This window comes from Granulicella sp. S190 (genome assembly GCF_009766095.1).
GTDB lineage: Bacteria > Acidobacteriota > Terriglobia > Terriglobales > Acidobacteriaceae > Edaphobacter.
The window spans coordinates 104,155-147,560 of record NZ_LMUD01000031.1 but is presented as its reverse complement, the minus strand read 5'-3'; the positions used below and the strand labels follow the sequence as shown (position 1 = coordinate 147,560).

The window sequence follows — 43,406 nt, the reverse complement described above, 5'->3', positions numbered from 1 at the left end:
GTTGCAATGTGCTTTCTTCCGAATAGCCGGGCATCGATCGACCACGCGCCAGGCCCAATCATCGCCAACGTCCCCCCGAGGACCGCTAATAGCAACGACAAGGCATTGCCGCCGCCAGCCAAGACGATCCACACCTCGATGACTACTATCAGCGCCCCAGCCATGGGTGTCCACAAACCCACAGCAATCAATAATCCCAACACAGCTCCGGCGACTTGCGGGACGAGTAGCTCAGCCGCAGAAGGTTGATTAAGCGCCGCAATTCCATGCGATAACAGGACGACACCTGTGACCAGTCGTTGAAGGAAGATGCCGAAACCTGGCCACCCGTTCGCGAAAGTAGTGAAGAGTCGTTGCACCTTATCCCCTTAGGGAGGGTACCGCTCCTTGCAATGCTCTGGGAACGGCCGAAGGCCTGAACGAAATTCCTACTTTCGGGTGATTAGAGGTCGATAATTCCGCGCTTGAGGCCAATCGTGACAGCGTGCGCTCGATCGCTGGCATAGAGCTTGGAAAGGATGTTCGTGACACGGCTCTTGACCGTCGCTTCAGCGATTGAGAGTAGGTCGGCGATCCGCTTGTTGGAGTTCCCCGCTGCAATCAGCTTCAAAACCTCGATCTCGCGATCGCTCAACTCGTCATCCGTGGCGTGTTCAGCTAGCTCGGCGGCGACCTCAGGAGGTATCCTCTTTCGTCCTTCCATCACCAAATGAATCGTTTCGAGCAGCTCTCGATCATGCCCTTTCAAGAGGTAAGCCTTGGCCCCCGCGCGCAGAGCGCGCAGCACTTGAGCATCGCCGCTGTAGGTCGTAAGGACAATAATCCGTGCGTCAGGGAACTCACTCAGAATACGGTTCATCGCCTCAATTCCGTTGAGGCCAGGCATCTGGAGATCCATCAGGGTCACATCTGGACGATGAGCGCGAAACTTCTCGATGGCCTCTTCGCCGTTGGAGGCCTCCGCGACCAACTTCAGATCAGGCTCCGCATTCACCACGGCCGCAATGCCCTTGCGAAGAAGAGGGTGATCGTCCACCGCGAGAATTCGAATCATGCCAGGAACGTTGTTCATCGTTACCTACTCTAATGGAATAAACGAAATCGACGTCGGTTCGGACGATTCTCGTACGCCACCACCCCGGGGACAGTCAATTCCAGCTCCGTGCCCGCACCTGCCTCGCTCCAAAACTCCAGGCGTGAACCGATCCGCTGAGCGCGCTCGCGCATGCCCTGTAGTCCCCAGTGTCCAGCTTGCCCGCCTGCCTTCAGGATCGTCGAGTCGATTCCCTTGCCATCATCTCGGATACGCAGTCGAAACCGATCTTCATCGTAACGGATCTCGACCTCGATATGGCTGGCAGCGGCGTGCTGAAACGCATTCCGAATTGCCTCGCGGGAGATCTTGTAGACCTCCTCCTGAACCGTCAGGGACAGGTTCTGTTCCTTTCCTTCGACAATTACCCGGAACTCCGGGAAGTGCCCGTCGAGTTCCTGCTCTCCGGCCAGCTCATGCCCCGTGGCCTCCAGCAACTCCGGAAGGCTGCGCTGTCCCACCGGGTCCGGGCGCAGATCCTGAATCGCTACTCGCCCCTCGCTAATGCCCCCTTCCGCTGCATGGATTGCCTCATCCAGGACAGCCATCCCATCATCCGCCCTTCGCAGCAGCATATTGCGGGCCGCCTGAATCTGGAAAAGCGCCCCCTGAAAACTTTGAAGCAGGGTGTCGTGCAACTCTCGAGCGACGCGCGTTCGCTCATTCACCCGCGCCTCCAGCCCTATGGTGAATTGATGCCGCAGTTGCTGCAGGCGAAGCTGGTACAAAGCCCACAACAAAACAAGAAACGCCGCCCCGCACAAAACCCGGAACCACATCGTCTGGTAATACGCTGGAGCGATCGAAAAATCCAGAGACGCTCCGGTCTCATTCCACACTCCGTCGTTATTGCATGCGATCACGCGGAAGCGATAGTGCCCTGGACGCAGATCGGTATAGAAAGCCTGGCGCCGCGTTCCCGGTTCCTGCCAGTCTTTGTCGTGTCCCTCAAGCATGTAACGAAACAGCACCTTCTTCGGCGCAGTAAAGCTAAGCGCTGTGTAGTCGATCTGAAGATCACGTGTTAGCGCTGGCAGTCTGAGCCCGTCCTGCGCCGAGTAGCTCTTCCGATCCGCAACGATGCCGTCGATATGCACCGGCGGCGGCACAGTGTTCCCGGCCATATGTGCCGGATCGACCATCTGTAACACGCTGCCGCCGGCAAACCACAATCGGCCGTCAGGCGTCTTTGCACTCGTATTGAAGTGGCCTATCCCCGCCTGCACGCCGTCCAGCACATCGAAGACTCTCATCTTCAGCTTTCCTTCAGGCTCGTCCCACCACCGCTTCACTTCATCCTTTGAAATCTCGATCAGGCCGCATCCCGTGTAAAGCCACAGGTCATCTTGATCGTCCGAAATAAGTCCGTTGATATCGTTGCAAGGCAGGCCATTACGGACAGTAAGAATCTGTTGCCGCCCGTTCTTCCATCCCACCACTCCGAACTCGGTCCCTCCCAGTATCGATCCGTCAGGCGCCGCAAAAAGCGCCTTGACTCGTGTGTTCGGATGGTCGGCAAAGGTAAATATCTCCGTCTTGCCTGATCGAAAGCGCGCCAGGTCACCACTCATCAGGCCCAGCCAGATCCCGCTCTGCGGGTCGAGCGCAACCTTGCGTGCTATCGGCATCGGCGGTGCCGGGAACTCCTCACGAACCTTCAGATCCTGAATGCGGATCAGCGTCGCGGGCGGCCCGCGAGACTCGACCCAGACATTGTGGTCAGAGTCTTCCTTCATCCCCATGACCATCCCGAACGCTCTGCCGTCCTGTCTCTTGATCGAGGTGAACTTCCCACCCTCATAGACCCACAGCGAATTATCCGATCCCACCCACAAACGGCCGGTGTGATCTTCAAGGAGGGAAGTAATTTGATATCCCGGCAAGCCTTTTTCAGGCTCAGTCACCACGCCATCCGGGCGAAGAGCCTGCAGTCGGTTCGATCCGATCCAGACGGTACCGTCCCGCGCAGCCAGAACTGACTCGACTGCATCTTCGGTAAGCCCTTCGCGCCTGGAGACGCTGATCACGCGGAGGTCGCGGAACATATCGATGCCCTTCGCGGTAGAGACCCACAAGTTACCCTCTCGATCCTCAAAGAAGCGGCTTACGTGATCGCTGGACAGGCCGTCCGCACTTCCAAAATGATCGACGTCAGTACCGTGAATTCGATAGACGCCCTGACTCTCTGTCCCGACCCAGAGATTTCCCTGGCGATCGATCAAAAGGTCATCGACATCCAGTGTCTCGCCGTTTAGTTTTGGGATGACAAACGGCCTCAAAACGCCGGCTACCATGTGCTGCAATCCTCCTTCATGCCCGGGCACCTCTATTCCAACCCAGACAGAGCCGTCGGCTGCGGCTGCCAGGGCCTCCACGCCTTGAATCCCCTGATTGGATCTCAACGCCGCAGGTCGATACACTTTGGATGATCCCGGCCGCCATCGGAGGAGTGCCGTATCGCTTCCTTCCCAAAGATCGCCCGAAGTATCCTCCGCGAGAGTGTCCGCATCCGTCAAGGGCACTCCTTCTTCCTCTCCGAAACAACGGACGTCGGTATCGACAATGCGGCAAAGTGCGTGCTGCGGGCCTCCACCGGGTATGTGTCTCCCGACCCAGATTTGCCCCTTCTCGTCTTGTAAGACGGCGTTTATGAGCTCTTCATTCAGGTACCTGATCGAGCGCTGGTTCACCCAATGGACCAACCCAGACGCCGTTCCAATCCAGAGGCTTCCGTCCCTGGCGCCAAACACAACACGGACATCGTCGGACGGCAACGGCTCTCCAGCCAGCGAACTCCACGGAACGAACTGAACGCCATCGAATCGAAGGAGTCCTGCTGCGGTTCCTACCCAGAGATACCCATCTGTCGTCTGTGTAATAGACCAGGGCTGGCCGGAGAAATATCCGTCCTGGATTCTCCACGCACTGTGCCCATACTGCGAGATTCGGTGAGACGGATCGAGCGCAGCCATCCAACCCGCAGAAGAAAGAAGAAAAACCGCAAACAACAACAGTGGACGTAGGATCCTTGAACTCTTCTTCCGAACACCGACTGCAAGCCTTCGCAAAACCACTTTTCCTCCCCTCGCAGTAGCCCCCATTTCTCGACTTTGCAAGGGACCCCAGAAACAGTCGTCGCCGAACGGCTCGCTCGCCCCCCCGGCTTTCTGGCCAATTCTTCAATCACTCGACTACCTACGCTTTTGCTCCGTCATGATTGGCGTGTCTAAAGATAGACCAGGCTGGAATGCTGCGGCCATTGTGCTTTGGTATTGGTTTTCAGAAAGGAATGGTTCTCGTGAGAGCCTGTCGAAAAATAAAGTTCTAATCTTTGGCGTATTTTTAGCCACCAGAAAACACGCTGCTAACTCACCACGTTTACCACGCAAATCACCACAACTTCACCACCGAAACACCACGCAAAAAAACACACAAATCCGCAAAACCCCCTGCAAAAACGCAGAAAGTCCCGCCACCACCACGTCAGAAAAAAATCAGTCGCCAACGCATCGCCGAAGCGACCTATGAGTCGAGTCTCAGAGCTTGGGCAGTTGCGTCGTATCCCATCCGCCGCCAATGGCTTTGACGAGAAGGACGGTCGCATCCATGCGCCGGCGCTGGAGATCGATATCATTACGCTGATTCGAAAGAAGTACGGTCTGCGCAGTGATGACCTGGAGGTAGTTGTCAACGCCGCCTTGATACCGGTTCGTAAAGAGCTGCAGTGATTCCGAAGCAGAGGCCGTGCCCTCTTCCTGCTGCTGCGCCTCACGCTCCAGGATGCGCAACGCGGCAAGATTGTCTTCCACTTCCTGAAAAGCGGTGAGTGTTGCTTGCCGATACGCGGCCACCGTGCCGTCGTAGTTTGCCGTTGCCGATTCAGAGACAGCGCGTCGGCGCCCGCCATCGAAGATTGTCTGTGACATCTGTGGCCCAACCGCCCAGAGGCGACTCGACCAGTTGAACAGATTGGCGATCGTATTTCCTTCAAACCCAGCCGCTGCATCCAGGGTCAAAGACGGAAAATAAGCAGCGCGAGCGATGCCGATCTGTTCATTCGCTTCTGCTACGCGACGTTCCGTGGCGGCAATGTCGGGCCTGCGCTCAAGGAGACTCGTAGGCAGCCCGACCGGAATTACGGCGAGCTTGAGCGGAGTCTGCGGCGCGAAGGAAATGTTGAAGGTGGCTGGAGGTTTTCCGATTAGTGTAGCGATGGCGTGCTCATACTGTGCGCGGGCAACCGTAACGTCGGTATCTGCAACCCGCGCTCCATCCAGCTGAGTTTGTGCCTGAGCCACATCCGCTTTGGGAGCTGCACCGTTGCTGAAGCGATCTTGCGTAAGTTTCAGAGCATCTGTATACGCCTTCACCGTATCGTCCAGAAGTTGTTTCTGCGCGTCAGCGCTGCGCAACTCGAAGTAATCTATGGCAAGTTCAGCGTGCAGGCTCAGGTTAGCGGTCTGAAGGTCGGCGGCACTGGCCTGCGCCTCTTCGCGCGATGCGTTAACCGCGTGGCGAATCTTGCCCCATAGGTCTACTTCGTACGAGAGGTCGAATGGCAACGTGTAGTTCCCGGTGCCGTTGTTCGCGAACTGTTGCGGAAAGTAGGGAGCATTAGCAGAGGTTCGTTCGTTGACGACGCTTGGCGAAGTGGAGATGGTCGGAAACTCTGCGGATCGGTTGAAGCGGATCATCGAACGAGCCTGCCGGAACCGAGCCTCAGACACCTTAAGGTCCTGATTATCGACGGTCAGTTCCTCTTCCAGCGAATTGAGCTGCTGGTCGTTGAAGATCTCCCACCACTTGCCACGAAGCGTCTGATCGCCTGGCTGCGCTGGCTTCCAACCGTCAACTTCCTTGAAGGATTCAGGTGGTTGCTCCTTGAATGCTGGAGCAGTGGCAATCGTTGGCTTCACATATTTCGGACCGACCATACATCCGCTGAAAAGCAGATTGAACCAGCATACAAAAACAAAAACGACTTGGCGTTTCATTTCAAGCCTCCTGCCTGCGGTGCACTGACCTGAACCTGCGTGCCGCTGGTGAGTGAGTCCGATGGGTTCACAATGACGTGATCGGTGGACTTAAGGCCGGCGACCACTTCGACCGTCGATCCGAAGTCGCGTCCGATCTTGATGGGCACCAGCTCCGCTCGGTCATCGCGAACGATACCGACCCGTAGACCCTCTGAACGGAAGAGTAGTGTGTTGGCTGGGATCGTAAATGATTGGAAAGAATTATTTATAGAGTGGGGACGCGTGAGATGCACAAAGACATAAGCCCCGGTCTTGATGCGATCTTGCGGATTGTTCACATCCACCTCGACATTCAGCGTGCGGGAGGCAGAATCAATCGAATCGGAGTTGCGAACGATTGTTCCTTCAAAGGTCTCGCCAGGAAACTCGTCAAGAGTTAGCGTTGCCTTGGATCCTGTCTGTGCAGCCTGTGAATCTATCTCAGGCACAGCGACGTAAACACGCAGCTTATTCACCGATGCCATATGGAACAGTTCCTGCGGTACGCCGCCAGCTCCGGCATTGATCAGAGCGCCGATATCTGTATTTCGTGCAGTAATCACACCCGAAAAGGGTGCATAGACCTTTTCGAAGGATTGCAGCTGCTCCAACCGGTGGACGTTCGCAGTCATGGAATCCACAGATGCCTGCCGCGCACTGAGATCCTGAATCGCTTGATCTGTCTCCTGCTTGGAGACAGAGTTTGTTTTGAGAAGGTTTTGCCAGCGTGTCGAGGTAATCTCAGCTAGCTGTTCATTCGCCTGGGCATTCTTGAGGTCCGCACGAGCTTGTTCCAACTGCCGATCGATCTCGGGAGTATCGATCTCCGCGAGCAACTGCCCGCGGCTCACACGTGCGCCGATATCTGTATACCAGCGCTTGAGATAGCCGTTGGTTCGAGCGTAAATGGGCGTATCGTTGAGCGCCTGCGTATTGCCCGGCAGCACGATTTCCTGGGATACTGCGCCCGCAGTCGGCACAACAACATTTACTGTTGGGACTGCTGCTCGCTCTGTACTTGTGCCCAGAGTCGTCTCTGCATGGGCGCGTTCGCGAATACCCGTGTAGATGAGAATCGCGAGGATTATGACCGCAGCTGTCAGGCTGGACAACAGCCAGCGCGAGGATGATTTTGGCGACGTAGGTGAAGGTTGTTCCGAAACACCTGAGGGAACTTCAGAGGGCTTGTTGGCACTGTTGCTCATGGTATATCTCCATTTCTCGAGGCACGACTACGCACGCGAAAGTTCGTTGTCCGGATTCGTGATGGGCTGTCCATCTGCGGGTTTGTTCCCGCTGTGCAGGAGCGCAAACACAGACGGGACAAAGATCAGAGTCGCCACTGTAGCGCAGAGCAGGCCGCCAATGACCGCCCGGCCCAAAGGGGCATTTTGTTCGCCGCCATCGCCAACGCCGAGTGCCATTGGAATCATGCCGATGATCATGGCCAGAGCAGTCATGATGACGGGACGAAAGCGAGTTGCTCCCGACTCAATAGCAGCAGCAATCGGGTCTCCGTGATGGAGCAGCCTCTCTTTGGCGAAGGCCACGACAAGAATGCTGTTAGCGGTCGCGACACCCATACACATGATGGCTCCCATAAGAGCTGGAACGCTAAGCGTCGTGTGCGTAATGAAGAGAAATAGAACGATCCCAGCCAGCGCTGCCGGGAGTGCAGTGATGATGATGAAAGGATCAAGCCACGACTGGAAGTTCACCACAATAAGCATGTACACGAGGACGATGGCAAAGCCTAGTCCACCGATCAGCCCGATATAGGACGTATGCATCGTGCCGTACTGGCCGCGAAGGGTTACGAAACTCCCGCGTGGAAGAAACCTTCGATTTTCGTCGACGATGCGAGTGGCCTCTCGACCCACCGCACCGAGATCTCGTCCCTGAACGGATGCATAAATGTCGACGACGCGGCGGATGTTGTAGTGGTTGATCGAGGCAAGCTCATTGGTGCGCTGAATCGTTGCCACATCCGCGAGAATGGCTGGTTTCTTCTGGTTTGGCCCACTGATGGGTATATTGCGGAGATCATCAGCCGATTGAAGATCGTATTGAGGAGTCTGCGTGACTAGGCTGTACGAAACGCCGTTTTTGGGATTGAGATAAAACATTGGCGTGACCTGGAAGCTGCCGCTGGTAGAGATCAACATGCTATCCGCTATGTCGCGTTCGGTGAAGCCTCCCTGGGCGGCCCTGGTACGATCAACCGCGATGTGGAATTTGGGGTAGTCGCCCTGCTGCTGAATACGCAGGTCCGTGATGCCGCGAACATGACTTAGCTCGGCCATCATCTTGTCGGCGATGCGACTGTTGCTGTCGATGTCCGGGCCATCGATTTTAATATCGATCGGCGCAGGTAAACCGAAGTTCAGCGTCTGGGTCATAATGTCGGCTGGCAGAAAATAGAACGTCACGCCAGCAAATTCGCGGGGCAACTTCTCGCGCAGCGTGCGCACGTAATCGGCGGTCGGGTGGTGCTTTTCGTTCAGAGAGACCAGCACATCTGCATCAGCAGCGCCGGTCAGACCTGAGTTGTTGTAGATGTAGTTGATATTGCTGAACGGCAGGCCAATGTTGTCGAGGATATTGTTAACCTCACTCGACGGGATGGTCTGACGAATGCCATTCTCCACCTGATCCGCCAAGCGTGCCGTCTCCTCGATTCGAGTTCCAGTCTTTGCACGTACATGCAAGATGAACTGCCCACTGTCCGTAGCTGGAAAGAAGTCTTGGCCAAGAAATGGAATAAGCGCGAATGCGCAAATGCAAGTCACCAGGAAGCCTGGGATAAAGAGCTTTCTGGCAGAAACAAGCCGCGCCAGCAAAGAAGAATAGCCAACGCGCACCTTTTCGAAGAATCGTTCGAATGCTCGCTGAAATCGCGCGAGCGGATTACGCGACTCTTGAGCGCCCTGAACTTTGGCCTTCAACAGGTACATCGCCAGCGTCGGCACCAAGGTGCGAGACAGCGTGTACGACGCAATCATAGCGAAGATGACCGCCTCAGCGAGAGGTACAAAGAGGAACTTTGCAACTCCACTCAGGAAGAACATCGGCAGGAAGACGATACAAATGCACAAGGTCGAGACCATTGCGGGAACCGCAATCTGCGCAGCTCCTTCGAGGATGCCATCTTGAAGCGGACCGCCCTCTTCAAGATGACGTTCGATATTTTCGATGGTGACGGTGGCGTCATCGACGAGAATACCGACAGCGAGCGCCAGGCCGCCCAGCGTCATGATGTTGATCGTCTGATGCAGGAAGCTCAGAACCATCACTGAAGTCAGGATGGAGAGCGGAATCGAAATGGCGATGATAAGCGTGCTGCGCCAACTCCCAAGAAAGAGAAGAATCATCAGTCCTGTTAGTGTCGCTGCGATGACTGCTTCTCTCACAACGCCATTGATGGAGCTCTGAACAAAGATGGATTGGTCCGCGAGTGGTTGAATTTTGAGCGCAGGCGGAAGAGTCTGTGCAACGCGCGGCAGAAGTTTGCGGATGCCCTTGACTACATCGATCGTTGAGGCATCCCCGGCCTTCAGAACCGTTACGAGCACCCCACGACTGCCGTCCTGACGAACGATGTTAGTTTGCGGCGCAAAGCCATCGCTGACCGTCGCAACATCCCGCATATAGATGGTGGAACTACCAGTAGTCTTGATCGGAAGATCGTTCAGTTCCTGGACGGTCTTCGTATCGACATTCATATCAATGTCGTATTCAAAATTCCCCATTTTGGCCGTGCCGCCAGGCCTGATGAGGTTTTCGTTGCCGAGCGCGGTTAACACATCATTCGGCGAAAGTCCCTTGGACTGCAGCAAACCTTGATTGAGATTGACCATGACCTGCCGCGTCCTTCCGCCGAAAGGAAACGGAACAGCTGCGCCCGGCACCGTGACCAACTGGGTGCGCAGGAAGTTCAGCGCAATATCGTTGAGTTGCGATTCCGTGAGGTTCTTTCCGGAGACACCAAGTTGAAGAATGGGGACCGTGGAGGCGCTGTAGTTGAGAACGAGCGGAGGAAGAGCGCTCGGTGGCAATTGACGCAGGATGTACTGGGAGATGGCGGTCACCTGAGCATTCGCTCGATCGACGCTGGCGGTTGGCTGCAGATAGAGTTTGACGATTGCAGTTCCGTTGACCGTTGTGGACTCAATATGCTCGATGTTGTCTACCGTCGTCGTGAGCACGCGCTCGTAGACCGTGGTGATACGGCCTTCAGTCTCTTCCGGGCTCAAGCCCGTGAAGGTCCAGGCGACAGCAACCACTGGAATGTTGATGTTTGGAAAAATATCGGTAGGCGTCCTTAAGATCACTACTGGGCTCAAAATCAGAATGAGCAACGCCAGCACAATAAAGGTATAGGGACGGCTTAGAGCAACTTTGACGATCCACATTGCAATACCTCGAATCTTTCTCCAAGATGAGTACAAAGCTCCCCGCGGTTTACCTCAATCATTGCTTCGATGAGATCCGACTTTCTTCGATCGGTGCCTCGAAGTCCGAACTCGACCTAGCCCCCGTCCCACGGGGAGCGCCGACCCAGTGGATTGCGCAAGCTGCCAAGCCGAGTGATAAACCAAAGACAACAATGCCAGTCCAGCCGAACCGGGTCATCAGCCAGCCGCTGATAGCCACGCCGATGGCGCCCCCGGAGAAGGTGGCGGTCATATAGAGGCTGTTGATGCGGCCCTGTGCCTTCGGATCGACTGCGAAGGCGCGAGTCTGATTCGACACCAAACCCGCCTGCACCCCAATATCAAGCACGACGACACCAATCACGAGCAAAGTAAGCGATGACTCCGCGCCGAAGAGAAGCACATAGGAAAGCGTGACGAAGCCGATACTGGCCGCAATGACGGTCCGGGCCCCGAGCCGGTCGGAGGCGCGGCCACTGAGTGAAGCGGCAAGCGCACCGGCCGCGCCGATAAGGCCGAAGCCGCCCGCCCAGGCACTGCTAAGGTGCCGCGGCCCGTTCGCCAGAAGCGCCGCCAAATTGACCCAAAAAGCGTTGAAGCAAGCCCACAACAGCGCCTGGACGATCATCGATTCACGAATCGGACGATTGTCCCGCGCTAGCGGCCACAGCGAGGCGAGCAGGCGACCGTAGGATAGATCCGTCGTTGGCAAACCCCGCGGGAGGAAAGAAGCAGCGGCGATCCAGACCGGGATCATAAACGTCGCTGCCAGGCCGTAGACCGCGCGCCAACCGTAGGCCGCTCCAACCACGCCGCTGATCGTGCGGCCAACCAAAATACCAACCATAATGCCGCTGACGACAGTTCCGACATTACGCCCCCGCTCGCTGGGCAGCGACATTACGGCCGCGAATGGTACGAGTTGCTGCGGCACGCAACTGACGACACCGAGACCATAGGAGGCCGCAATCAGTGACCAGATACCGGGCGCGAACGCCGCCGCTAAAGCGAAACCAAAGGCGAGCGTGATCTGACCAAGTACGAGCTTGCGCCGGTCGAAACGGTCACCCAGCGGCAATAGAAGGGCAAGTCCACTAGCGAAGCCGAGCAACGCAGCGCCGGCGACGAGATCGACCGTCGCTACGTTGACTCGCAGCTCCGACGCTATCAACGGTAGAATCGGCTGGGTGCAATAGATATTGGTGATCACCGCGCCGGCAATGATCGCCATCACGATAATCTTTCCGCGGGAGGCTACCGCGCTCGTATCTGGACTAGCGGCTGTGATGCCCAGGTTGCTCACGGCACTCTCCTACTTGAGGTAGACGGTTGGTTAAAATTCGTGAGCGCTAGTGCGCGTATATCCACGACGACCTTCTCATCGCGCCAGCTCGCATCGCGTATGGACGAATTTCAATCCAGCTAGTCGACTATTTGTCGTCCTTCGCCGGTACTTCTCTTAGTTCGCCCGTTGACAAATCAAAAACAAATCCACGAATCACGACGTCTGCAGGAATCCATGGGTGTGACCTAAGCTTCAGCACCTGCTTTTGCGTTGCCAAATTTACGTCGGTATAGAAATGGAATCTATCGGGAGCTACTGACCACACGCCGCATTGTTTGTGAAGGTGGTTCTCGAACGTCTCTTCAGTAAACATCTCCATTCCGCAGCCAGTGTGCCCCACGATCATGACTTCTCGCACGCCCAGAACGTGAATTGAGAACATGAGAGACCGCACAACGTCTTCCGTTGCTGCTGTTCCGACGTTCCGAATTACATCCGCATCGGCGGGTTTGATGTCTAACCATTCGAGCAGTTGATTCACGCGGGGGTCCATACACGTAAGGATTGCGATCTTCGGAGCTGGCTTGTTTGCCAGCGTAGGATCATGATGTTTTGCATTCTTGCGATTTACCTCAATTGCGCGTTCGATCAAGCTCATTTGAATTCTCCCCAGTCGTGTTTCAAGTCCGGGATTCGGTTGCAACAACGCATAGTCTGATGTTGTTTATGCGGATTGAACCTTCTCGTTCGGACCTGCAGTCTGTTTCAAAGATCCAGAGAGGATGAAGTCTCAAGATCGCTAATCTTGTCTCGGGTGTGGCCTTGACCCAGTCTCGCGCGCCCATGGTCGCAAGGCTGATGTGCTGATTAGGCCAGAGGAAGAGAATTGCAGCTATCAGACGAAGGTATCGATTGATACCTTCGTCTGATGGAGCTCTCGCAGACGGGTAACCTTACTTTGGCTTATCGGTAGGCACCGGCTTGGTCGCGTCATGACGTGAATGCAGGCAAGCTGGCTCAATGGTCACACTGCAGTCCCGCTCGGAGGCATCGAACGTGTCAACCGTTCGGAGACTAAAATTTCTCGAAGATTGTGAAATGACGAAACGACCGATAGTGGCACGGATCGATCAACAGAAGGTCAATCCGTGCCACTCGACTCGCTGGCCGAAGGGAACGTAGCCCTTCAGTCCAACCACATGCCTCTAAATTGAGCCTGACTAGATGATCGAATTGACAGGCGTCAGCGGTCCAATTCAATCTCCGTCAATCGAGTCGAGCATCTATTCTTGGCGTTTGTCGGGTCGTCTTTCGAGGAGCCAGTGGACTTTTTTGGTGCAGCGTCAGTCGGCCGAACGGTACTCCTGTTGAACGCGGTGGAATCCCGAATTTTCTTTGGTGACAGGTCAGGGCAATTACAGGTTGGATTAAACGAGGGTATAATTATGTCGCGCAGCCCTCTCTCGTCTCAACTCCTTTGCGTAGTACATAATCACTGGTTCCCACAATTCCATCGGGTGTTCGACAGTTGCTTTGTGTTCCGGATGAGCCGGCTATAGGAGGAGAAAGCCATGAAGAGCGTCTCAGCACCCATTTCACTTGCCGGCTCCCAACTTCGCGAGACGCGCCACGTCTGCGCGTTTTTTAACAATGATGAGGAGGAATATCGCATCCTGCTACCTTTCATAAAGGACGGGATGAAGTCTGGCGACAAAGCCGTTCACGTACTAAACCCGAAGCAACGTCAGGACCATCTGCAACGCCTGGCTGCCGCAGGCATCGATCCGGCGGGCGCGCAGCAGAGCGGGCAGCTCGAGCTTCGGACCAATACAGAGGTCTACCTTCCTGATGGCCGCTTCGATCAGGATCGGATGCTTGGGGTATTTGAACAACTGGCTAGTGGAAACGCTAACGGAGGATTTCCTCTCAGCCGTATCTGTTGTCGCATGGACTGGGCAGTTAAAGATCGATCTCATGTTGATGACGTGATTGAGTTCGAGTCGCGTGTAAACGACGTGTGGCTTCGGCACGACGATGCGGTTATCTGTACCTACCATCTCGGTCAATTTAGCGGTGACGCGGTGATTGACATCATGCGAACTCATCCCATGGTTATCGTCGGTGGCATCCTTCAGCAAAATCCCTTCTTTGTGCCGCCGGATGAGTTCCTGGAAGAATTTCGTCAAAGGCGAGCTGGTAGGAGCAGTTCGCCTGCAACGGCCTAAGATATGGACGTGCACGCCAGAGACCCTGCGGATAGAATCAAGCAGCTTCAGCACTGCATTAATGATCTGATTAGCGTCCTCGCTCTTCCGGCTATGTGGAGCGGCGGTGAGCCATCCCGGATTGTTCAAACTTTGCTCGACGCCCTGCTGCGAATGCTCCAGCTGGATCTCGTCTATGTGCGGTTGAAGGAAACCGGTGGTCAGACGCCAATTGAAATCGTTCGATTCGCTCAATCGCAACAAGATATAGCCCAGCCACATGAGATCGGCGAGATACTCGAAGGCTGGTTAGGGGCCAACCCGCAGGAATGGCCCCTGCTGATGCGGAACACTTTGGGAGACAGGGACATTTCGATTGTGCCCTTAGGACTAGGGCTGCAGGGTGAAATTGGCGTAATCGTAGCAGGATCAGGACGATCGGATTTTCCGCAGCAAACCGAGAGACTTATTCTGAGCGTAGCAGCGAATCAGGCGTCCATCGGGTTGCAGGAGGCACGGCTCCGAAGCGAACAGAAGCGGGTCGCGAGTGAACTGGATCAACGCGTCGCGCAGCGAACTACAGAACTTGCCGTGGCCAACGAAGAGCTGCGAAAGGAGATTGCCAACCGCAAGCACGCCGAGGACGATCTGAGAAGTAGCGAAGAAAAGCACCGCGTGATTGTTGAAACAGCCAACGACGCAGTCGTGAGTATGGATGAAACAGGCGCTATCCTCATTGCAAATCCCGCTACGAGGCGCATCTTTGGGTATGACCCCATCGAGATTATCGGTAAACCTCTGACAATGCTCATGCCGGAAATGATGCGGAAACTTCATGAGAATGGGTTCAAACGATATTTGGCTACCGGAAAGCGGCATCTCAATTGGCAAGGCATCGAACTTACAGCTCAACGCAAGGATGGCCAGGAGTTCGCGGTGGAAGTTTCGTTTGGGGAACTAACGAGCGATGGGCATAAATTATTTACAGGCTTCATCCGCGATATTAGTGAAAGAAAGCGGGCCGAGGATCAGCTTCGCGCCAGCGAGCGTAACCTGCAGATGACCCAAGCGGAGCTCGCGCGGGTTTCCCGGCTCACAGCCATGGGCGAACTGACGGCGTCGATAGCGCATGAGGTCAATCAACCCTTGACCGCGGTAATCAATAACGGAAGTGCCTGTCTGAGATTGCTCGCCAACCGTAATTTAGAACCTGAGGTTCTGCGTCGCGCTCTCGAAGGAATTGTTGCCGATGGTACTCGCGCGAGCGCTGTTTTAGCTCGGATCCGTGCCTTTATAAAGAAAGAGCCAGCCGATAAGAACCCATTGGACATAAATGAAGTGATTCAGGAGATGCTGGTTCTGGCTGGCCATGAGCTTTATGAAAGTCAAGTCGTGGTGGATCAACAATTGACAACAGATCTCCCGTTTGTCTTGGCTGATCGCGTTCAGTTGCAGCAGGTCCTGCTCAATTTGATCATGAACGCCATCGAAGCCTTAGCCTCCGTGATAAATCGACCTCGGTTACTGTTAGTTCAATCCCGGATAAACGAGTCTCGGGACGTACTTGTTGAGGTAAGCGACTCTGGCACTGGCTTTGATCTAGAGATAGATCGCGTCTTCAACCCCTTTTTTACAACGAAAGCGAAAGGGATGGGAATGGGTTTGTCGATCAGTCGCTCACTTGTTGAAAGTCATGGCGGCCAACTCTGGGCCACGCCAAATTCTCCTCACGGCGCGGTATTTTCGTTCACGCTGCCGGCAATCGAAGGGACTGCTTCATGACGAATGCTCCAGTTGTCTTCGTTGTCGACGACGATCAGTCAGTGCGGTCTTCACTGAAGTTCCTCCTAAGCACTGTGGGTTTGCACGTTGAAAGTTTTGACTCTGCGGATGCGTTTCTACGTAAAAATCTGCCAGATTCTCCTAGCTGCCTTGTGCTGGACGTCAGGCTTCCGGGATTGAGTGGACTCGATTTTCAACGCGAGCTGGGAGCGAGAAAAATTAATATTCCCATAGTCTTTCTTACTGGCCATGGCGACATTCCGATGAGTGTCCGCGCCATGAAGGCTGGGGCCGTCGAGTTCTTGACTAAGCCATTTCGAGATCAGGATCTGCTGGATGCGGTTCGTATCGCACTGGAGCGGGATCGCACCCGGCGTGAGCATGAAAAAGAAGTGCTGATCCTCCAGCAGCGCTTCGATTCATTGACTTCGCGCGAGCGGGAGGTGATTTCCCTTGTTGTTTCGGGCATGCTCAATAAGCAGATCGCGGACCAGCTTGGAACTGCGGAGAGTACCGTGAAAGTTCAGCGTAGCCGGGCATTGGAAAAGATGCACGCGGAATCTCTTGTCGACATGGTAAGAATGATCGAAAAATTGAACGGGCCCTCGGGGAGACTCCGATAAGCGAAAGGCTTATTCTCATAGCCCTTTTGAGTCGCTGGATATCCCAACATCCAATAGATTCTTTGTCCGTCTGGGGATAACTTGTTCTCAGGACGGAGCTATAAGGTGATAAAGAACCTAATCTCGGTAGTTGACGACGATGAGTCCGTCCGTAGAACCACAACATTTTTGATCGAATCCTTCGGTTTTCGAGCGGCTGCCTTTGACTCTGCCCAAAGTTTTTTGCAGTCCGTCCAGTTGCACGATACTTCATGTCTTCTTGTTGACGTCCAGATGTCGGGCATGAATGGTCTACAACTCCAACGCGAGTTGGCTGCGGCAGGCTACGGCATTCCCATTATTTTCATCACCGCATACGACAACAGAGATACCCGTCAGCAGGCGATGCAAGCCGGTGCAGCCGCATTTTTAGGCAAGCCCTTTAACGATGACGAGCTGCTCCAAGCCGTCCGTGTAGCGTTGCGAGGAGAATTCGAGGCCATAAAGAATCTGGTATCTGTGATTGACGACGATGAGTCCGTACGCCGGACGACCACACTACTCATCGAATCCTTCGGCTTTCGAGCGGTAGCCTTCGCATCTGCCAAGAGTTTTCTGATGTCTGACCAACTGCGTGATACTTCCTGTCTCATCCTGGATGTACGAATGCCGGACATGAATGGATTAGAACTCCAGAGCGAGCTAGCTGCCGCAGGTTACGCCATTCCCATTATTTTTGTCACCGCTTATGAGGATAAAGACTCTCGTGGACGAGCGATGCGGGCCGGCGCTGTTGCATTTCTAGATAAGCCTTTTAGCGACGAACAATTACTCCAAACCGTTCGCTTAGCACTGATGGCATGACAGCAGTATGGAATCCACCTGACTACTGAGTTCTAAAGGTGAATGCATAAGTTTCACATAGACGTCAGTGCCAGCCACAGGAGCATATCGTTATGAGCACAGTACGCGTGATAGGCCGTGAATCTAGGCTCTTTCATCTATCGAACATAGAGCCGATCGTGTTCGTAGTCGACGACGATGTCTCTGTCCGCGAATCGGTCGAATCGCTAATCAGCTGCGGTGGCTGGCAGTCTGAAACATTCGCCTCCGCTCATGAGTTTCTCGCTCGCCCGAAGCCTGCTGTTCCAAGCTGCTTGGTGCTCAACAATTCTCTTCTGGACTTCAATGGTTTAGAGCTGCAAAAACGTGTTGCCGTCGAACGTCCTAATACGCCGATCATATTTATCACGGACCAGTCCGATGTATACACGTCCGTCCAGGCTATGAAGGCCGGAGCCGCCGAATTCCTTATCAAGCCATACGACGATGACATCCTTTTGGGTGCGATTCGGGAGTGTCTCAAACGGAGCCGAGCTGCTGTGAGCCGCGATGCAGAGATGCGCGCACTCCGTAAAACCTATGCGCGACTCAGCCATCGCGAGCGGCAAGTCATGGCTTTAGTGGTCTCTGGCTTATTGAACAAGCAAGTAGGTGCGGAACTCGGTATTAGCGAGATAACGGTTAAGGCGCATCGGGGTCATGTCATGCAAAAAATGAAGGCTGAATCTTTCGCAGACTTAGTCAGAATGGCCATGAAGCTTTGTTCAGAGCACGCCCTCAGCTCATCACGTTCAAATGTCGCTCCCATATGCGAAGTCGTCAACCAAGAGAACGTTGGTGAGGGTTTATGAATCCGGAGTTGACGCAGGCGTGATCTGACAACTTCCTGATTCTGTAATCAACCAGTCCGAAGGCCTTAGGCCTAAAGCCGGCCACTTTGCCGTTTGGGAGCAGCCGCCATACTTTTCGGAAGAGATGCGTACCTCTTTCAGTACGTTGCGCTGATCTCTGTATCTTCAGCCACCCATGACAACGTACCGATAAATACGAAGGTATCAAGCAATACCTTCGTCCAATTGTTGGTTCCTCACACTTCTGGTGAGATCGCTTTTATAAGACGCGCTTTACTCGAAATCGAACGAAGAGCTCAAGCACTCACACCCATCAGATTGCGGTAGCTCACTACAAACAAAGAAAGGAGATAGTCATGCAAAAAAAGGCGACCGTACTGGTTACAGGTGCCTCGCAGGGGATCGGAGCCGCCATCGTGCGACTGTTTCTGGATCGCGGCTATCAAGTTGTAGCAACTTCGCGGAGTGCTACGAAAGCCGGCTTCGAGCCGTCGCCCGACCTCGTACTTGTCGATGGAGACATCGGCAAGGAAGCAACAGCTGAGAAGGTCACGCAGACCGCGTTGGCCAAATTCGGCTCGATCGACCATGTCGTCAACAACGCCGGAGTTTTCTCAGTCAAGCCTTTCACGGAGTATACCGTCGACGAATTCCGAAGTTTCGTCTCTACCAATCTCGAAGGATTCATCTTCATAACCCAACTCGCGGTCAAACAGATGTTGGCGCAGGGTACTGGCGGTAGCATCACTACCATCACGTCGTCCTTGGTGGTGAACCCCATTGCAGGCGTTACTGCGTCGATTCCGATGATCACCAAGGGAGGACTTGAGGCCATTACCCGCAGTCTTTCCAGTGAATATGCAAAAAATGGAATTCGCTTCAATGCAGTAGCGCCGGGTGTCGTCGATACCCCGCTCCATGAAAAAACTCCGAAGGACTTCATGAAGAGTCTTTCGCCGATGGGCACGATATCGGATGCGAAGGACATTGCGGAGGCCGTTGTTTTTCTGACGGAAGCTCGCGACGTAACCGGGGAGGTGCTGCACGTGGACGGCGGTGCACACGTGGGCCGATGGTAGCCGCTAAAGGTTCACAGCCGCACAGTGCTGAGCGACGGCTGGAAGACCTCGGCATACAACTTCCCGCTGCACCGACGCCATTTGGCACTTACGTCGAGACAGTGCAGACCGGCAACCTGCTCTTTTTTAGCGGAATGCTTCCAGTTGTTGACCATAAGCCGAAGTATGTTGGCCGGGTCGGGAAGGAACTTGATCTCGACGCCGCAAGAGATGCAGCCTACACCGCGGCTTTAAGCGTCGTCGCCGCAGCGAAAAAGCATTTGGGCTCACTCGATCGAGTGACTCGCGTCGTTCGTCTTGGAGTGTTCATTGCAACCTTTGGGGATTTCTACGACCAACCCAGTGTCGCGAACGCTGTTTCAGATTTGTTTCGAGATATCTTTGGCATCGAGAAAACTTCGGTCCGGCTAGTGATCGGCGTCGCCAGCCTTCCTCTCGGAATGCCGATAGAACTCGATGTGATCTTCGAAGTCGATTCGTAGCGAGCAAAGGCAAAGGCTATACAACGCCTGACTATCACCTGCGGAGGCGACAGTGCAAAAAGAGATCATTAGTTCATCCACACCGTGGTATAAGACACGCGTCTCTTCCACCTTGGGAATTGAGTACCCGATTATTCAAGGTCCTTTAGGTGGTCTGTCGACGCAGAGATTGACAGCGATTGTGTCGAATTTTGGCGGCCTGGGCTCCTTCGGGGCGCATGGTCTGAGCCCTTCTGGAATCAAGGACGTCATCTCTGAGATTCGTGAACTTACTACCAAGCCTTTCGCAATAAATTTGTGGGTCTCGACGGAAGATGAGGGAGCACGCGCTTCGGGCAAGGAAGAGTTTGTGCGAAGCCTTAAACACCTGGCTGGACATATAGAAGCACTGGGAGGAACTCTGCCGGACCATAAGCCGTATGTTCCAGTCCGGTTTGAAGACCAGGTACGCGTTCTGCTCGATGCAAAGATCCCGATCTTCAGCTTCATCGCCGGGATACCGCCGAAAGAGATTTTGGACGAATGCCGTACCCGTGGAATCCTTACGATTGGAACCGCGACAACGGCAGCCGAAGCCATGGTTCTAGATCAGGCAGGAGTCAGTGTCATTGTCGCTTCCGGCTTTGAAGCGGGTGGCCATCGCGGCTCTTTCCTGCTGCCCGCCGAGGATTCCCTCACCGGAACATTTTCACTGACGCCTCAGGTCGTAGATGCTGTTTCTGCACCGGTGGTCGCCGCTGGAGGTATCGCCGATGCGCGTGGAATAGTCGCAGCTTTCGCCCTCGGAGCTGAAGGCGTACAAATCGGTACGGCCTTTTTAGTGAGTGAAGATTCCGGTGCGAGTGTCCATCATCGCAACGCGCTCCTCAGTCGAAAAGCGCAGAGAACTTCATTAACCAAGGGCTTTACTGGACGACTTGCTCGCGGAGTTCACAACCAGCTGATCGAGGAACTAAATCGCCCAGGCGTAGATATTCTTCCGTACCCACTGCAGCGCATGCTCGTTCGAAGCCTTGTTGTACCCGCGGAGAAAGCAGGCAGAACTGAGCTTCTCCAACTTTGGGCAGGACAGAGTGCAAGCCTTGTCCAACAGAGTGATGCGAAGACGCTCCTGCGGACATTGATATCCGAAACCACCGCTGTTGCTGATCCTGTTGTCGATTGGAATCGCGAAAGACGATGCAAAAGGTCGCGTTGAAATAGAAATACCGCAGTTGACGATTGGAGGAAACGATGTCTCTTTCAGGTGAATACGGCACGCCGGCGGTAGTCCCTTCGCCATCAGATAAAGACGTGAGTGGAGTCCTTGACCATATGACCCCTCTGAGTCACCAGCAACTGATCCTCGCTGCCCGATCGGGTTGCGGGGCCGCATTCAAGGAGCTCTGGGATCTATATTCATGGCGAGTCTACAGAACCACTTTAGGCATTACTAAGAATGAGTACGATGCCGAAGACGCGCTGCAGGATTCCTTTCTTCACGCGTTCCGGGCTCTCGAAGGCTTTGAAGGCCGCGCGAGCTTCTACACCTGGTTGACTCGCATTGCAATTAACTCGGCATTGGGCATACTGCGCAAGCGCCGCTGCCGGCCGGAAACATCAATCAACTCAGGTTCTCAGCAAGAAGAAGAGAGTGCTCCTGAAGAGCTAACAGACACGGCCCCCAATCCTGAACAAGTCTTCGAACAACAACAGAGACACGTGCAGCTTATGCAGGCGATCCATAGACTCCCTGCAAGCCTTCGGGAAGCCGTTCAATTGCACATTGCGAGAGACTGCTCGGCGAAAGAAGTTGCCTGCCAGCTCAACATCTCTGAGGCAGCTGCCAAGTCGCGGCTCTATCGGGCAAGCACAAGACTAGGTACGATGCTAGCTGCCCGCTATAGTTCCAGGGTCCAAAATAACGTTCAATAGACATGTTCTTAATCTTCTTTCGTGTTCGCAACGCCTAGAAAATTATCTTCATCCTCAGCCCCAGCAACGCGGTCGTGTACTGCTTGACGATATTCGTTGGATGCACTGAAACCTCTAGATCGGGCCCTAGCTCCATGCTCTGCGTCAGCCTTACGCGGTAAAACGTCTCAAACAGGGTTTCGTGATGTTTAGCTCCATGGCTTGGTTCCGTGATATTGATCGACGCGCCAAACATGTCCCCGCGTCGCCCAAATGGCCGTATGTTCACAATACCTGCGTCTAAGACTCTCTTGATGGAAGAACCAGTGTCAGTCGCTATTCCCAGGCGTCCAAAGGGAACCCATCCATTTTTCAATTCATAATCGGAACCGAATCCTAGCCCCGCTCCACTTCCTTGCGTAGCCGTATCGTTCCGCCACACCAGAAACCGGAACAGGTGTTCCTGCTGGGTCGGAGCACCCTCTTTCCATCCCAGCTCAATCGCATTCATATACTTTTTGTCTACTAGCGTCTTAAGGTTTCTCTGCTGCGCGCCTTCTGTATCCACGGTCACCGCGTGGAGGTAGATGTGCGGAGTGACTTGGTACTCAAGCGCCGCGCCTCCCGCGTATGTTCCGTCGGATGGAATGGTCAGGTTCCCGTCGTTTTCAGCATTGAGAAACTGGCTTCGCTCGTCATTGTTGTAGAGACTCAGGCTGATGAACTCGTTAGGGTGGATCTTGCCGATGTAAAAGGCAATTTTCTTTTGATAGAAATCCTGCCTGTAGTAGAGGATATTCAGAGTAATCGGTTCCTGCGGACCACCTCCTGGCAAACAGTTCAGCACCAACCCTGATCCAAGGGCGTCACTCAAGTTGAACTGCTGGCTTACCCCAAGATTCACTCCGGACCGTACCAACATGCTGAAGGTACCGGCGTTTCCTCCATGGTCGTACGCCTTCCACCCGCCCGATAAGTCGAATCGACCTGTCGCCCAATTGTGCCGTACGCCGTCGGGCGTTTCCGTCGCATACTGGTCCACTACGGTGTACGTTGCAGCGAAGCTCAGCCCCTCCGCTTTACGCAACTCGTTCATCGACCGATCAACAGGTCCCAGCACAGGATGAAATGGGTCTCTCTTGAAGAACGGATCAGCCGGTACCTTTGCCAGCACAGCGGCGTCCTGATCGAGAGCTTGTCCCGGGAATCCTTTAATCTTAGCCACCGCTTCACTTTCCTGCCCAGCCGTGCCTTGTATCTGGACCTGGACGCGAGACGATGCGTCCGGCGCTCCCGATCCGATCTGCGACGAGGCGCGCTCTGGTCTTGCAAGGAGACCAGAAAGTAATAAAACATAGACCAGAACGCGTGTCACTTGGCGTCGGTCTGCCTTTTCAAATTCCGGCAAGGATGCGCGTAGCACATTCCTTGCACACGACAACCGGAATTTCACTGCAGTCACAGAAAAACCCAATGTTTGCGCTGCTTCATTCGTTGAGCATTCCCTGGCATGGTGGAGTTCAACAACTGATCGTAAGCGCCATGGTAATCGCAGTATTGAGCTCCTTAGTAGCTTTTCTACTTCACGATCAGCACAAAGATGTTCGGGATATCAGACGCTTAGGTTAACTTTAAGAAGCAAGCAACTTTAAAAGTGCCTGGGCTGCGGAGGTCGAGGATGCAGGATTCTGTCCCGTAATCAGCAGTCCATCGACAACAGAGAAGGGCTGCCAATTGGGTACTTTTTCGAAGGTTGCACCCAGCCGCTTGAGTTCATCCTCGACGAGAAATGGTACGACGTTGGTGAGTTGTACCGCTTCCTCTTCTTCATTCGTAAAACCCGTCAGTCGTTTCCCCTTCACGAGTGGTGCGCCCTTGTACTTGACGTGACGCAGCACGCCGGGAGAATGGCACACCAACGCAACTGGCTTACCCAAGTTATAGAAGGCTTCGATCAGAGCGATCGAAACCGGACTCTCAGCCAAGTCCCACAGGGGCCCGTGCCCCCCTACGTAAAAAATCGTGTCGAAGTCTTCCGCTTTCATGTCAGCGAGCTTCACGGTATGAGAAAGAGCCTTCTGCGCAGTCTCGTCTTCCTTGAACCGCGCCATTGCAGGCGTTTGATTCTCCGGCACATCGCTCTTCGGATCGATCGGCGGCTGCCCGCCTTTCGGTGACGCGAGAGTTAACTGCACATCAGAGTCCATGAAGACAAAGTAGGGAGCAGCGAACTCCTCAAGCCAGAAGCCGGTTTTGCGGCCCGTACCGCCGAGCTGATCGTGCGATGTCAACACCATCAATATCTTCATGGTCCTTCTCCTCTGTTCCTTCTCGTGCGTCGTCCCGATAGGCACACAACGCGATCACACCAGAAGCATCGAAGACGAACAATCGTACGAAGGTATCGTTGGATACCTTCGTATCGGTCAAAATCGCTGGGAAATGGCCAATCGCTACGCCCGGACATCCACACGGGATGACTAAAATTCCCAACGATGTACCCGCATCATGCAATGTGCATAGTGGACACTAAAAGAACAAAGCCCACGATTAGGTGTGCCGCCTCCCCCTATCGCAGCACCAATATTTGTATGGTAGGTAGTGATTAGCGCAGCAAGAACTACTCCGATTACCCCGATGACAGCAACTGATACAGACTTATCGCTAGGCATGAGACCTCCTCGTTGACAGGTAAAGTCGAATCACCCGTCTTTACCCATAGTGAGGGCGAAGACCCATATGTTTCATTCCATTCGTAAAGCTAATCGGCAGGAACGATGCAGTGCCGTCGGTTGAATGCTTCGCGGAAGGCTGGCAACGTCGCCACGGTCTCGGCGCGTGCGTTCGTAGTCTTGCACGTTGCCTTGTCGTTCTCGGAGTATATGGGAATCAGACCCATCGCATGATCGTGAGTTCGCGTTTCCCTCCTCATCGAGTCGAACGATGGGCTGGAAGGTGCTGGGTCGAACATTAATCTAATCTTCCTCTGCTCGGCGGTTTTGTATTCGACCCTAAGACAAAATAAACCTCGAGCTACACTCAACCTCTACGGAAGGCCGACTAAGTTACTTGGGAAGCAAAATCTTGTACAACACACCGCAACCGGCAGTTCCGTTAGTCTTGCATGGATTAGTGCTAACACTGGAATGCCCCCCAAACAGGGTTGCCCCGTAGATATCTCCATTTGGCAGTTGAATGAGTCCGGTAGAAGGCAAAAGGCCATCCTTTCCCGTAAAGGAATGCAGCGTGGTGTGATGTCCATTCGCAGTGATCTGAAAGACGACACCGAATCCATCGAGTCCTTCGGTGGAGCCGTGGACTCCCCCGGCCTGGGTTGCCCCGTAGATCGTATCGCCGAGTATCAGGGGTACTCCCTGCGGCCCAGCGCCATCCGAACCAGTAAAGGAGTGAATCACGGAAAAGTTGCCGGCTGTGTCGAATTCGTACAACACACCGCAACCAAAATTGGCGAAGGCACCTGCGTCATAGAGGGCGCAACTGCTGAGATCTCCACCTGAAAGCGCAAAGCCGAAGATGTTTCCTTTGCCGTCGAGCGCGATGCCGTTAGGAGAACCACCATCCGTCCCACCAGTGAAGTTGTGAAGGACGGTGAAGGTACCATCGGGTCTCAACTGAAACAGGACTCCGTAACCAGGGTTGTCGGAGTTCCCGGTATCATCCGGGCCACCGTCCGTCGTGGTCCCGTAGAGATTCCCCTCCGCATCGACCGCCAAAGAGGTCTGCGGGTCGGAGCCGGACACGACTGGGTTTTTGAAGTGAAAGAGGACAGTGGTAACTCCAGCAGGACTGATCTCGAAGATCTCCCCGCAACCGTTACCAGGAGCGCAGCCGCCTGCCGTCGTCACGCCGTAGAGAGTTCCCTTCTTGTCTATCGTCAGACCGCCATACGGCTCCCCTTCGGTAGCGGAGAAAACGTGTAGCACGGTCCCAGTACCTGAGGGAAGAATCTTGTAAATCGCTCCGACCGTAGAGTTTGTTGCAACTTCAATCAACATCTCTCCATATAGATCTCCCGCAGTGTCGCGCACTAAGCCAGAGGATGGAAAATTTGGCTTGCCATCAAGTGATCCGAAGGTGAACTCTGGTACCAGATAGCCATGTGCCCAATCGAAGACTACGCCGCAGCCGGTCGGATGGCACAATGTTCCGCCCGCGTTGGCGACCCCGAGGACATGGCTATAACCGTCGGCGAGCAGGTTCCCAATGGGCGAAGCACCATCGGCCAGACCATTGAACTTGTATTGGACGTGTAGGTCGTCTTGTGCCCTGAGGGTCGGGGTTGCTAGAAAGAGTGGGCTCATTGCTAGCGCCATTGTGACTAGAGGGAGAAAGCTTGCTGGCGAGAAAGATCGTCCTGTGCCCTTGTTGTTCTTCATCATGTCATCCTCGATAGGATTTCGGATTCTCGTACACCGTACGGGGCAGAGACGACCCACCCGGAAACCATAGCATGAAGTTTTTCAAGGAATGCAACAAATTCCGATCAGTCGCGTTTGGTTCATCCAGCCGAATCCGCTTGCCCGTCGCTGCACCTGGTCCAGCTTACGCTCGTATACGAGAACACCACCGCCTTCTCACGAGCAGTCGCCATGATCCGATTGGCGTATCAAATCAGTCGGAGCCAGTGGCCTTGGCACCGCCCCAGCATTCTCTGGGGTTATCGCGGTTCATCTGGATGTCTCTGGAACTCCTGAAACAAGTAAATGGCGGAGAGGGAGGGATTCGAACCCCCGATAGACTTACGCCTATGTCTGATTTCGAGTCAGGTGCATTCAACCGGGCTCTGCCACCTCTCCGCGTTTTATCAATCACCTTGAGACCGTCTCTTAGCTGGCTAAAGGAGCGGCGTCAGACGTGGCGTCAATTGCAGTCTGGGGAACTGTAACCGACCAATCAACGGCGTCTGCAGGACATGCGAATGCAAGAGACAACCAGCAAAGCCATTGAGAGTGACGTGTAGCCAGGGAATTCTTCGTTAGTTCGAATCTCTTCCCTGACCAGACAAGTTTACTGGCAAAGGCGTGTCCAGTGCAATGCCGTCGATTTATCCTGAAGGCTGTCGGAGAAGAGGTCCTTCCTCGCATGGGAGAAGAGTTTTGACGGCAGAGCGAGCACCAGGCGCCAGCGTATGGACCTCCGAACATAAGCTGTGGCTGCGCGAGTTAGCCGTAAGCTCTGGCTTCGACACTGCCGGAATCGCTCCCGTCTCTGCAGGCCCTCAAACTGGCGAGCAGCTGCTCGACGCTGAGAGATTTGCGACCTGGATCTCAGCCGGCAGAGCAGGGGAGATGGACTATCTCAAGCGACGCGACGAGCACGGAATCCTGCTGCGAAGCGACGTACAGATTGCGCTGCCCTGGGCTCAGTCGGTTATCGTCTGCGCGCTGAACTACAACGCTGCAGGCCCGCTCTCTATCGACAACGCATCGCCCAATACCGGATGGATCGCCCGCTATGCCTGGAGCGGACGCACCGCCGCTCTCTCCGCGAAGGAACTCCAACCCAGCGACTACCACGACGAGCTTCTCGGCCGCCTCCGAAAGATCGAAGCGCAGTTGCAGGATCGATTCGCCTGCCAGACGCGCTGTTATGTCGACACCGGCCCGTTGGTGGAGCGTGCCGCAGCCGCGAAAGCAGGCATCGGCTGGATCGGGAAGAACACCTGCGTCATCGATCAGAAACTAGGCTCCTGGCTGCTGCTTGGCGTCATCATCACCTCGATCCCTGTCTCTCCCGAGGCCGAGTGGGAGGTCGCCGCGGATCGATGTGGAAGCTGCACCCGTTGCCTCGATGCATGCCCCACCGACGCTCTGATAGCGCCGCATCAGATGGATGCTTCACTCTGTATCGCATATCTCACGATCGAAAAAAAGGGTGCCATCGCCGAGGAACTGCGCGAACCGATGGGCCGTCAGGTCTTCGGATGCGACATCTGTCAGGACGTCTGCCCGTGGAACCGCCGCTCTCCAGTTGCCGTCAACGAAGGCATGCTGACACGCAGAGAGCTGGTCAATCCGCCGTTAGCATGGCTCGCCGAGATGGACTCTGCCGACTTCAAACGTTGGTTCAAAGGTTCTCCTCTGGAGCGGACTCGCCTGAAGCGCCTGCAGCGCAACGTGGCTGTCGCCATGGGAAACAGTGGCGAAACGCAGTTCATCCCCCACTTAGAGCGGTGGAAAGCTGCCGATGATCTTGTTCTGGCCGACTCCGCCGACTGGGCGCTGCAAAGAATACGCGGTCTCTCCTCTGAGCCTGATCGCGGCATCGCCGTCAGGGAATCGCAGTGTCGGGCAGAAGAAGATGGGCAAAGCGAGCCGCTCTGCTAGCATCGAAGGAAACCGTGTCGGTCCATTGACGCCCGCTCTACACGAAACCCTCCTATGCCGTCCATTCTTCCACCCAAAAGCGAAGTTCCAGGAACGACCGGATTTGCATCGGAGACTCCGCCCAAGCCGATCGAGGACGTCCAGCCCGTCGTTCGGGGCTACGGCCTCTCCGCGCAGCTCGCCGCGCTCGCCCGCTACATGGCCCGCACAGAGGTGCACACCTACGCCTTCAGCGTTGCCGCCAATGTCATCCTCTCGCTCTTCCCCTTTATCGTGCTTTTGTTGACCCTGTGCCGCAACGTCTTTCACTCGCGATCCATGGAACAGATCGTCGGCGACATGATGAAGAATCTGCTCCCCGTAGGGCAGGACTTCGTCATGCGCAACATGCAGCTTCTGGCCCATCCCCATAAGGGAACGCAGCTCTTCTCCCTGGTCATGCTGCTCATCACCTCAACAGGCGTTTTTCTCCCATTGGAAGTTGCTCTGAACAGCGTCTGGGGCGTACGCCAGAACCGCAGCTATCTGCACAATCAGGCTATCTCCCTCGGACTGGCCTTTGCCGTCGGCGTTCTGGCGATGGCGTCGGTTGCCTCCACGGCCAGCCAGCAGACGATCCTCTCCTGGGTCTTCTTTGGCCATACCAACAACAACGTCTTCCACTTCATCTCCTTCACCTTCCTCAAGCTATGCGCGGGGCTTGCGAGCATCCTGCTCTTTTTCCTAATCTATTGGGTGTTGCCGTACAGAAAAGTTCCAGCGCGCGCGGTGCTCCCTACGGCCATCGTGGTTGGCCTGATATGGCTGGGCGCCAAATATCTCTATATCAAGGCGCTTCCGTGGCTGGACTTTCAGTCCGTCTATGGACCGTTTTATATTTCGGTAGGGCTGATGATGTGGGCCTTTCTCTCAGGTCTGCTCCTGTTGGCCGGAGCACACTTTTCGGCGACACGTTATACCTTGAAGCTGGCACGGCAGGCGGAACTGGAGGCGACAAAAGATGCAGGAACCGTATAGCCCTACCAGGCCGCGCGCTCTCGAGCTTCTGCGAGAACGGGTGCCTACAGGACTTGCCGGTGCCGCGTTCTGGCTCGGGCTCTGGTTCTGCGTATTATTCGTTCGCCGCTGGATCTCCGGAGGATTCGGAACTTTCTTAGGCGTTCTGCAGTTCTTTGTTGGAATCGCTCTCATCTCGGTTGCCATCCCGCTTACCTTGCAGCTGGTCCGCAAGCACCTCCTCTGGAGCCTCCGAAACAAGCTGGTGCTCACCTATCTTCTGATCGGTGTCGCTCCAGTGGTCCTGTTCGTTACATTGGTTGGAGTCCTCTCCTACGTTGCCGCCGGACAATTTGCCATCCACCTCACAGACTCCAGGCTGCAAGCCGAGCTACGTCAGATGAGCAACGAGAGTGGGCACCGCGCCGATCTCACCACAGCGCTGGTTGCCGAACGTCCAAAGGACACTGCCCCCCAACTTGCCGATGCTATCCAGAACATTGAACGGGCAGGAGATGTTGGGCGCCTGGATCTGCCTCGCATGAAACTGCATCGCGAGACGCGCGTCTTCCTTAACAGTGCCCCGGTCGATCTGGGGCCGGGCTATCATGGCAAAGCCCCCTTCGGCCTCCCGCCCTGGGCAACTCAGCTGCCGGGTAACGAATTCTCCGGACTGGTCCTCGACGGGCGAGATCTCTACCTTGTGGCCCTTCGTCAGCATAAGTGGAATGATGGCCGCATCTTCACGCTCATGTCGAGTCTGCCCGTAGATAGCAGCGTACTAAAGCTGATGTCCGAAGGACTCGGACAGGCAAGCCTCCTGCCCCAGCGCGCCGGAAGAACTGCGAACGAAATCAGCAGCGAGAAAAAGGAGCAGGTAAACGCAGGCACCCCAGCTTCCGGCCAACAACCGCGGCAGAAGGTCAGGTTTGCAGTCGGGTCGGATGGGATCAACGGTGGATCCAGTTGGATCGTCGGTGGAACCGAGCCTCCAGCCGTTAATCTCGCCGACATGCGGGTAAGCTTCACCTCGACAGAGCCGATCACAGACTGGGATACGGGAGAGCGAGACAACGTTCTTATCGCTGTCCAGTCCCGGCCCTCTCTGCTCTATAACCAGTTGTTCGGCTCCTCGCTCGGCGGAATTGTAACCAGCGTTCTGCGCATCGGGATCATTCTGCTCTGCGTGGTCTTTACCGTAATCGAACTGCTGGCCTTGTGGATGGCCGTTGGTCTCAGCCGTTCCATCACCTCCTCGGTTGCCGATCTCTACGGCGCTACCCAGCATATTGATCGTGGAGATTTGGACTATCGCATCGGCGTAAAGAGCGACGACCAGCTTGCCGAACTAAGCCGCTCGTTCAATACGATGTCCGGATCGCTAAAGCGTCTTCTCGAAGAGCAGAAAGAGAAAGAGCGTCTGCAAAACGAGATCTCCATCGCGCAGGAGGTGCAGGCCAATCTCTTCCCGCTGCACGCGCAGGGGCTCGAGACCCTGGATCTCCATGGCGTCTGCCGGCCGGCGCGCTCCGTCAGCGGCGACTACTACGACTTCCTCGTCTTCCACGAAGAGGCGCACGCAGGCATGGTCAGCCGACGCGAAACCGGCGTAGGCATTGCTATCGGCGACATCAGCGGCAAGGGAATCTCCGCCGCGCTATTGATGGCGACTCTGCACTCGGCTGTGCGCGCCTATCGCTTCGCCAGCGAGGAGCTGGTCTACAGCGAGTCCAGTGTGGCCGGACTGACGGCCAGCAGGGAAGGCCGCGGCGGAGACTGCGACGAGCTCTTCCAGTCGCCGGGGCGCATTCTTTCTCTGCTGAATCGTCACCTCTACCGCAGCACCCAGCCGGAGAAGTATGCCACGTTGTTTCTAGCTCACTACAACGCAACTTCTGCCATGTTGACCTACTCGAACGCGGGGCAGCTGCCGCCGCTCGTCTTGAGCAGGGATGGCCATATTCGGCGGCTTGATAAGGGTGGCACCGTGGTTGGCCTGATGGATGGAATGCACTACGAGGAAGATCGGTTCCAGATGCAGCCCGGAGACATCATGGTGGCCTACTCAGATGGCGTTACCGAACCGGAGAACGACTTCGGCGAGTTTGGGGAAGAGCGGATGATGGAAGTGGTAGCCCGCTACAGGGACCAGCCCCTGCACGTCATATCCGGCCAGGTGATGCTCGCGCTCGACGCCTGGATCGGCGCCGACGAACAGCCCGACGACATCACCCTGGTACTGGCCCGGCAGGTCTGAAGCTCTCAGAAAAAAATAGTTGGAAGCAGTGGCGTGTTTTTCAGTGCCGAAAATTGCGCTGCTAAGACACCAGCTTAGCCACGCACTGCACCACGTTCACACCAGCAAAAAACCATGGCTAGGAAGGCTCTTATTTCAAAACACCCCTCAAAAAGCCCAGTAAAACGATAGAAATCCGGGCAGCCACCACGCCAGATTTTTTTCTACAACCACTACTTTTCTCGCAGAGCCTTAACCACGATAGAGTTCGGCGAGATACCGGCAGGAAGAATTGTAAATAGCGCAGGCCCTTGCTTTCCCTGCGTTCGAATCACCGCAACATCGCCCGAATGCGAGTCCGCAGCCAGCAAAAGATGCTCATCGGCCGAAAACGCAAGCGCATCCGGCGCTGAACCCGTGCGGACGCTGCCAGCCAGCTTTCCATCGTCGATACTGTAGAGCCCAAGGGAGTCAGCACCGAAGTTCGAGACCCAAAGCATGCTGTTGTCACGGCTCACAATGCCGCCTATCGGCTTGTTGCCGATGCTGTAAGTACCACCCACCTCATTGGTCCACGTAGAGATCTCGGAGAAGCTGTCAGAGTCAAAGTTGGACACGAAGATCTCCCCACCATCAGGCTTCATGGCCAGGTGAACCGGCGTCTTCCCGACATTCAGCAGGGCAAGCATATGGTCATTCAAAAGAGAGGAGTTCTGCTTTGCAGCCCACGATCCGGGCGCCGCTGCGAGGCTGACTGCCATCACCTGATGACCTGCGGAACAAGCCACGAATGCCTTCGAGGAGTCAGGCAAAATTACGATGCTTTTAGCTCCCGGACAGCCGGAGAACGTAGAGCGAAGATGAATGGCTGATGACGAGCCAGAGGTAAACGGAGTGACTTCGAAGAGGGATACGCTGCCGCTACGTTGGTTAGCGACGACAAGAGCGCGGCCGTCGGGCGAGATGCTAGCCTCTGCCGGTTGCTCCCCAGTCCCTGAGACGGAGATCTCGCGCCGCCGATCAAGATCAAGCACGCTGATGCTGTTTGAGCCGGCGTTGGCAACGTACGCCCTGTGCCCGGTAGGATCGACCACGACGAAGGACGGTTGGCGATGAACTGAGATCGTCGCAGCAACACGGTTCGTTCTGGCGTCGATTACAGTGACTGTGCCCGACTGAGTGTTGACGACATAAATCTCATTGCGAACGGGGTTTGCGGCAAGATTGGTTGGATTAGTGCCGACCTGAAGTGTTCGGTCCTGACGAAGGTAGACAAGATCAAGAACGGTGACAGTGTTCGATCCGCCGTTGCTGATATAAGCAAACTCACGGTAGCCGGCGGGGACGTCAGGAAAACTACTCCTGCGACAGCCGGAGAGACTGAGGAGCACGAGGGCTAAGGCGATAACGAGACGAACGGGAGAGAGGGGAAGCTTGGGCACTGTTTGGAGTTTATCGAGGCAATACGAGAGCGGCAAGGGAAGGCGAACTACGAAGAGATTTTAGAAGTCTCCGAAACTTTTGTACGCCATTAGGTGTTTAGGCGGTTGATGCGAATCGATAGGAATTGATTCGCGTCAACTGCAATTCCTACTCGGACAACGAAGCTGCGGTCCACCTGCGGCTTCGTTGATTTTTAGCGACGCTCCCCCGGCATTCGAGTCCAGTTCCACGCCGTCCAGGCAAAGTACCCACCCTGAATGACCCACACGGCTACATAGGCGAATACCAGATGCCGATGCGGCATGGTGCTGAGGTCGAAGAAGGAATGCCAGGTCATTGCGGGATCTCCAAAGAGGCTTCGATGGCCTGCAGGGCGGCTTCCTGCTCGGCAAGTTGACGCCGGCGTTCGAGAGCGAAGCGAAAGAGGACGATGCAGATACCCCACAGGGTCCATCCTGCGAGGTTCCAGTAGAAGGCGGGGAGCATCGACGGATCGACGCCGGAGTCGGGGCCACCACCGAAGACGGGGGCCGGGTGCTGGGTTCGCCACCAGCGAATGGACATGTAGACGATGGGGACGTCTACTGCGGCGAAGACCGAGAGAACAGCCGCCAGGGTGTGGGTCTGGCCGGTGGAGGAGAAGCGGCGCAGCATCAGGTAGCTGACGTACAGCAGCCACAGGAGAAGCATGCTGGTGAGACGGGGATCCCAGGTCCACCAGATTCCCCATGTAGCTCGTCCCCACAGCATGCCTGTAAGAAGGCAGATGCTGGAGTAGACGACCGTGACCTCCGCAGTGGTTAGAGCAAGTGCATCGGCTGTGAGGGCTTTGAGCGGGTCGCGACGGCGCCAGTAGAGGTAGAAGAGGGAGGCCGCGAAGTTGATGTAAGGGAAGATCAGACTCAACATCGCGATGGGAACGTGGTAGTAGAAGATGCGCCCTACGTTGCCTTGCGCGGCATCGGTGGGGACGAGGAAGATGGCTTGTCGAAAGCCAATTGCGAGCACAGCGGTACTGAGGCCGAACCAAAGCCAGGCGACGCCGCGGAGAGTGGGGGTGCGCTGCTCCATTGCTTTAGTTTATCTCGAATGGGTCATTCAGCGTTGAGGACGGTTTCGAAGAGCAGTATGCAGACGGTGGTGAAGATGATGTCGTAGCCGAGCAACTGTTTGATCCAGGTGTTGATCTGGATGGGGTCGAGATCGCCGGTAAGGACGCCGGTGGTGGCCTGGACCATGGCGAGAAGAGCGGGCAAGGAGATCGGCAGCAGGAGGAGGGGGAGAAGAAGTTCGCGGTTGCGGGCGCGCAGGCCCAGGGCGGCGAAGAAGGTTCCGTTTACCACGAGGGCCCAGGTGCCTAGAGGCATGATCAAGGCCAATAGCCAGATGCTTCCGAGGGCGTGCAGGTTGAAAAATACGATGAAGATGGGAGCTAGGACAGCTTCGACGACGAGGACGAAGAGCAGGTTGGCGATGGCTTTGCCGAGGAAGAGGGCGGAGGCGGGGGAGGGGGCCATGCGTTGGGCTTCGAGGACGTTGTTGCGCTGCTCGCGGGCCCAGGACTGGTTGAGGGCGGTGATGGAGGCGAAGAGCAGCGCGACCCAGAGGATGCCGCCTGAGATCTGGCGGGCTACCGTGGGGTAGCTGGTGGGGTCGAAGGCCAATCCGAAGACTACGACTACAAGGAGCGAGAAGAAGAGCATTCCGTTGAGGGAGTCGCGAGAGCGCCACTCGAGGCGGAGGTCTTTGCGGAGGTGATCGAGGACGTGGCGGAGGTAGTTCATGCCGGGGTGGGGCCTTTGGTGAGGTCGGCGAGGGTGGCTTCGGCGGCGCGGAGGTAGTCGGCGGGGGTGAGCAGGAGTTGAAGTCCTCGCTGGCCGGCGGAGACCGAGATCTGGTCGAAGAGCTCGATGGTCTCATCGGCGAAGGCGGGGAAGGACTTCCTGGCACCCATGACGGTGACTCCGCCGCGAATGTAGCCGGTGAGCGGCTCGACTTCTTTGAGGGAGGCCAGCTCTGCTTTTTTTGCTCCCGCGGCGTGGGCGAGTTTTTTGAGATCGAGTTCGGCGTCGCCGGGGATGACGGCGAAGACGTGTTCTCCCGTGTTGGTGTGGGTGAGAAGGGTTTTGAAGACCTGCTCCGGGGGGAGGCCTATCTTGCGGGCGACGGAGATGGCGGTGAGGTCGTCGGGATCGACTACGTAGGGGCGGAGTTCGTAGAGGATGCCGAGGGTATCGAGGAGGCGGGCGGCGTTGGTCTTAGCTCGTACTGCGGCTGGGGCTGACGTCTTCACCCGAGGGCCTCGGTGGCTGAGGTTGAGATCTGGGTTTCGACTGGTTGGGACTCCACGATCTGGCCGTTGCGCATGGTGAGGGTGCGGTCGGCGAGGGGTTCGGCGAGTGCGGACTGGTGGGTGGTGAAGACGATGGTGCGGGCGCCCATGACTCCGTTGACGGGGGCTACGGGCCAGGTGCGGAAGTCGGCGAGGAGCTCGACCATGTGCTTGGCGGAGGCGGCGTCGAGGTTGGAGAAGGGTTCGTCGAGGAGGAGGACTTCGGGGTCGCTCTGGAGGACACGGGCGAGGGAGGTGCGCTGGCGCATGCCCTGGGAGTACTGGCCTACCGGGCGGTTGAGTTTGGGGTCGAGGCCTACGGCGCGGAGGGCCATCTCCGGGTTGCCGACACAGGCGCAGCCGCCGTCACGGTGGAGCGAGGAGAAGTAGTTGAGGTTCTCCATGGCGGTGAGCTCGTCGTAGAGCATGGGCGAGTGGCTCATGTAAGCGACGCGGCGGCGCTGCTGGTGAGGGTGGCCGGAGAAGACGGTGACGGTTCCGCGCGTGGGCGTGATGAGGCCAGCGATGACGCGGAGGAGGGTGGACTTCCCCGCGCCGTTTTCGCCGAAGATGACGGTGCAGGAGCCGGTACAGAAGCTGGTGGTCACGTTGCGAAGTGCGGCGAAGGAGCCGTAGAGCTTGGAGACGGAGTCGAGCACGATGCAGTCGGCGACATCAGTGGGGGGAGTCGAACTGCTACGAGTTGTCTCTGCCGTCTGCATCGTATTTTCTCTGGGTACGGAGATCAGCGGGTGGCGGGGACGATAGCGGATGCGGTGGTTGCCGGAGTGGCCGTAGCCGGGGCCGGCGCGTACTTGGAGGCGCACTTGGCCTGGAGCTGGGTGGCGTGGAAGACGCCGTCGTGTCCGTAGGTGCCTACAGCGAGGGCCTGGGCATCGTCCTTGAAGGTGTCGGGTGGGGGCTCGGAGCCCTGGTAGACGACGGATAGTTTGCGGCCCTGCTCGAGGAGATCGAAGGTGGCGCTGGTGCCTACGCGGTGGATACTGCCGGGGGCGACGTTGCCGGCAACGCGGAGGTGGCGGACGTAGGCCTTGTTGCCCATGCCCTGAAGCTCACCGATGGTGACGTAGTAGCTCTTGTTGTCGCGGCCGCCGGTGAAGGACAGGTAGGCGACGGTGGCCACGATGATGAGGGTGGCGACGATGAATTTGATCGGGCTCTTCTGGGTTGCGTTTGCCATGGCTTCGTCTTTCAGTCTACGTTTCCGGATTCGATTTGGGTAGCGAGCACGGAGGGTGGTACCCCCCTCCCCGCTGGGTGAGTATCTTGGGCGTAAGTTTATTGGAATGAATAAGTTGCAGGGGGTATGTGTCTGTAAAATATTCTATTCAAAAGACTTAGGCGCAAAATACTTATTTTGTTGCAGTTGCGCGGTACGCCTTTGTCTCTTTGAGTTCGACTGGTGCAACTCTCTCCTGCATCTATTTTATGCGATGGACAAGGGGGAACACGCCACGACAAAGTGCTTGCTGGGCGCGGGTTTTAGCGACTCAGGGTATTGACAAGGATTTTGTTTTTTTAGAGCCGACGCTTTGCATGGTGTGAGGTTGCGTGGTTGAACTGCGACAGGATCAATCTTTGTTGTCGATAGAATCAGTGGAGGCAATGACACTAAAAAAATCTACGCATGACGCCACTACAGCTCTTCTTCTCGGCCCCCTGCTGAAAGGTGTTTCCCGCTCCTTCTACCTTTCTTTGCGTGTGCTCCCCGTGGGCATGCGCGATCCGATTGGCCTTGCTTATCTGCTGGCACGCGCCGGGGACACGATCGCGGATACATCCCTGATCTCTCCAGAGAAGCGACTGGAGCTGCTTTTATCCCTGCGCGGTCAAGTCAACGGCCTTCCGGACGAAGGAGCGCTGATACGTATGGCAGCGGAGGCAGGGACTCAACAGACGGACTCAGAGGAAAAAGTTTTGCTCGAATCTGTTGGAGCGGCACTGAGCCTGCTCTCTCGTCTCAGCCAGCCTAATCGGGAGGCGGTATGCGCTACCGTGACCACGCTTACGGAAGGAATGGAGTTCGACCTGCGTACCTTTCCCGACGAAAGATCCGGGCGGATCGTCGCGTTGCAGGAGTACTCCGAACTTGATCGATACACTTACCTGATCGCCGGATGCGTGGGGGAGTTCTGGACGAAGATGACTTATGCGCACGTGCCCGGTACGCTGGCGGGTCCACTCGACACGATGATGGAGCGCGGCATTCGGTTTGGGAAGGCGCTGCAGATGACAAATATTCTGCGAGACTGCGGCAAGGACCTGCGAATCGGACGGTGCTACTTACCGGCAACGATGCTGGTCCGATTCGGCCTGAGTCCTCAGGAGTTGTTGTTGCCGGAGACGTCCCTGCGCGCACGACCGGTCTTGTTTGAACTTGTCAGGAAGGCTCTCGATCACTACCGCGAGGCGATTGACTATACGCTGGCTCTACCTGCGTTCTCGATTCGACTGCGCTTGTCGTGCTGGTGGCCGATCGTGATTGGATTAGAGACGCTAGCGCTTCTTGTTCGTAATGACAACTGGCTGGATCCGGCGAAGGCCTCGAAGATACGACGCAATGACGTGTATCGCATGATGGCTACGTCAGTGCCGTTGGTGGTATCGAATACGATGCTTAGTGCCTGGGCTGAGCGACTGATGGGAAGAGTTGAACTCGGGTTGAGTGCTGGCGAGGCATCGTCTTAGAAGCTTTGAGTCAGACGACAATGTTGAGCGTTGGCGGCAAAAATGAAGCGGAGACCCGAGGATTTCGGGTCTCCGCTCTTTTGGTCTAAAGGCTATACGCGGGCTGTGGCGTAGTTGGTTTGGGCGACGACGCCAGTGGTGTTGACGGTGTCGGAGATCGTGGAGAGGAGTTCGTCGGCGTTTTTTTCTTCGTCGAGGATGCTGTCGAGGATGTCGGCTGCGTCGTCATCGCCGAGGAGTTCGGCCCAGGTGCGGAGCGTGCCGTAGACGGCGATCTCGTGATGCTCTACCTGCTGGGCGGAGGCGATGAGGGAGATGTCGCGGATGCTGGTGTCGGCGGCATCCTTGACGTTGTCCTCGGCTTCGGTGATGAGAGCGGAGATAGCTTTGCAGGTTGAGGTGTCTGCGTTGCCGTTGGTGGCGTCGCGGAGGATGCTTTCGACCTTGGCCACGTGGCTCTGGGTCTCGGTGAGGTGAGCGCGGAAGGCTGCGGCTAGTTGGGGATCCGTGGACTTTTCGATCATGGTGGGGAGGGCCTTAGTGATCTTCTGCTCCATGTCGAGAGCTTTTTTGAGGTTGGCGATGTAGAGGGTGCGGAGGTCTTCGATATTTTCGGAGAATAGCTTCATGGGGAGTGCTCCTTTTGGAAAAACTCGCGAGTTGTCTCGCTGACGCTAGAAGCGTCTTGTGATGCTGCGTGATGTGTGGGTGAGAGCGGCGAACGTTCAAGCCGGGGTGCTCACGGTCGTTCTGCGTTCTGGTGGATTGGATGCGTGGGTGTGGAGGAGGTTGGCTGTGTGGACGGTGGAAAACCCCGATTTGGCGAGGCCGTGATGCAGCTTGAGAAGTGGCGAGCCGCTGGAAGGTTTGAGGGGGTTGCGAGAGAGAACTGCTGGAAGAGATGTGGGGGCGCGACGCTATACGCGGTGCGCGTGCATCGTATACTTACTCGATAACACTGCAAGACGGCAGGGGAGACACATGAGCGAAAACGGAAACGGCGCAGCTTCGAATGGCAACGGCAATGGGGCGCATGCGCACGGCAATGATTACAAGGTGCCGACGGGGCGGGCGGATTGGATCGTGAAGCGGAAGGCCGAGTCGGCGCGGACCGGCGACACGAATATGAGCCAGATGCACTTTGCGCGGAAGGGCATGATTACCGAGGAGATGGCTTATGTCGCTCAGCGGGAGAAGATTGCGGCGGAGCTGGTGCGGAGCGAGGTGGCGAAGGGGACGATGATCATTCCCGCGAACATCAACCACGTTGAGCTGGAGCCGATGGCGATTGGGGTGGAGTCGCTGTGCAAGATCAATGCGAATATCGGGAACTCGGCGCTGGTGTCGAATGTCGATGAAGAGTTGCGGAAGCTGCACACGGCGGTGCATTTTGGTGCGGATACGGTGATGGATCTGTCGACGGGCGGGGATATCCCGATGATTCGGGAGCAGATTCTGCGGCATTCGCCGGTGCCGATTGGAACGGTGCCGCTGTATGAAGCGCTTTCGCGAGTCAAGAGAGTCGAAGATTTGAATATCGATTTGTATCTCGAAGTGATTGAGGAGCAGGCGCAGCAGGGAGTCGATTACTTTACGATTCATGCGGGTGTGCTGATTGAATATGTGCCGCTTGTGGCGAAGCGGATTACGGGGATTGTGAGCCGCGGTGGAGCGATTCTGGCGCAGTGGATGACTTCGAATCACAAGCAGAACTTTTTGTATGAGAACTTCGACCGCATTACGAAGATCATGGCGAAGTATGACGTGAGCTACTCGCTGGGCGATGGACTGAGGCCGGGATGCCTGGCGGATGCGAGCGATGAGGCTCAGTTTGCGGAGTTGAAGACGCTGGGTGAGTTGACACGGCAGGCCTGGAAGAGCGATGTGCAGGTGATGATCGAGGGGCCGGGACATATTCCGATGGACCAGATCAAGCTGCAGGTGGATAAGGAGGTGGAGTTGTGCGATGGGGCTCCGTTCTATGTGCTGGGGCCGCTGGTGACCGATATCGCTCCTGGGTATGACCACATCACGAGTGCGATTGGCGCGGCGATGATTGGGTGGCATGGTGCTGCGATGCTTTGCTATGTGACTCCGAAGGAGCATTTGGGGCTTCCGAATGAGAAGGATGTGAAGGACGGGATTATCGCTTACAAGATTGCTGCTCATGCGGCGGATGTGGCGCGGCATCGTCCGGGCGCGAGGGATCGGGACGACGCGATCTCGCATGCGCGGTACACGTTTGATTGGGATAAGCAGTTTGCGTTATCGCTGGACCCCGAGACGGCGAGAGGGATGCACGACGAGACGCTGCCCGATGACTATTACAAGGAAGCGGCTTTCTGCAGCATGTGCGGGCCTAAGTTCTGCAGCATGAATTGGTCGAGCAAGGTGGACGAGTTCAATGCGAAGGAGCATGGTCTGGTGAAGCAGGACCTGACGCAGATTGTGACGGAGCAGATGGCGCTGCGAGGGTAGGCTGCTTTTAGGTTTGAAACAAATGAAAAAGGCCGCATCCATTGTTTGGGATGCGGCCTTTTCTGTTGCGGGTAGACCTTTTTTCCCGCTGACTCTGATGCTGCTGTGTTGCGCCGGGAGCGAGTGCTACTAAGCTGCGGGCGGCAAGGGGTTGATTCAAAACCCCGTGGGGCTGCAGCGCAGGGTCAGCTTACAGAATGTCTTTTTCCTCTTTGTCGGAACGCATGGCAAGAAGTGCAGGAGCAATAATCATTGCGAGAAAAACCAAAGCTAGAACGAGATCATGGACCATTTGGGGAGTCTCCTTTGGGCGGCTTTAACCGTCTTGAGAGTAACTATGAGGCAATGTTACTAAGTGGGCATATCCCACTTAGGCAATGAAAGATGCGTCTTTTGGGGGATGGTCTTATGGATACCCCTTAAAGCTCCTGTCCTGCCGGACGGGCCTCCTGCGCGGAGTGCGGTCACTTCGTGACTTGTGTACTCCTTCGGGTGGTCCGTCCCGTTGGTCGGTGTTTAGATTTGCCATCGCCTCTATTTGGCGGCCTCCAGGATGGCGGCGGCGCGGTTGAGGGCTTCGGTGAGAGCGACGAGCTGGGTTTGGGCTCGGTTGGCATCGGGGGCGTCGATGCCCTCGTTGACGCCGGGGATGACGACGGCGGCGTAGCCGGTGAACTCGCCGGGGGCGTAGATGGTGTGGCGAAACCAGGAGCGTTTGGGTAGTCCGGCTGGGTTGAGCAGAGCTTCTTCGGCGTTGCGGAGAGCCTGGTTGAGGGCGGTGGGGTTGGCGGGTGGTGCGGACTGAACGGCGCGGATGGCAGTGCCTGCTGCGGCGAAGCGGTTGGCGGCGGTCTGGGCTGCGGCGAAGTCGAGGGTGAGGTTCTTGGTGGTGGCGAGTTTTTGCGCGGCTTCGAGGTAGCCTACGATCTCTTTGCCGTAGAGCTGGTAGTCGTAGGGGAGGACGTCGGCGTCGGCCATGTGGAGGATCTCGAGGCCGAAGACTCGAGCCTGCTGCTGCTCATAGACGAAGGTGGGGTCGGCGAATTTGATGAACCAGTTGTAGTTGTCGAAGACGGAGTGGTAGACGCCGTAGGGACCTTCGGAGCCGATGTCGGTGGAGGGGACGCCGAGGTGCTGGATGAAGGGGGTGTAGTCGGATCCGGAGCCGAGGGTGCCGATGCGAACGTCGCCGTCAGAGGCGTCGACGGACTTGTGGCTACGGCGGGTGGGTGCGGTGGCCTGGTCGGCCTTCCACTGGTCGTAGACGGTTCCGCCCTTGGGGCTGGGGACTTCTTTGGTTACTTCGCGGACAAACTGCTTGAGTGAGGGAACGGCGGCAGCGTCGAAGTTGGGGCCGGCTACGCCGACGTCGGTGTTGAAGTAGGCAACGGCGTGGGCGAGAACTTTCTCGTGCTGCTCGGCCCACTCGGTGGAGCCGATGAGACCTTCTTCTTCGGCGTCCCAACTGCCGATGACGATGGTGCGCTGAGGCTTCCAGCCCTGCTTGAGGAGAGCGCCGAGGCCGTGGACGGTTTCGAGCATGGCGGCGGTGCCGGAGTTGGGATCGACGGCGCCGTAGACCCAGGCGTCGCGGTGGTTGCCTGCTACGACCCAGTCTTCGGAGTTGTCGGTGCCGGGGATCTTGCCGATGACGTCCCAGATGGTGCGGAGGGCGATGTCCTGCTCGAGGTGCATGTGGACGGTGACCTTGTTTGCGGGGGTGTGGTTTCCACTGCCTGCTCCAGCTCCTGCGGCTCCCGTTACTGCAGCTCCGTTTCCGATAGCTCCGAGGTGATAGGTGAAGGGGAGTGCGCCCTGCCAGTCGCGAGGGGATTCGGATCCGCCGAGGGCTTTGAGGATGGGGGCTGCATCGTGGTACGAGAGTGGGTTGGTGGGGATGGTGGCCTGGTTGTTCTGGAGCTTATCGAGGGGGATGCGTTTGGAGGCGGGGAGGTCGAGGGTGGAAGCTACGCCGGGGGTGGTGGGATCGCCGGGGTAGATGGGGAGGAACTGGATGGAGCCGCGCTGGACGCCGGTTTCGGGGCGGTACGGTCCCTTGGGGTACATGTCGCCGCGGAAGTAGCCGTCGTCGGCGGGGTCGGAGTAGATGAGGACTCCGGCTGCGCCGTACTGCTGGGCGATGTAGGTCTTGATGCCGCGGAAGTTTTCGCCGTAGCGGACGATGACGATCTTGCCTTTGACGCTGATGCCTAGCTTGGCGAGCTGCTGGAAGTCGGCGAGGGTGCCGTAGTTGGCGTAGACGACCTCGGCGGTGACGTCACCGGAGGGGGAGGAGCCGTTGAAGGCGGGGAGGATGCGGGGATCGTCCTGGAAGGGGTCGCCACCGAACTTGTTGGGGTCGACGTGCTCTGCGGTAGGGCCGGACATGAGTTTTTTGCCGTCGGCGTCGAAGGCTTCGATGACGATCTTGATGGGCTTATTGAGGAGGACTTTGTAGGGGACGATCTCGGTTTCGAGTCCAGCGGCTTTGAACTTGTCGGCGACGTAGACGGCGGTGGTGTAGTCCTCCGGCGAACTGGCCCAGTGAGGGGCAGACGTGAGGGTCTTGAGGTGCTGGCCTGCTAGGGTTGCGTCGGGGATGGCCATGAAGGCGTTGTCCAACTTTGCCTGAGGTGCGAAGTCGCGGTAGCCGAAGACCTGCGGGGAGGTGGGAGATTGAGCCAGGGTGAGGGCGGCGAGAGGGAGCATGCAGGCTACGGTGCGGAGATGGATCAAGTCTTAGGCCTCGAGAGATGGGGTGTCAGGATTTCAGGGTATCGCATGAGTGGAGATGTGGGGAGACCGGCGTGGAGGTTTTGCGTTGGGGCTGCTATTCGGAGAGGCCAAGAAGCGGATTGATTCTTCTTATGCTGGTTTGGGTGCGAGAGAGATTCCACTACGATGAAGATATCAACTGACAAGGTGAAACGTGGCTCTGCAGACCATTTCCAAGACGAAGGTTCACTCGCCTGTTGCAGAAGAGGGTGCGCTGTTTCGCGTGCTGACGGCGGTGAGTTTCTGCCATTTGCTGAACGATATGGTCCAGTCGCTGCTGCCGTCGATCTACCCGATTCTGAAGAGTTCGTTTCGGCTGGACTTTGGTCAGATTGGTTTGATCACGTTGACGTACCAGATTACGGCGTCTCTGCTGCAGCCATTCATTGGGCACTATACGGATCGAAGACCGATGCCTTATTCGCTGCCGATCGGGATGACGGTGACGCTTGCAGGTCTGATGCTGGTTGCGGTTGCGCCGAGTTTTTCGATGCTGCTGATTGCTGCTTCGTTGATTGGGGTTGGGTC

General features: G+C 56.3%; 36 protein-coding genes, 1 tRNA gene and 1 pseudogene. 15 read left to right on the top strand and 23 right to left on the bottom strand.

The window, feature by feature from the left end:
• The 8 genes from GSQ94_RS16465 to GSQ94_RS16430 all read right to left on the bottom strand — a co-directional run.
• Nucleotides 1-359 (bottom strand): hypothetical protein (locus GSQ94_RS16465; protein ID WP_158944944.1); only part of this gene is annotated, 359 nt, incomplete at its 3' end.
• 83 nt (nucleotides 360-442) lie between these two features.
• Nucleotides 443-1,072: a response regulator transcription factor gene (locus GSQ94_RS16460; RefSeq protein WP_158944943.1), complete on the bottom strand. Its 630-nt coding sequence runs from the start codon at nucleotides 1,070-1,072 to the stop codon at nucleotides 443-445.
• A gap of 11 nt (nucleotides 1,073-1,083) precedes the next feature.
• Nucleotides 1,084-4,104 carry a sensor histidine kinase gene (locus tag GSQ94_RS16455; RefSeq protein WP_216843113.1) on the bottom strand — a complete coding sequence of 1,007 codons (3,021 nt, stop codon included), beginning with the start codon at nucleotides 4,102-4,104 and terminating at the stop codon, nucleotides 1,084-1,086.
• A gap of 525 nt (nucleotides 4,105-4,629) precedes the next feature.
• Nucleotides 4,630-6,087, bottom strand: a complete 1,458-nt coding sequence (locus GSQ94_RS16450; RefSeq protein WP_158944941.1) for an efflux transporter outer membrane subunit — start codon at nucleotides 6,085-6,087, stop codon at nucleotides 4,630-4,632.
• The gene (locus GSQ94_RS16445) at nucleotides 6,084-7,313 is read right to left on the bottom strand and encodes an efflux RND transporter periplasmic adaptor subunit (RefSeq protein ID WP_158944940.1); all 1,230 of its coding nucleotides are present in this window, start codon (nucleotides 7,311-7,313) and stop codon (nucleotides 6,084-6,086) included. Before GSQ94_RS16445 ends, GSQ94_RS16450 begins: the two co-directional genes overlap by 4 nt.
• Nucleotides 7,314-7,340: 27 nt before the next feature.
• Nucleotides 7,341-10,520: an efflux RND transporter permease subunit gene (locus GSQ94_RS16440; RefSeq protein WP_158944939.1), complete on the bottom strand. Its 3,180-nt coding sequence runs from the start codon at nucleotides 10,518-10,520 to the stop codon at nucleotides 7,341-7,343.
• 58 nt (nucleotides 10,521-10,578) lie between these two features.
• Nucleotides 10,579-11,772: an MFS transporter gene (locus tag GSQ94_RS16435; RefSeq protein ID WP_174240954.1), complete on the bottom strand. Its 1,194-nt coding sequence runs from the start codon at nucleotides 11,770-11,772 to the stop codon at nucleotides 10,579-10,581.
• Nucleotides 11,773-11,971: 199 nt separating this feature from the next.
• Nucleotides 11,972-12,484, bottom strand: a complete 513-nt coding sequence (locus tag GSQ94_RS16430) for a carbonic anhydrase (protein ID WP_158944937.1) — start codon at nucleotides 12,482-12,484, stop codon at nucleotides 11,972-11,974.
• A 913-nt stretch (nucleotides 12,485-13,397) separates the two neighbouring features.
• Between GSQ94_RS16430 and GSQ94_RS16425 the strand changes: the two genes are divergently transcribed.
• From GSQ94_RS16425 to GSQ94_RS16385, 9 genes are all read left to right on the top strand, one after another.
• A complete protein-coding gene (locus tag GSQ94_RS16425) occupies nucleotides 13,398-14,051 on the top strand; it encodes an MEDS domain-containing protein (protein ID WP_158944936.1) in 654 nt (217 codons plus the stop codon).
• A gap of 3 nt (nucleotides 14,052-14,054) precedes the next feature.
• Entirely contained in the window at nucleotides 14,055-15,812 is a 1,758-nt protein-coding gene (locus GSQ94_RS16420) for a nitrogen regulation protein NR(II) (protein ID WP_158944935.1), read from the top strand.
• Nucleotides 15,809-16,435 (top strand): response regulator transcription factor, encoded by a 627-nt coding sequence (locus GSQ94_RS16415; RefSeq protein WP_158944934.1) that lies wholly within the window; start codon nucleotides 15,809-15,811, stop codon nucleotides 16,433-16,435. The genes GSQ94_RS16420 and GSQ94_RS16415 overlap by 4 nt, the downstream gene beginning before the upstream one ends.
• A 105-nt stretch (nucleotides 16,436-16,540) precedes the next feature.
• Nucleotides 16,541-17,278, top strand: coding sequence for a response regulator transcription factor (locus GSQ94_RS21500; RefSeq protein ID WP_254063928.1), 738 nt, complete (start codon nucleotides 16,541-16,543; stop codon nucleotides 17,276-17,278).
• Between the two features lie 92 nt (nucleotides 17,279-17,370).
• Complete coding sequence (locus GSQ94_RS16405) at nucleotides 17,371-18,108, top strand: response regulator transcription factor (RefSeq protein ID WP_158944933.1); 738 nt, start codon at nucleotides 17,371-17,373, stop codon at nucleotides 18,106-18,108.
• Nucleotides 18,109-18,464: 356 nt separating this feature from the next.
• The gene (locus GSQ94_RS16400) at nucleotides 18,465-19,187 is read left to right on the top strand and encodes an SDR family NAD(P)-dependent oxidoreductase (protein WP_158944932.1); all 723 of its coding nucleotides are present in this window, start codon (nucleotides 18,465-18,467) and stop codon (nucleotides 19,185-19,187) included.
• Nucleotides 19,181-19,669: a RidA family protein gene (locus GSQ94_RS16395; RefSeq protein WP_158944931.1), complete on the top strand. Its 489-nt coding sequence runs from the start codon at nucleotides 19,181-19,183 to the stop codon at nucleotides 19,667-19,669. Before GSQ94_RS16400 ends, GSQ94_RS16395 begins: the two co-directional genes overlap by 7 nt.
• A 52-nt stretch (nucleotides 19,670-19,721) precedes the next feature.
• Entirely contained in the window at nucleotides 19,722-20,867 is a 1,146-nt protein-coding gene (locus tag GSQ94_RS16390; RefSeq protein WP_254063927.1) for a nitronate monooxygenase family protein, read from the top strand.
• A gap of 35 nt (nucleotides 20,868-20,902) precedes the next feature.
• Nucleotides 20,903-21,583 carry an RNA polymerase sigma factor gene (locus GSQ94_RS16385; RefSeq protein WP_158944930.1) on the top strand — a complete coding sequence of 227 codons (681 nt, stop codon included), beginning with the start codon at nucleotides 20,903-20,905 and terminating at the stop codon, nucleotides 21,581-21,583.
• A 34-nt stretch (nucleotides 21,584-21,617) separates the two neighbouring features.
• On the opposite strand, the gene GSQ94_RS16380 is transcribed toward GSQ94_RS16385, so the two are convergent.
• From GSQ94_RS16380 to GSQ94_RS16355, 6 genes and pseudogenes are all read right to left on the bottom strand, one after another.
• A complete protein-coding gene (locus GSQ94_RS16380; protein WP_254063926.1) occupies nucleotides 21,618-22,787 on the bottom strand; it encodes a carbohydrate porin in 1,170 nt (389 codons plus the stop codon).
• A gap of 213 nt (nucleotides 22,788-23,000) precedes the next feature.
• Nucleotides 23,001-23,120: pseudogene (locus GSQ94_RS21905) on the bottom strand (sigma factor-like helix-turn-helix DNA-binding protein); the annotation flags it as partial.
• A 73-nt stretch (nucleotides 23,121-23,193) separates the two neighbouring features.
• Nucleotides 23,194-23,871 (bottom strand): type 1 glutamine amidotransferase domain-containing protein, encoded by a 678-nt coding sequence (locus GSQ94_RS16370; protein WP_158944928.1) that lies wholly within the window; start codon nucleotides 23,869-23,871, stop codon nucleotides 23,194-23,196.
• A 452-nt stretch (nucleotides 23,872-24,323) separates the two neighbouring features.
• Entirely contained in the window at nucleotides 24,324-24,605 is a 282-nt protein-coding gene (locus tag GSQ94_RS21900) for an SOS response-associated peptidase family protein (RefSeq protein WP_371417542.1), read from the bottom strand.
• A gap of 22 nt (nucleotides 24,606-24,627) precedes the next feature.
• Nucleotides 24,628-25,962 carry a choice-of-anchor tandem repeat GloVer-containing protein gene (locus tag GSQ94_RS16360; protein WP_216843112.1) on the bottom strand — a complete coding sequence of 445 codons (1,335 nt, stop codon included), beginning with the start codon at nucleotides 25,960-25,962 and terminating at the stop codon, nucleotides 24,628-24,630.
• 325 nt (nucleotides 25,963-26,287) lie between these two features.
• Nucleotides 26,288-26,379: transfer RNA gene (locus GSQ94_RS16355), tRNA-Ser, on the bottom strand.
• Between the two features lie 300 nt (nucleotides 26,380-26,679).
• Here GSQ94_RS16355 and queG point away from each other — a divergent pair.
• From queG to GSQ94_RS16340, 3 genes are read left to right on the top strand one after another with little or no spacing between them, the layout of a single operon-like run.
• Complete coding sequence (gene queG / locus GSQ94_RS16350) at nucleotides 26,680-27,909, top strand: tRNA epoxyqueuosine(34) reductase QueG (RefSeq protein ID WP_254063925.1); 1,230 nt, start codon at nucleotides 26,680-26,682, stop codon at nucleotides 27,907-27,909.
• Nucleotides 27,910-27,963: 54 nt separating this feature from the next.
• Nucleotides 27,964-28,926 carry a YihY/virulence factor BrkB family protein gene (locus tag GSQ94_RS16345; protein ID WP_158944924.1) on the top strand — a complete coding sequence of 321 codons (963 nt, stop codon included), beginning with the start codon at nucleotides 27,964-27,966 and terminating at the stop codon, nucleotides 28,924-28,926.
• Entirely contained in the window at nucleotides 28,910-31,162 is a 2,253-nt protein-coding gene (locus GSQ94_RS16340) for a PP2C family protein-serine/threonine phosphatase (RefSeq protein ID WP_158944923.1), read from the top strand. The genes GSQ94_RS16345 and GSQ94_RS16340 overlap by 17 nt, the downstream gene beginning before the upstream one ends.
• 212 nt (nucleotides 31,163-31,374) lie before the next feature.
• On the opposite strand, the gene GSQ94_RS16335 is transcribed toward GSQ94_RS16340, so the two are convergent.
• From GSQ94_RS16335 to GSQ94_RS16310, 7 genes are all read right to left on the bottom strand, one after another.
• Nucleotides 31,375-32,583, bottom strand: coding sequence for a YncE family protein (locus GSQ94_RS16335; RefSeq protein WP_254063924.1), 1,209 nt, complete (start codon nucleotides 32,581-32,583; stop codon nucleotides 31,375-31,377).
• Between the two features lie 194 nt (nucleotides 32,584-32,777).
• Complete coding sequence (locus GSQ94_RS21010) at nucleotides 32,778-32,921, bottom strand: hypothetical protein (protein WP_174240953.1); 144 nt, start codon at nucleotides 32,919-32,921, stop codon at nucleotides 32,778-32,780.
• Nucleotides 32,918-33,655, bottom strand: coding sequence for a cytochrome c biogenesis protein CcsA (ccsA, locus tag GSQ94_RS16330; RefSeq protein WP_158944922.1), 738 nt, complete (start codon nucleotides 33,653-33,655; stop codon nucleotides 32,918-32,920). The genes GSQ94_RS21010 and ccsA overlap by 4 nt, the downstream gene beginning before the upstream one ends.
• A gap of 23 nt (nucleotides 33,656-33,678) precedes the next feature.
• Nucleotides 33,679-34,368, bottom strand: coding sequence for a heme exporter protein CcmB (locus tag GSQ94_RS16325; RefSeq protein ID WP_158944921.1), 690 nt, complete (start codon nucleotides 34,366-34,368; stop codon nucleotides 33,679-33,681).
• A complete protein-coding gene (ybaK, locus tag GSQ94_RS16320; protein ID WP_158944920.1) occupies nucleotides 34,365-34,877 on the bottom strand; it encodes a Cys-tRNA(Pro) deacylase in 513 nt (170 codons plus the stop codon). Before ybaK ends, GSQ94_RS16325 begins: the two co-directional genes overlap by 4 nt.
• Nucleotides 34,874-35,743 (bottom strand): ABC transporter ATP-binding protein, encoded by an 870-nt coding sequence (locus GSQ94_RS16315; RefSeq protein ID WP_371417541.1) that lies wholly within the window; start codon nucleotides 35,741-35,743, stop codon nucleotides 34,874-34,876. The genes ybaK and GSQ94_RS16315 overlap by 4 nt, the downstream gene beginning before the upstream one ends.
• Complete coding sequence (locus tag GSQ94_RS16310; protein WP_158944919.1) at nucleotides 35,662-36,117, bottom strand: cytochrome c maturation protein CcmE; 456 nt, start codon at nucleotides 36,115-36,117, stop codon at nucleotides 35,662-35,664. The genes GSQ94_RS16315 and GSQ94_RS16310 overlap by 82 nt, the downstream gene beginning before the upstream one ends.
• Nucleotides 36,118-36,542: 425 nt before the next feature.
• On the opposite strand from GSQ94_RS16310, the gene GSQ94_RS16305 reads away from it, so the two are divergent.
• On the top strand, nucleotides 36,543-37,625 hold the full coding sequence (locus tag GSQ94_RS16305) for a phytoene/squalene synthase family protein (RefSeq protein WP_158944918.1): 1,083 nt from the start codon (nucleotides 36,543-36,545) through the stop codon (nucleotides 37,623-37,625).
• A 92-nt stretch (nucleotides 37,626-37,717) separates the two neighbouring features.
• Here the strand turns inward: GSQ94_RS16305 and GSQ94_RS16300 are convergent, their stop codons facing one another.
• Nucleotides 37,718-38,254, bottom strand: a complete 537-nt coding sequence (locus GSQ94_RS16300) for a ferritin-like domain-containing protein (protein ID WP_158944917.1) — start codon at nucleotides 38,252-38,254, stop codon at nucleotides 37,718-37,720.
• 352 nt (nucleotides 38,255-38,606) lie between these two features.
• Here GSQ94_RS16300 and thiC point away from each other — a divergent pair, with 352 nt between their 5' ends.
• Nucleotides 38,607-40,103, top strand: coding sequence for a phosphomethylpyrimidine synthase ThiC (thiC, locus tag GSQ94_RS16295; protein ID WP_158944916.1), 1,497 nt, complete (start codon nucleotides 38,607-38,609; stop codon nucleotides 40,101-40,103).
• 534 nt (nucleotides 40,104-40,637) lie between these two features.
• Here the strand turns inward: thiC and GSQ94_RS16290 are convergent.
• The gene (locus GSQ94_RS16290; protein WP_158944997.1) at nucleotides 40,638-42,812 is read right to left on the bottom strand and encodes a M28 family metallopeptidase; all 2,175 of its coding nucleotides are present in this window, start codon (nucleotides 42,810-42,812) and stop codon (nucleotides 40,638-40,640) included.
• Nucleotides 42,813-43,032: 220 nt separating this feature from the next.
• On the opposite strand from GSQ94_RS16290, the gene GSQ94_RS16285 reads away from it, so the two are divergent.
• A partial coding sequence (locus GSQ94_RS16285; protein ID WP_254063923.1) for an MFS transporter occupies nucleotides 43,033-43,406 on the top strand: 374 nt, incomplete at its 3' end.

Excerpts from the sequence above, each read along its gene's own strand:
- GSQ94_RS16460 (WP_158944943.1), bottom strand. The coding sequence starts at position 1,072 with ATGAACAACGTTCCTGGCATGATTCGAATTCTCGCGGTGGACGATCAC.
- GSQ94_RS16450 (WP_158944941.1), bottom strand. The coding sequence starts at position 6,087 with ATGAAACGCCAAGTCGTTTTTGTTTTTGTATGCTGGTTCAATCTGCTT.
- GSQ94_RS16445 (WP_158944940.1), bottom strand. The coding sequence starts at position 7,313 with ATGAGCAACAGTGCCAACAAGCCCTCTGAAGTTCCCTCAGGTGTTTCG.
- GSQ94_RS16440 (WP_158944939.1), bottom strand. The coding sequence starts at position 10,520 with ATGTGGATCGTCAAAGTTGCTCTAAGCCGTCCCTATACCTTTATTGTG.
- GSQ94_RS16435 (WP_174240954.1), bottom strand. The coding sequence starts at position 11,772 with ATGGCGATCATTGCCGGCGCGGTGATCACCAATATCTATTGCACCCAG.
- GSQ94_RS16430 (WP_158944937.1), bottom strand. The coding sequence starts at position 12,484 with ATGAGCTTGATCGAACGCGCAATTGAGGTAAATCGCAAGAATGCAAAA.
- GSQ94_RS16425 (WP_158944936.1), top strand. The coding sequence starts at position 13,398 with ATGAAGAGCGTCTCAGCACCCATTTCACTTGCCGGCTCCCAACTTCGC.
- GSQ94_RS16420 (WP_158944935.1), top strand. The coding sequence starts at position 14,055 with ATGGACGTGCACGCCAGAGACCCTGCGGATAGAATCAAGCAGCTTCAG.
- GSQ94_RS16415 (WP_158944934.1), top strand. The coding sequence starts at position 15,809 with ATGACGAATGCTCCAGTTGTCTTCGTTGTCGACGACGATCAGTCAGTG.
- GSQ94_RS16405 (WP_158944933.1), top strand. The coding sequence starts at position 17,371 with ATGAGCACAGTACGCGTGATAGGCCGTGAATCTAGGCTCTTTCATCTA.
- GSQ94_RS16400 (WP_158944932.1), top strand. The coding sequence starts at position 18,465 with ATGCAAAAAAAGGCGACCGTACTGGTTACAGGTGCCTCGCAGGGGATC.
- GSQ94_RS16395 (WP_158944931.1), top strand. The coding sequence starts at position 19,181 with ATGGTAGCCGCTAAAGGTTCACAGCCGCACAGTGCTGAGCGACGGCTG.
- GSQ94_RS16385 (WP_158944930.1), top strand. The coding sequence starts at position 20,903 with ATGTCTCTTTCAGGTGAATACGGCACGCCGGCGGTAGTCCCTTCGCCA.
- GSQ94_RS16370 (WP_158944928.1), bottom strand. The coding sequence starts at position 23,871 with ATGAAGATATTGATGGTGTTGACATCGCACGATCAGCTCGGCGGTACG.
- GSQ94_RS16360 (WP_216843112.1), bottom strand. The coding sequence starts at position 25,962 with ATGATGAAGAACAACAAGGGCACAGGACGATCTTTCTCGCCAGCAAGC.
- GSQ94_RS16345 (WP_158944924.1), top strand. The coding sequence starts at position 27,964 with ATGCCGTCCATTCTTCCACCCAAAAGCGAAGTTCCAGGAACGACCGGA.
- GSQ94_RS16340 (WP_158944923.1), top strand. The coding sequence starts at position 28,910 with ATGCAGGAACCGTATAGCCCTACCAGGCCGCGCGCTCTCGAGCTTCTG.
- GSQ94_RS21010 (WP_174240953.1), bottom strand. The coding sequence starts at position 32,921 with ATGACCTGGCATTCCTTCTTCGACCTCAGCACCATGCCGCATCGGCAT.
- ccsA (WP_158944922.1), bottom strand. The coding sequence starts at position 33,655 with ATGGAGCAGCGCACCCCCACTCTCCGCGGCGTCGCCTGGCTTTGGTTC.
- GSQ94_RS16325 (WP_158944921.1), bottom strand. The coding sequence starts at position 34,368 with ATGAACTACCTCCGCCACGTCCTCGATCACCTCCGCAAAGACCTCCGC.
- GSQ94_RS16310 (WP_158944919.1), bottom strand. The coding sequence starts at position 36,117 with ATGGCAAACGCAACCCAGAAGAGCCCGATCAAATTCATCGTCGCCACC.
- GSQ94_RS16305 (WP_158944918.1), top strand. The coding sequence starts at position 36,543 with ATGACACTAAAAAAATCTACGCATGACGCCACTACAGCTCTTCTTCTC.
- GSQ94_RS16300 (WP_158944917.1), bottom strand. The coding sequence starts at position 38,254 with ATGAAGCTATTCTCCGAAAATATCGAAGACCTCCGCACCCTCTACATC.
- thiC (WP_158944916.1), top strand. The coding sequence starts at position 38,607 with ATGAGCGAAAACGGAAACGGCGCAGCTTCGAATGGCAACGGCAATGGG.
- GSQ94_RS16290 (WP_158944997.1), bottom strand. The coding sequence starts at position 42,812 with ATGCTCCCTCTCGCCGCCCTCACCCTGGCTCAATCTCCCACCTCCCCG.